54 protein-coding genes, 2 pseudogenes and 1 riboswitch (2 of these 57 running past the window's edge) are annotated in these 56834 nt (G+C 72.2%); of the genes and pseudogenes, 13 read left to right on the forward strand and 43 right to left on the reverse strand.

Going from position 1 to position 56834, the window contains the following annotated elements:
* From eccE to rarD, 4 genes and pseudogenes are all read left to right on the forward strand, one after another.
* Positions 1–836 carry the end of a type VII secretion protein EccE gene (gene eccE / locus O7618_RS23345; protein ID WP_278108256.1) on the forward strand. 958 nt of this gene lie to the left of the window's left edge, so the window shows 836 of its 1794 coding nt (coding positions 959–1794); its start codon lies off the left edge, out of view; it ends in the stop codon at positions 834–836.
* Positions 837–886: 50 nt separating this feature from the next.
* Positions 887–1273: a phage holin family protein gene (locus O7618_RS23350; protein ID WP_278108257.1), complete on the forward strand. Its 387-nt coding sequence runs from the start codon at positions 887–889 to the stop codon at positions 1271–1273.
* Positions 1274–1370: 97 nt separating this feature from the next.
* Positions 1371–1829, forward strand: coding sequence for a GNAT family N-acetyltransferase (locus O7618_RS23355; protein ID WP_278108258.1), 459 nt, complete (start codon positions 1371–1373; stop codon positions 1827–1829).
* 26 nt (positions 1830–1855) lie between these two features.
* Positions 1856–2728: pseudogene (rarD, locus tag O7618_RS23360) on the forward strand (EamA family transporter RarD); the annotation flags it as partial.
* Positions 2729–2938: 210 nt separating this feature from the next.
* On the opposite strand, the gene O7618_RS23365 reads toward rarD, so the two are convergent.
* Together O7618_RS23365 and O7618_RS23370 are read right to left on the reverse strand one after the other, a co-directional pair.
* Positions 2939–3628, reverse strand: coding sequence for a zf-HC2 domain-containing protein (locus O7618_RS23365; RefSeq protein ID WP_278110123.1), 690 nt, complete (start codon positions 3626–3628; stop codon positions 2939–2941).
* Entirely contained in the window at positions 3625–4119 is a 495-nt protein-coding gene (locus tag O7618_RS23370; protein ID WP_245667018.1) for a sigma-70 family RNA polymerase sigma factor, read from the reverse strand. Before O7618_RS23370 ends, O7618_RS23365 begins: the two co-directional genes overlap by 4 nt.
* Positions 4120–4385: 266 nt before the next feature.
* On the opposite strand from O7618_RS23370, the gene O7618_RS23375 reads away from it, so the two are divergent.
* Positions 4386–6524, forward strand: coding sequence for a PhoX family phosphatase (locus O7618_RS23375; protein ID WP_278108259.1), 2139 nt, complete (start codon positions 4386–4388; stop codon positions 6522–6524).
* A gap of 72 nt (positions 6525–6596) precedes the next feature.
* Here the strand turns inward: O7618_RS23375 and O7618_RS23380 are convergent, their stop codons facing one another.
* Positions 6597–7379 (reverse strand): helix-turn-helix domain-containing protein, encoded by a 783-nt coding sequence (locus tag O7618_RS23380; RefSeq protein WP_278108260.1) that lies wholly within the window; start codon positions 7377–7379, stop codon positions 6597–6599.
* A gap of 153 nt (positions 7380–7532) precedes the next feature.
* Between O7618_RS23380 and O7618_RS23385 the strand changes: the two genes are divergently transcribed.
* Positions 7533–8714: an MFS transporter gene (locus O7618_RS23385; RefSeq protein WP_278108261.1), complete on the forward strand. Its 1182-nt coding sequence runs from the start codon at positions 7533–7535 to the stop codon at positions 8712–8714.
* A gap of 294 nt (positions 8715–9008) precedes the next feature.
* Here the strand turns inward: O7618_RS23385 and O7618_RS23390 are convergent, their stop codons facing one another.
* The 28 genes from O7618_RS23390 to paaA form a co-directional block, all read right to left on the reverse strand.
* A complete protein-coding gene (locus O7618_RS23390) occupies positions 9009–10049 on the reverse strand; it encodes a polyprenyl synthetase family protein (RefSeq protein ID WP_278108263.1) in 1041 nt (346 codons plus the stop codon).
* 89 nt (positions 10050–10138) lie between these two features.
* Complete coding sequence (nuoN, locus tag O7618_RS23395; RefSeq protein WP_278108265.1) at positions 10139–11692, reverse strand: NADH-quinone oxidoreductase subunit NuoN; 1554 nt, start codon at positions 11690–11692, stop codon at positions 10139–10141.
* The gene (locus O7618_RS23400; RefSeq protein WP_278108266.1) at positions 11689–13221 is read right to left on the reverse strand and encodes an NADH-quinone oxidoreductase subunit M; all 1533 of its coding nucleotides are present in this window, start codon (positions 13219–13221) and stop codon (positions 11689–11691) included. Before O7618_RS23400 ends, nuoN begins: the two co-directional genes overlap by 4 nt.
* A 64-nt stretch (positions 13222–13285) precedes the next feature.
* Positions 13286–15214, reverse strand: coding sequence for an NADH-quinone oxidoreductase subunit L (gene nuoL, locus O7618_RS23405; protein WP_278108267.1), 1929 nt, complete (start codon positions 15212–15214; stop codon positions 13286–13288).
* A 10-nt stretch (positions 15215–15224) separates the two neighbouring features.
* Complete coding sequence (gene nuoK, locus O7618_RS23410; RefSeq protein WP_089154544.1) at positions 15225–15524, reverse strand: NADH-quinone oxidoreductase subunit NuoK; 300 nt, start codon at positions 15522–15524, stop codon at positions 15225–15227.
* Between the two features lie 55 nt (positions 15525–15579).
* A complete protein-coding gene (locus O7618_RS23415; protein WP_278108268.1) occupies positions 15580–16350 on the reverse strand; it encodes an NADH-quinone oxidoreductase subunit J in 771 nt (256 codons plus the stop codon).
* Positions 16347–16985, reverse strand: a complete 639-nt coding sequence (gene nuoI, locus O7618_RS23420; protein ID WP_269694190.1) for an NADH-quinone oxidoreductase subunit NuoI — start codon at positions 16983–16985, stop codon at positions 16347–16349. The genes O7618_RS23415 and nuoI overlap by 4 nt, the downstream gene beginning before the upstream one ends.
* A 1-nt stretch (position 16986) precedes the next feature.
* Complete coding sequence (gene nuoH / locus O7618_RS23425) at positions 16987–18342, reverse strand: NADH-quinone oxidoreductase subunit NuoH (protein ID WP_278108269.1); 1356 nt, start codon at positions 18340–18342, stop codon at positions 16987–16989.
* Entirely contained in the window at positions 18339–20822 is a 2484-nt protein-coding gene (locus tag O7618_RS23430; protein ID WP_278108270.1) for an NADH-quinone oxidoreductase subunit G, read from the reverse strand. Before O7618_RS23430 ends, nuoH begins: the two co-directional genes overlap by 4 nt.
* Positions 20822–22138 (reverse strand): NADH-quinone oxidoreductase subunit NuoF, encoded by a 1317-nt coding sequence (gene nuoF / locus O7618_RS23435; protein WP_278108271.1) that lies wholly within the window; start codon positions 22136–22138, stop codon positions 20822–20824. The genes O7618_RS23430 and nuoF overlap by 1 nt, the downstream gene beginning before the upstream one ends.
* Positions 22135–23310, reverse strand: coding sequence for an NADH-quinone oxidoreductase subunit NuoE (nuoE, locus tag O7618_RS23440; RefSeq protein WP_278108272.1), 1176 nt, complete (start codon positions 23308–23310; stop codon positions 22135–22137). The genes nuoF and nuoE overlap by 4 nt, the downstream gene beginning before the upstream one ends.
* Positions 23307–24632 (reverse strand): NADH-quinone oxidoreductase subunit D, encoded by a 1326-nt coding sequence (locus tag O7618_RS23445; protein WP_278108273.1) that lies wholly within the window; start codon positions 24630–24632, stop codon positions 23307–23309. Before O7618_RS23445 ends, nuoE begins: the two co-directional genes overlap by 4 nt.
* A complete protein-coding gene (locus O7618_RS23450; protein ID WP_278108274.1) occupies positions 24629–25366 on the reverse strand; it encodes an NADH-quinone oxidoreductase subunit C in 738 nt (245 codons plus the stop codon). The genes O7618_RS23445 and O7618_RS23450 overlap by 4 nt, the downstream gene beginning before the upstream one ends.
* Positions 25363–26040 (reverse strand): NADH-quinone oxidoreductase subunit B, encoded by a 678-nt coding sequence (locus O7618_RS23455; protein ID WP_091062855.1) that lies wholly within the window; start codon positions 26038–26040, stop codon positions 25363–25365. Before O7618_RS23455 ends, O7618_RS23450 begins: the two co-directional genes overlap by 4 nt.
* Positions 26041–26051: 11 nt before the next feature.
* A complete protein-coding gene (locus O7618_RS23460; RefSeq protein ID WP_089154551.1) occupies positions 26052–26417 on the reverse strand; it encodes an NADH-quinone oxidoreductase subunit A in 366 nt (121 codons plus the stop codon).
* Between the two features lie 119 nt (positions 26418–26536).
* The gene (locus O7618_RS23465) at positions 26537–27811 is read right to left on the reverse strand and encodes a geranylgeranyl reductase family protein (RefSeq protein WP_278108275.1); all 1275 of its coding nucleotides are present in this window, start codon (positions 27809–27811) and stop codon (positions 26537–26539) included.
* A 134-nt stretch (positions 27812–27945) separates the two neighbouring features.
* Positions 27946–28164 (reverse strand): hypothetical protein, encoded by a 219-nt coding sequence (locus O7618_RS23470; protein ID WP_278108276.1) that lies wholly within the window; start codon positions 28162–28164, stop codon positions 27946–27948.
* 72 nt (positions 28165–28236) lie between these two features.
* Entirely contained in the window at positions 28237–28950 is a 714-nt protein-coding gene (locus O7618_RS23475; protein WP_278108277.1) for a demethylmenaquinone methyltransferase, read from the reverse strand.
* Between the two features lie 90 nt (positions 28951–29040).
* Complete coding sequence (locus tag O7618_RS23480) at positions 29041–30300, reverse strand: cell wall anchor protein (RefSeq protein ID WP_278108279.1); 1260 nt, start codon at positions 30298–30300, stop codon at positions 29041–29043.
* 198 nt (positions 30301–30498) lie between these two features.
* On the reverse strand, positions 30499–31671 hold the full coding sequence (locus O7618_RS23485; RefSeq protein ID WP_278108280.1) for a hypothetical protein: 1173 nt from the start codon (positions 31669–31671) through the stop codon (positions 30499–30501).
* Positions 31672–31942: 271 nt separating this feature from the next.
* Positions 31943–33133 carry a cyclic dehypoxanthinyl futalosine synthase gene (mqnC, locus tag O7618_RS23490; RefSeq protein WP_278108281.1) on the reverse strand — a complete coding sequence of 397 codons (1191 nt, stop codon included), beginning with the start codon at positions 33131–33133 and terminating at the stop codon, positions 31943–31945.
* 77 nt (positions 33134–33210) lie between these two features.
* Positions 33211–33621: a PIN domain-containing protein gene (locus O7618_RS23495; RefSeq protein ID WP_278108282.1), complete on the reverse strand. Its 411-nt coding sequence runs from the start codon at positions 33619–33621 to the stop codon at positions 33211–33213.
* Entirely contained in the window at positions 33618–33896 is a 279-nt protein-coding gene (locus O7618_RS23500; RefSeq protein ID WP_278108283.1) for a type II toxin-antitoxin system prevent-host-death family antitoxin, read from the reverse strand. Before O7618_RS23500 ends, O7618_RS23495 begins: the two co-directional genes overlap by 4 nt.
* Before the next feature lie 32 nt (positions 33897–33928).
* Positions 33929–35056, reverse strand: coding sequence for a 1,2-phenylacetyl-CoA epoxidase subunit PaaE (gene paaE / locus O7618_RS23505; RefSeq protein WP_278108284.1), 1128 nt, complete (start codon positions 35054–35056; stop codon positions 33929–33931).
* The gene (gene paaD / locus O7618_RS23510) at positions 35053–35529 is read right to left on the reverse strand and encodes a 1,2-phenylacetyl-CoA epoxidase subunit PaaD (RefSeq protein WP_278108285.1); all 477 of its coding nucleotides are present in this window, start codon (positions 35527–35529) and stop codon (positions 35053–35055) included. Before paaD ends, paaE begins: the two co-directional genes overlap by 4 nt.
* Before the next feature lie 5 nt (positions 35530–35534).
* Entirely contained in the window at positions 35535–36260 is a 726-nt protein-coding gene (gene paaC / locus O7618_RS23515; protein WP_278108286.1) for a 1,2-phenylacetyl-CoA epoxidase subunit PaaC, read from the reverse strand.
* Positions 36257–36544, reverse strand: a complete 288-nt coding sequence (gene paaB, locus O7618_RS23520) for a 1,2-phenylacetyl-CoA epoxidase subunit PaaB (RefSeq protein WP_278110125.1) — start codon at positions 36542–36544, stop codon at positions 36257–36259. The genes paaC and paaB overlap by 4 nt, the downstream gene beginning before the upstream one ends.
* Positions 36545–36711: 167 nt before the next feature.
* Positions 36712–37779 (reverse strand): 1,2-phenylacetyl-CoA epoxidase subunit PaaA, encoded by a 1068-nt coding sequence (gene paaA, locus O7618_RS23525; RefSeq protein WP_278108287.1) that lies wholly within the window; start codon positions 37777–37779, stop codon positions 36712–36714.
* A gap of 371 nt (positions 37780–38150) precedes the next feature.
* On the opposite strand from paaA, the gene O7618_RS23530 reads away from it, so the two are divergent.
* Together O7618_RS23530 and O7618_RS23535 are read left to right on the forward strand one after the other, a co-directional pair.
* Positions 38151–39143, forward strand: a complete 993-nt coding sequence (locus tag O7618_RS23530) for a hypothetical protein (RefSeq protein ID WP_278108288.1) — start codon at positions 38151–38153, stop codon at positions 39141–39143.
* The gene (locus O7618_RS23535; protein ID WP_278108289.1) at positions 39143–40078 is read left to right on the forward strand and encodes a hypothetical protein; all 936 of its coding nucleotides are present in this window, start codon (positions 39143–39145) and stop codon (positions 40076–40078) included. Before O7618_RS23530 ends, O7618_RS23535 begins: the two co-directional genes overlap by 1 nt.
* Positions 40079–40092: 14 nt before the next feature.
* Here the strand turns inward: O7618_RS23535 and O7618_RS23540 are convergent, their stop codons facing one another.
* From O7618_RS23540 to O7618_RS23550, 3 genes are all read right to left on the reverse strand, one after another.
* Positions 40093–40944: a menaquinone biosynthesis protein gene (locus tag O7618_RS23540; RefSeq protein WP_278108290.1), complete on the reverse strand. Its 852-nt coding sequence runs from the start codon at positions 40942–40944 to the stop codon at positions 40093–40095.
* Positions 40945–41066: 122 nt separating this feature from the next.
* Positions 41067–42317: an MFS transporter gene (locus O7618_RS23545; protein ID WP_278108291.1), complete on the reverse strand. Its 1251-nt coding sequence runs from the start codon at positions 42315–42317 to the stop codon at positions 41067–41069.
* Positions 42318–42359: 42 nt separating this feature from the next.
* Positions 42360–42941, reverse strand: a complete 582-nt coding sequence (locus O7618_RS23550; RefSeq protein ID WP_278108292.1) for a helix-turn-helix domain-containing protein — start codon at positions 42939–42941, stop codon at positions 42360–42362.
* A gap of 248 nt (positions 42942–43189) precedes the next feature.
* Between O7618_RS23550 and O7618_RS23555 the strand changes: the two genes are divergently transcribed.
* Together O7618_RS23555 and O7618_RS23560 are read left to right on the forward strand one after the other, a co-directional pair.
* Positions 43190–44479 carry a hypothetical protein gene (locus O7618_RS23555; RefSeq protein WP_278108293.1) on the forward strand — a complete coding sequence of 430 codons (1290 nt, stop codon included), beginning with the start codon at positions 43190–43192 and terminating at the stop codon, positions 44477–44479.
* 282 nt (positions 44480–44761) lie between these two features.
* Entirely contained in the window at positions 44762–46690 is a 1929-nt protein-coding gene (locus O7618_RS23560; protein WP_278110126.1) for an AAA family ATPase, read from the forward strand.
* Between the two features lie 126 nt (positions 46691–46816).
* Here O7618_RS23560 and O7618_RS23565 read toward each other — a convergent pair whose 3' ends face one another.
* The 5 genes from O7618_RS23565 to O7618_RS23585 all read right to left on the reverse strand — a co-directional run bounded on the left by O7618_RS23565 (position 46817) and on the right by O7618_RS23585 (position 50402).
* The gene (locus O7618_RS23565; protein WP_278108294.1) at positions 46817–47416 is read right to left on the reverse strand and encodes a hypothetical protein; all 600 of its coding nucleotides are present in this window, start codon (positions 47414–47416) and stop codon (positions 46817–46819) included.
* A 4-nt stretch (positions 47417–47420) separates the two neighbouring features.
* Positions 47421–47774 carry a YbaB/EbfC family nucleoid-associated protein gene (locus O7618_RS23570; RefSeq protein WP_278108295.1) on the reverse strand — a complete coding sequence of 118 codons (354 nt, stop codon included), beginning with the start codon at positions 47772–47774 and terminating at the stop codon, positions 47421–47423.
* Positions 47775–47783: 9 nt separating this feature from the next.
* Positions 47784–48710, reverse strand: a complete 927-nt coding sequence (locus O7618_RS23575) for a WXG100 family type VII secretion target (RefSeq protein WP_278108296.1) — start codon at positions 48708–48710, stop codon at positions 47784–47786.
* Between the two features lie 9 nt (positions 48711–48719).
* Positions 48720–49040 (reverse strand): type VII secretion target, encoded by a 321-nt coding sequence (locus O7618_RS23580; RefSeq protein WP_278108297.1) that lies wholly within the window; start codon positions 49038–49040, stop codon positions 48720–48722.
* An 81-nt stretch (positions 49041–49121) separates the two neighbouring features.
* Entirely contained in the window at positions 49122–50402 is a 1281-nt protein-coding gene (locus O7618_RS23585) for an IS701 family transposase (protein ID WP_278103967.1), read from the reverse strand.
* Positions 50403–50642: 240 nt separating this feature from the next.
* Between O7618_RS23585 and O7618_RS23590 the strand changes: the two genes are divergently transcribed.
* From O7618_RS23590 to O7618_RS23600, 3 genes are all read left to right on the forward strand, one after another.
* The gene (locus O7618_RS23590) at positions 50643–51530 is read left to right on the forward strand and encodes an ABC transporter ATP-binding protein (RefSeq protein ID WP_278108298.1); all 888 of its coding nucleotides are present in this window, start codon (positions 50643–50645) and stop codon (positions 51528–51530) included.
* Positions 51531–51539: 9 nt separating this feature from the next.
* The gene (locus O7618_RS23595; RefSeq protein ID WP_278108300.1) at positions 51540–52277 is read left to right on the forward strand and encodes an ABC transporter permease; all 738 of its coding nucleotides are present in this window, start codon (positions 51540–51542) and stop codon (positions 52275–52277) included.
* A gap of 94 nt (positions 52278–52371) precedes the next feature.
* Complete coding sequence (locus O7618_RS23600) at positions 52372–53130, forward strand: VOC family protein (protein ID WP_278108301.1); 759 nt, start codon at positions 52372–52374, stop codon at positions 53128–53130.
* 85 nt (positions 53131–53215) lie between these two features.
* On the opposite strand, the gene O7618_RS23605 is transcribed toward O7618_RS23600, so the two are convergent.
* From O7618_RS23605 to O7618_RS23620, 4 genes and pseudogenes are all read right to left on the reverse strand, one after another.
* Positions 53216–53992, reverse strand: coding sequence for an ABC transporter ATP-binding protein (locus O7618_RS23605; RefSeq protein WP_278108303.1), 777 nt, complete (start codon positions 53990–53992; stop codon positions 53216–53218).
* Positions 53993–54107: 115 nt separating this feature from the next.
* Positions 54108–55196 carry an iron ABC transporter permease gene (locus O7618_RS23610; RefSeq protein WP_278110127.1) on the reverse strand — a complete coding sequence of 363 codons (1089 nt, stop codon included), beginning with the start codon at positions 55194–55196 and terminating at the stop codon, positions 54108–54110.
* 68 nt (positions 55197–55264) lie between these two features.
* Positions 55265–56197: an ABC transporter substrate-binding protein gene (locus O7618_RS23615; RefSeq protein ID WP_278108304.1), complete on the reverse strand. Its 933-nt coding sequence runs from the start codon at positions 56195–56197 to the stop codon at positions 55265–55267.
* A gap of 106 nt (positions 56198–56303) precedes the next feature.
* A riboswitch (cobalamin riboswitch) is annotated at positions 56304–56397 on the reverse strand.
* Between the two features lie 120 nt (positions 56398–56517).
* Positions 56518–56834: pseudogene (locus tag O7618_RS23620) on the reverse strand (M14 family metallopeptidase); its annotated part runs 994 nt beyond the window's last position; the annotation flags it as partial.

Genomic DNA, 56834 nt, shown 5'->3' on the forward strand with positions numbered 1-56834 from the left:
CCCGCGCCGACGCCGCCCCGACCCCGGCCGAGCTGACCGTCCGGGTGGCTGCCGGGAGCGCGGCCGAGCTGGCGGTGGCAGAACGGGCGCTGCGTCGGGTGGCCGCCGACGCGGGCGGCGAGCTGCGCCGCCTCGACGGCGAGCATCTGGTCGGGCTGGCCGCCACCCTGCCGCTGGCGGTGACCGGGGCGGGCGCGCCCCCGACCGGCGCACCGCCGGCCGCGCCGGACCTGCCGGTCGGCGGGTCCGGCCTGGTGGTGGGTGCCAACCGGCGGGGCGGCCCGCTCACCGTGCGACTGTTCCGCCCGGCGACGACCCGGGTGCTGCTGGTCGGCGGGGTGCCGACCGCGCAGGTCGTCGTGCTGCGGGCACTGGCGCTCGGCGCGCGGGTGGCGGTGCAGACCGCACGACCGCGGGTCTGGGAGGGTTTCGTCCGGGGCGTCGGCGCGCCGGTGCCGCTGCTGCCGCCCGGGCGGCCGGTCGGCGGCCCGCCCGGTTCGCCACTGCGGCCGTTGCTGCTGGTGGTCGACGCCGGCCCGGTGCCGCCTGAGGTGGGCCCGGCGGCGGCCTGGCAGTCCGTGCTGGTGGTGCGCGACGAGCTGACGCCCGCGGACGCGCCCGCGTTGGCCCGCGCCGACCTGGCGGTCCTGCAACCGCTCGATGCCTCCGAGGCCGCGCTGGCCGGCGCCGCGCTCGGCCTCGGCGCCTCCGCCGACTGGCTCACCCGGATCCGCGACGACATGGTGGCGGTGGTCAACCGACGGGCGTTGCGGTGGGCGCTGCTCTCGCCGACCCCGGTCGAGTCGCAACTGGTCGGTCGTCCGACCCGGCACTGAGCCGCCGGCACGGGTTCCGTAGGCGGAGACGGCGTGGCACGATCCCGGCCATGGATTTTCTGAAGGGTCTTCTGATCCGGGTGGCCACGACGGCGGTGGCCTTCTGGCTCGCCACGCTGCTCATCCCGGGCATCTCGCTGGACTCCGGCTCGGCCACCGAGACGGTGACCACGCTGGTGCTCGTCGCGGTGATCTTCGGCGTGGTGAACGCGGTGCTCCAGCCGATCATCAAGACCGTGGGTTGCGGCTTCTATCTGCTCACCCTCGGTCTGATCGCACTCGTGGTCAACGGCCTGCTCTTCCTGCTCACGAGCTGGATCGCCGGGGAGGCCGGGCTGCCCTTCCACGTGGACGGGTTCTGGCCGGCGGCGGTGCTGGGCGCGCTCTTCGTCGGCATCGTCACCTGGGTCCTCGGCGCTGTTCTCGACCGCGACTGACGGGTCCCGGCCGGTCGCCGCGCGCCCGGCGACCGGCCGGTCCAGCAGACGGGAAACCGTCGGAGGTACGCCCCGGCCCGGCACTACCCTCGGGCGGGTGTTCACCGTGACCCGCGCCGACGGCTACCAGCTCAGCACCGACCCCGATCGGCTCGACCTGGACCGCGTGCACACCTGGCTGGGCACCGACGCCTACTGGGCGCTCGGACGGGACCGGGAGACGGTCGAGCGGGCCTTCGCCGGCTCGATCGGCTTCGGCGTCTACCGGCCGGGCGACGACCGGCAGGTGGCGGTGGCCCGGGTGGTGACCGACCGGACCACGTTCGCCTGGCTCTGCGACGTCTACGTGGAGCGGTCCGAGCGGGGCCGCGGGCTGGGCACCTGGCTGGCCGGCGGCGTCCGCGACCACCTGGCCGAGCGGGGCGTACGCCGGATCCTGCTGGCGACGCTGGACGCCCACGGGGTGTACGAGAAGCTCGGCTTCCGGCCGGTGGCGGCGGATCGGTACATGGAGCTGGACCAGCGGGTGACACCGATCACCGGAAAGGACCAGTAGCCGACTTTGCCACTTACGGTGGAGCGGTGAACCAGCTCCGCCTCGGCTACCTCTACGGCATCGGCGCGTACCTGCTCTGGGGCTTCTTCCCGATCTATCTGAAGCTGCTCCGCCCGGCCGGGCCGGTGGAGATCCTCGCGCACCGGATCGTCTGGTCGGTGGCGTTCGTGGCGCTGGTGCTGGCCGCGATGCGGCATGTCGGCTTCCTGCGCTCGCTGGCCCGGCGACCATGGGCGCTGGCCGGCATCGCGCTCGCCGCCGCGCTGATCGCGGTCAACTGGGGCACCTACATCTACGGCGTGAACTCCGACCGCGTGGTGGAGACCGCGCTCGGCTACTTCATCAACCCGCTGGTCTCGGTGCTGCTCGGCGTCGTCGCGCTGCGGGAACGGCTGCGTCCGGCGCAGTGGGCGGCGCTCGGCGTCGGCGCGCTCGCGGTGGCGGTGCTCACCGTCGACTACGGGCGGCTGCCCTGGCTGGCGTTGACGCTGGCGTTCAGCTTCGCCGGCTACGGCCTGGTCAAGAAGCGGCTCGGCCTGCCGGCCGCCGAGGGCCTCTTCGTCGAGTCGGCGGTGCTGGCCCTGCCCGCTCTGGCCTACCTCGTTTGGTTGTCGGCGGACGGCGGGCTGACGTTCGGCCACGTCTCGGCCGGACACACCGCGCTGCTGGTGCTGGCCGGGGCCGCCACCGCGATCCCGCTGCTACTCTTCGCCGGCGCGGCGAACCGGCTGCCGCTGTCCACCGTCGGCATGCTGCAATATCTCGCGCCGATCCTCCAGCTCGGCTGCGGGGTGCTGCTGTTCCACGAGCCGATGCCGCCGGCCCGCCTGGCCGGCTTCGCCCTGGTCTGGCTGGCCCTCGTCGTCTTCACCGCCGACGCCCTACGCCAGTCCCGCCGCCGCCCCGCCCTCGCTCCCCCGTCCCCCGCCCCCAACCCTGACCCGCCCGGCCCCGGCCCCGGCCCCGGCCCCGGTCCCGGCCCCGGCCCCGGTCCCGGCCCCGGCAATGTTGCACTTACGGCCCCGGCGAAAAGGGCGTACCACCCGCACCGAGGGCCGCAAGTGCAAGATCGCGGGAGCAGGAGCAGGAGCAGGGGGAAGGAGAGGGGGTTAGCGGAGGTCATAGGCGAGGATCGGGGTTTCGTTGCCGCGGAGGAGTTCCAGGCGGACCAACTCGCCGCGGGTGAAGCGGGTGACGCCGGAGAAGCGCAGGTCGTCGCCGGGGGCGGCCAGCCAGGAGCCGATCTGCTCGGTCGCGCCGTCCGGGCCGTGGGCCACCAGCCGGAACGTGTACGCCTCGCGGTGCCCGGCCCGCCGGTCGTAGCCGCAGTGCATGGTGACCTCGGTCCCCCAGGGGGTTTCGGTCAGGCCCACCTCGGCGTGCACCGGGGCGGTGCCGGCGACCGGCCGCATCGAGGTGAGTGCCACCGGCCGGATGGCCGGCTCCGCGGGCGGCCGGACCACGGCCACCCCGACACCGGCCAGCACCGCGAGCGCGGCGGCGGCGAGCGCGGTCAGCGCGTACCGGCGACGGGAGCGGGACCGGTCGCGGCGCCGCCGCTCGCGCGCGGCGTCGAGCAGCGCGGGCACCCGCGACGCCTCCGGCCCGACCTCCAGGAACTGCTCCAGCCCGGCCGGGTCGAGCCGGCCGAGCAGCCCGGGCAGCACGGCGATCTCGGCCACCGCCTCCCGGCACTGCGCGCAGCCGGCCAGGTGCCGCTCGTAGGCGACCCGGTCGGCCGGGGCGAGGGCGCCCAGCACGTAGGCCCCGTCGTCGTGCGCGAACTCGCAGGTGGTCATCCGGTCACCCCCATCTCGGCCAGCACCAACCGCAGCGAGCGCAGCGCGTAGTGGGTGCGCGACTTCACCGTGCCCGGCGGCACGCCCAGCCGGGCGGCGGCCTCCGCCACCGACCGCCCCTGGTAGAAGCACTCGACCAGCACCTCGCGGTGGGTCGGGCTCAGCCGGTTCAGCGCCTCGGCCACCGTCCACGCCTCCACCGCGCGCTCCGTCTCGTCGACCGTCTCGGCGGTTTCGGGCAGTTCGTCGGTGTAGACCTCGCCGACCCGGGCCGAGCGGCGACGCCACGCGTCGATGGCGAGGTTCCGGGCGGTGGTGAAGAGCCAGGCGCGGACCGAGCCTCGGCGCGGGTCCAACGACTCCGGGTGCCGCCAGGCGCGCAGCAGCGTCTCCTGGACCAGGTCCTCGGCCCGCGGCCGGTCGCCGTTGACCAACCGCAGGGCGTGCGCGAAAAGCGCGTCGGCGTGCTCGTCGTGCAGCGCGCGCAGCAGTTGGGCGTCGTGGTCACTGATGGCGGTACCTCGCTTCCGGCGGCGGGGAGACCGGCGCTGCGTCCGCCCGTCCGGGCGATGCGTTCGCCCTTCCATACGTGCCGTGCCGCCGAACGGTTCAGCCGCAGGTCAAGCCGGAGCTGTTCACGCCCGGTTCAGATTCGGGCCGACCGACGCTCACCATGCCCTGGCACCGTCCGGCGGGTACGCGCCCTGGCCGACCGCCGGGCGCGCCTGCCCGACGTCCGATCAGGAGGCTCCACCTCATGAGCGACCGTCCTCGCCTGCTCCCGCTGCTGGGTGGCACCCGCCACGGCAGCCGCGATGCGATGACCTGTCTGTACCGGTGCGGCAACGCCTGCGACCACCCGGTGCCCAACCCCTCCGACAATCCGTACTTCGGCGACCTGGTCGACGCCGAGGTCTCCCGGCGCGGCGTGGTCCGGGCCGGCGCGGTCGGCGCACTCGTGCTCGGCTTCGGCGGTGCCGCCGCCGGTGCGCTCGCCGGGGCCGCGCCCGCCGCCGCCGCGCCCGCCGCCGCCGCGCCCGCCAACCCGGTCGCGCCCGGCATCGACCCGGCCGCCGCCGCTGCCGCCCGCCCGGGAAGCGGGGCGCTGACGTTCAGACCGATCCCGCCGAACAAGCTCGACACGCTCGTCGTGCCGAACGGCTACGACCACGCCGTGGTCATCAAGTGGGGCGACGAGGTGGTGCCGGGCGCGCCGGCCTTCGACGTACGCCACCAGAGCGCCGCCGCCCAGGCCAAGCAGTTCGGCTACAACAACGACTTCGTCGGTGTGCTGCCGATCGACCGCCGGCGTGCGCTGCTCGTGGTGAACCACGAGTACACCAACGAGGACCTGATGTTCCCCGGCTTCACCGGCCAGGACGCGTTGACCGTGGAGCAGGTGCGGGTGGCGATGGCCGCGCACGGCATGTCCGTGGTCGAGCTGGAACGGGTGGCGGACACCGGGCAGTGGCGGCCGGTGCGGCGCGGGCGGCGGGAGTACAACCGCCGGGTCACCGCGTTGGCCACGAAGTTCGAGTTGACCGGCCCGGCCGCCGGCTCGGCCTGGCTGCGGACCGCCGCCGACCCGAAGGGCCGGACGGTCGTCGGCACGCTGAACAACTGCGCCGGCGGGGTCACCCCGTGGGGCACCGTGCTCTCCGGCGAGGAGAACTTCAACCAGTACTTCGTCGGCGGCGACGGCGCGCCGGAGGAACTGAAGCCGAGGCTGGCCCGCTACGGCATCCCGACCGACGTGCGCTACCCGAGCGGCAGCCGCAAGTGGGACCGTGCCGACGAGCGGTTCGACCTGGCCAGGCACCCCCACGAGGCGCACCGGTTCGGCTGGGTCGTCGAGATCGACCCGTTCGACCCGGAGTCCCGGCCGCGCAAGCACACCGCGCTGGGCCGGGTGAAGCACGAGGGCGCCAACGTCATCGTGGCCCGCAGCGGGCACGTGGTCGCGTACATGGGCGACGACGAGCGCTTCGACTACCTCTACAAGTTCGTCTCGGACAAGAAGTTCATGCCGGGCAACTCCTGGGTGGCCCGCAAGCACAACCTGACGCTGCTGGAGTCGGGCACGCTCTACGTGGCCCGGATCGAGGGTGACAGCCCGGCCGCCGAGATCGACGGCACCGGCACACTCCCGGCCGACGGCGGCTTCGGCGGCCGGGGTCGGTGGATCAGGCTGGTCAGCGGCAACCGCTCGTACGTCGACGGGATGACCGCGGCCGACGTGCTCACCTTCACCCGGCTGGCCGGCGACAAGGTCGGCGCGACCAAGATGGACCGTCCCGAGGACGTCGAGCCGAGCCTGCTCACCGGCAAGGTCTACGTGGCGCTGACCAACAACACCGACCGGGGCAAGGTCGGCAAGGCGCCGGCCGACGAGGCGAACCCGCGCAACGCCAACAAGCACGGCCAGATCCTGGAGCTGGTCGAGGACCGGGGCGACAACACGGCCGAGAGCTTCGCCTGGTCGCTGCCGATCGTCTGCGGTGACCCGGCCGACGCCTCGACCTGGTTCGCCGGCTACGACAAGACCAAGGTCTCGCCGATCTCCTGCCCGGACAACGTCGCGTTCGACGCCACCGGCAACCTCTGGATCTCGACCGACGGCAACGCGCTGGGCAGCAACGACGGCCTCTTCGCCACCGCCGTCGAGGGCCCGGAGCGGGGGCACCTGAAGCAGTTCCTCACCGTGCCGCTCGGCGCCGAGACCTGCGGTCCGTTCATCACCAGGGACAACCGATCCGTCTTCGTGGCCGTGCAGCACCCGGGCGAGATCTCCGGCGCCTCGGTCGAGAACCCGGCCTCCACCTGGCCGGACGGCGACTTCGCCAAGCCCGGCGTGGTGGTCACCTGGCGCCTGGACGGTGGCGCGATCGGTAGCTGACCCTCCTCCGGGGTGGCCCGGCGCTGGGCCGCCCGCTGACGGGCCATCATCCCTCCTCGGGTGGTGGCCCGCTCAGCTCTCGGTGGCGATCCCGTCGGCGATGGTCCGCGCGGCGGCGAGCAGCTTCGCCCGGACCACCCGCGCGGAGGTCATCATCTCGCTGGCCGGCAGCGCGCAGGCCAGCACCACCCGCCGCTCGATGTCCTTGTCCGGCGCGACCAGAACCGCGGCACACGCCACGCCCTGCCGGAACTGGCCCAGCTCCAACTGCATGCCGCGCCGGTCCCCGGCGGCCAGGTCGGCCTCGAACGCCTCGACCGTGGTGAGGGTGGCGGTGGTGAACGGGCGCATGCCGTATTCGCGCAGGTAGCGGAAGCGCTGTTCGGCGGTGAGCGTGGCGAGCAGGCTCTTGCCGAGCGCGGTGGCGTGCGCTCCCTCGTCGAAGCCCGGCACCAGGTCCTCCAGGTAGGGCGAGCGAGGACCCTCGGCGCACGCGGTCACCGCCACCTGCCCGCCCACGAACCGGCCGAGGTAGTGGCTCCAGCCGGTGTCGGCCGCGGCCCGACGCAACGCCTCACCGACCGGTGCCGGCCCCCGGAACGCGGTGACCAGCTCGCGGTAGCGGTCGGCGATCTCCAACCCGACGATGTACGTCCCGTCCTCGCGCCGGATCACGTAGCCCTCGTACGCCAGCGTGCGCACCAGGTGGTAGGTGGTGGCGACGGTCAGCTCGCAGCGCCGGGCGATCTGTTTCACGGTGAGGCCCCTCGGCGCACGGCCGACCGACTCGAGCACTCGAAGCGCGCGGGAAACGCTCCGGATCAGGTCCGAAGGTTCCGCCAGGGGGTCGCGCACAGCCACCTCCGACGCCGGGGACTTACACCATATGAAAAAGAGGGCGAGTGCGAAATGCCTGTTCGGATCGAGGATGCCAGATCAGCGGACACAGAACGTGCATCGACAGACACGATCAGCAGCGAAAACGCGGCCGGCGTAGGTTGGCCGACGATGACCGAAACAATTTCGCGAACGGGCCCGCCGGCTACCCGACGCGCCGTCCGGGTCGGCGCCGGCGCCACCGTCACCACGATCGCCTGTGTCCTGCCGGTCTTCCTGGTCGGTGGTCTCGCCGTCCAACTCGGCGACGAACTGGGCTTCAGCCCGACCGGGCTGGGCTTGGCGGTCTCGGTCTACTTCGGGGTCAGCGCGCTCGCGTCGGTGCCCTCCGGCGCCCTGGTCGAGCGGTACGGCCCGGCCCCGATCGCCCGCCTGGCCATCGGGCTGTCCGCCGGCTCGCTGCTGGCCGTCGCGGGCCTGGCCCGGTCCTATCCGGTGCTGGTGGCCCTGCTGGCCCTCAGCGCCGCCGCCAACGCTCTCGGGCAGCTCGCCAGCAACGCCGCGCTTGCCGAGCACGTGCCCGCCCACCGCCAGGGGCTCTCCTTCGGCGTGAAGCAGGCCGCCATCCCGGTCTCCACACTGCTGGCCGGCGCGGCGGTACCCACCGTCGCGTTGACCGCCGGCTGGCGCTGGGCGTTCGTGGTCGCCGCCGGGGCCGCGGCGGCCGCGCTGGCTGCCGTACCCCGGGCCGGCCGCGACCGGCGGACCCGGACCCGCCCCGCCGGCCGTGGCGGCGGCACGGGCGCGCTGGTCGTGGTCGGACTGGCCGCCACGCTGGCGGCCGGCGCGGCGAACGCGCTGGCCACGTTCCTGGTCGACTCGTCGGCCGGTCGAGGGCTCCCGCCTGCCCTGGCCGGTCTCACCCTCACCCTCGGCAGCGCGGTCTGCGTGCTGGCCCGGGTGGGCGTCGGCTGGCTGGCCGACCGCCGGGCGGGCGGACACGTCGGCGTCGTCGCCGGGCTGCTGCTGGCGGGGTCCGTGGGGCTGCTCCTGCTCGCCGTGTCCGGCCCGGCGCCGCTGGTCGTGGGTGTCGTGTTCGGCTTCGGGCTCGGCTGGTCCTGGCCCGGGCTGCTGAACTTCGCGGTGGTCCGGCTCCACCCGCAGGCGCCGGCCGCCGCCACCTCGATCACCCAGACCGGCGTGTACGCGGGCGGCTGCTTCGGCCCACTAGGCCTCGGCGCGCTGGCCGGCGCCGCCGGTTATCCGGCGATGTGGCTGACCGCCGCCCTGGCGATGCTGCTGGCCGCCCTGCTCATGCTGCTGGGCGCCCACCGCCTGGCCCGCACCGCCTGATCCTCGCCCGCCCGATCCCGCCCGCGCCGTCCCTGGAGTGCCGGCGCGCCGTGCCGGACCGCGGTGCCGCTGGCGGGCACGGTCTGGTGGCGCAGCGCAGCGCGGCGCGGTGGCGGCACGCGGCGCGGTGGCGGCACGCGGCGCGGTGGCGGCACGCGGCGCGGTGGCGGCACGCGGCGCGGGAAGATGCGGTATACCTGAGAGTCATAATTATGACTCTCAGGTATACCGCTCGAATGGGAACTGTTCCCCGCCGGCGACCACGTTCGGTAGCAGTGGGCGGAGGCCGGGACGTCAGCTCGTGCGGTCGGCGATGTAATCGCAGAGGGATTCCAGCGCGCGGCGGGCCGGCCCCTCGGGGAGCGGGGCCAGGCGAGCGCGGGCGTCCTCGGCGTAGCTGCGCACCGTCTCCCGGGCCCGCTTGAGCGCCGGGGACTCGCGGAGCAGGGTGAGCGCCTCGGCGTGCAACGCGTCGTCGACCAGCGGGCCGGTGGCCAGGATCTCCCGCAGCCGCACGCTGGCGGCGTCCGCGTCGTCACCGGCCAGGGCGTAGAGCACCGGCAGGGTGGGCACGCCCTCCCGCAGGTCGGTGCCGGGCGTCTTGCCGGACTGCACCGACTCGCTGGCGATGTCCAGCAGGTCGTCGGAGAGCTGGAAGGCGACGCCGATGATCTCGCCGTACCCGGCGAGGGCCTCGATGTGCGCGGCGGACGCACCGCCGAACATGCCGCCGAAGCGGGCCGAGGTGGCGATCAGCGAACCGGTTTTCTCGGCGATGACGTGCAGGTAGTGCGCGACCGGGTCGGTGTCGCGCGGGCCGACCGTCTCGGCGATCTGGCCGTGCACCAGGCGGGCGAACGTGCGCGCCTGGAGCCGGACGGCCTCCGGGCCCAGGTCGGCCGCGATGTCCGCGGCCCGGGCGAAGAGGAAGTCGCCGACCAGGATGGCCACCGAGTTGGCCCAACGGGAGTTGGCGCTCGGCGCGCCCCGCCGGACGGCCGCCTCGTCCATCACGTCGTCGTGGTAGAGCGTCGCCAGGTGAGTGAGCTCCATCACCACGGCCGCGGGCACGACCTGCGCGGCATCCGGGTCGCCGAACTGGGCACCCAGCGCCACCAGCAGCGGGCGGAACCGCTTGCCACCGGCCTCCATCAGGTGCTTGGCCGCCTCGGTGACCAGCGGGTCGGCGCTGGTCACGCTGGCGCGCAGCTCCGCCTCGACCCGGTCGAGCACGCCCAGCACGGAGGCTTCGACGCGCGGGTCGGCGAGGTGCAGGCCGAGCGCGCCGAACTGACCTGAACGCTCGCCAGCCGGGTTCACCACGTCTTCAACCATGCCACACCCGTTCGACCTGCTCGGTGAGGGGGATACGGACCGGGGGCCGGCACGCCACGGCGTGCCGGCCCCCGGTGGAACCTCAGCTGTCATCGGACGAATTCGGCGGCACCGGTGGTCAGGTCGAGCAGGGGCCCGGGGACCACGCCGAGGACCAGCGTGGCGAGGACGCCGATGACCAGGGCCGCCGAGGTGAGCGCGCCCGGCACGGTCACCGTCGGGGTGGCCTCCCCCGGCTCGGAGAGCCACATCATCACCACGACCCGCAGGTAGGGGAACGCCAGCACCATGCTGGTGAGCACGCCGGCGATCACCAGCCAGGTCTGGTTCGCCTCCAGCGCCGGGCCGAAGACCGCGAACTTGCTGGTGAAGCCGCTGGTGAGCGGGATGCCGGCGAAGGCCAGCAGGATGAACGTGAAGATCGCCGCGAAGAACGGCGAGCGACGGCCCAGCCCGGCCCAGCGGGACAGGTGGGTGGCCTCTCCGTCGGCGTCCCGCACCAGCGTCACCACGGCGAACGCGGCGAGCACCGAGAAGCCGTAGGCGGCGAGGTAGAACATCGTGCCCGACAGCCCCTCCTTGCTCGGAGCCAGCACACCCACCAGCAGGTAGCCGGCGTTCGCGATCGACGAGTAGGCCAGCAGTCGCTTGATGTCCGTCTGGGTGACCGCCAGCACCGCGCCGACCAGCATGGTCAGCACCGCCACCACGCCGATCACCGGGGTGAAGTCCCAGGAGGCGCCGGCGAACGCGACGTGGAACACGCGCAGCAGCGCGCCGAACGCGGCGACCTTGGTGCAGGCGGCCATGAAGCCGGTCACCGGCGTCGGCGCGCCCTGGTAGACGTCGGGCGTCCACACGTGGAACGGCGCGGCGGCGGCCTTGAAGAGCAGGCCGATGGCGAGCAGCGCCATGCCGGCGAAGAGCAGCACCTGGCTGGACGACGACTCACCGACCGCGGCGTGCACGGTGGCGAAGTCGACGCCCGCACCCCGGCCCGGGATCCCGGCCGTGAAGCCGTAGATCAGGGCGACACCGAACAGGAAGAACGCCGAGGCGTACGCGCCGAGCAGGAAGTACTTCATCGCCGCCTCCTGGCTCAGCAGCCGCCGGCGGCGGGCCAGCGCGCAGAGCAGGTAGAGCGGCAGGGAGAAGACCTCGAGCGAGATGAACATGGTCAGCAGGTCGTTCGCCGCCACGAAGATCAGCATGCCGCCGATCGCGAACGTCATCAGCGGATAGACCTCGGTGGTCCCGCCGACGCCCTCGGCCTGCCTGCGGTCCTCGGGCGACTCCGCGGTGACCGCGGCGTGCGCCACGAACGCGCCCCCCCGCTCCACCGTGCGCTCGCCGACGAGCAGCAGCGCCATCACGGCCAGGACCAGGATCGAGCCCTGGAGGAAGAGCGTCGGCCCGTCCACCGCGAGCGCGCCGCCGGCGGTGATCACCCGGCTCTCCGACTTCAGGATCACCATGGTGATCGCGGCGAGCACCGCCACCAGGGCGAGCCCGAGCTGCACCGCGTTGCGCAGGCGGCGCGGCACGAACGCCTCGACCAGCACGCCCAGCAGGGCGGCGCCCAGCATGATCAGGATCGGAGCGAGCGCCGCGTAGTCGATCGACGGCAGCTTGAGCTCGGTCATTTTGCGGCCTCCTGGACGCTGCCGACCTCAGGGGCGGGATCGGACTTGCCGACGTCCTGCATGGTCGCCTGGACGGCGGGGTTGATGACATCGGTGACCGGCTTGGGATAGAAGCCGAGCAGCACGATCAGCGCGATCAGCGGCGCGACGACCACCTTCTCGCGCAGGCTGAGGTCCCGACGCATGCCCTCGGACTCGGTCAGCGCCGGGTTCAGCGTGCCCTGGGTGGTGCGCTGCACCATCCACAGCACGTACGCCGCCGCCAGGATGATGCCGAGCGTGGCGATCACCGCGACCGGCTTGTTGACCGTGAACGTGCCGATCAGCACCAGGAACTCGGAGACGAACGGCGCCGTGCCGGGCAGCGCCAGCGAGGCCAGACCGGCGAAGAACAGCACGCCGGCCAGCACCGGCACCAGCTTGCCCGCTCCGCCGAAGTCGCTGATCAGCGCCGAGCCGCGGCGGGCGATCAGCATGCCGACCACCAGGAAGAGCAGGCCGGTGGCGAGCCCGTGGTTGAGCATGTAGAGCACCGCGCCGGTGCCGGCCTGGGTGGTGAAGGCGAAGATGCCGACGCCGATGAAGCCGAAGTGCGCGATCGAGGTGTACGACACCAGCCGCTTCAGGTCGTTCTGCCCGACCGCCAGCAACGCGGCGTAGATGATGCCGATCACGCCGAGCGCCAGCGCCCACGGCGCGAACCAGCGGGACGCCTCGGGGAACAGCGGCAGGCAGTAGCGCAGGATCCCGAACGTGCCGACCTTGTCCAGCACGCCGACCAGCAGCGCGGCCGCGCCGGCCGGGGCGGCGCCACCGGCGTCCGGCAGCCAGGTGTGGAACGGGAAGAACGGCGCCTTGATCGCGAACGCGAGGAAGAAGCCGAGGAACAGCCAGCGGGCGGTGTTGGTGGCGAACTCCGCCTGGCTCAGCGTCTGCCAGTCGAAGGTCTTGCCGCCGACCACCCAGAGGCCGATCACCGCGGCCAGCATGAACAGGCCGCCGACCAGCGAGTAGAGGAAGAACTTCACCGCCGCGTACTGCCGCTGGTGGCCGCCGTAGCTGCCGATCAGGAAGTACATCGGCACGAGCATGACCTCGAAGAACACGTAGAACAGGAACACGTCGGCGGCGGCGAAGACGCCGATCATCGTGCACTCGAGGACGAGCAGCAGCGCGAAGTAGACCGGCACCGAGCGCTTCGACGACTCGGCGTCGTGCCAGGACGCCAGGATCACCAGCGGCACCAGGATCGCGATCAGCATCAGCATGACCAGCGCGATGCCGTCCACCTCGAAGGTGAACCGCACGCCCCAGTTCGGGATCCACGGGTACGACTCGCGGAACTGGAACCGGTCACCGTCGGCGGAGAAGGCGAACCACATCACCACCGAGAGCACCAGCACCAGCAGCGACCAGCCGAACGCCACCAGCTTGGCCAGGTCCGGCCGCTTACGTGGCAGCAACGCCACCACCAGGGCGCCGACCAGCGGCGCCACGGTCAGCACCGAGAGGAACGGGAAGTTGGACATTATTCGGCCTTACCTCCGTCGTGACTGCGTGGCCCGCCGGCGGGGGCGGCCGCGTTGCTGTCGATCACGCCAGCCACCCCGCCTGCACCGCCAGGAACGCGGCCACCACGAGCAGCGCGCCGGTCAGGATCGAGGTCGCGTACGACCGCACGAAGCCGGTCTGCAGCCGCCGGAGCCGGCCCGAGCCCCCGCCCACCGCGGCGGCGAGGCCGTTGACCAGCCCGTCGACGCCCCGGTTGTCGAGGAAGACCAGCGCCCGGGTGAGGAAGACGCCCGGCTTCTCGAAGACCGCCTCGTTGAAGGCGTCCGTGTAGAGGTTGCGCCGGGCGGCGGTGACCACGACACCCGCCGGCTGCGGCTCGGTCGCCGTGCCGGTGCGGAACAGGAACCAGGCCAGCCCGGCGCCGAGCACGGTGATCAGGATGGAGAGGATGGTGATCACGGTGTGCGAGAGCACGCCGTGCGCCTCGCCACCGGCCTCCTCGCCGAGCACCGGGGTCAGCCACGACACCACACCGTCGTTCAGCGTCATCAGACCGCCGGCCACCACCGAGCCGGCGGCGAGCAGGATCAGCGGGATCGTCATGAGCTTCGGCGACTCGTGCGGGTGCTCGATGTCCTCGGTCCACCGCTTCGGGCCGTGGAAGGTGAGCACGAAGAGCCGGGTCATGTAGAACGCGGTGAGCCCGGCGCCGAGCAGCGCCGCGCCGCCGAAGAGCCAGGCGGTCCAGCCCTCCCGCTCGAACGCCGAGGCGATGATCGGCTCCTTGGAGAAGTAGCCGGAGAGCGGCGGGATGCCGATGATGGCCAGCCAGCCCATCATGAAGGTGAGCCAAGTGATCTTCATGTACTTCGACAGCCCACCGAAGCGGCGGATGTCCACCTGGTCGTTCATGCCGTGCATGACCGAGCCGGCGCCGAGGAACATGTTGGCCTTGAAGAAGCCGTGCGCCAGCAGGTGGATGATGGCCAGCGCGTACGCGCCGCCACCCAGGCCGACGCCGAGGAACATGTAGCCGATCTGGCTGACCGTGGACCAGGCCAGCACCCGCTTGATGTCGTCCTTCGCGGCGCCGATGACGCAGCCCAGCAGCAGCGTGAGCGCGCCGACGCTGACCACCACGAGCTGGAGCGTCTCGTTCGCCGAGAAGATCGGGTTGGAGCGGGCGATCAGGTAGACGCCCGCGGTGACCATGGTGGCCGCGTGGATGAGCGCGGAGACCGGGGTCGGGCCCTCCATCGCGTCCGGCAGCCACGCCTGGAGCGGGAACTGGCCGGACTTGCCGGCGGCGCCCAGGAGCAGCAGCAGGCCGAGCACCAGCACCGTGGTCGAGGTCAGCGAGCCGACCCCGTTGAACACCTCGTCGTACTGCGTGGTGCCGAGCTGGGCGAAGAGGACGAAGATGCCGATGGCCAGGCCGGCGTCGCCGACCCGGTTCATCAGGAACGCCTTCTTGCCGGCGGTGGCCGCGCTCGGCCGGCCGTACCAGAAGGAGATCAGCAGGTACGACGCCAGACCGACGCCCTCCCAGCCGAAGTAGAGCATCACGTAGTTGTTGCCGAGCACCAGCAACAGCATCGCGGCGACGAAAAGGTTGAAGTACCCGAAGAACCGTCGCCGGCCCTCGTCGTGCGCCATGTACTCCACGGCGTAGAGGTGGATCAGGAAGCCCACCCCAGTGATCAGCAGGACGAACACCGCGGCCAGCGGGTCGAAGAGCAGACCGAAGTCCACCTTCAGGTCGCCGACCGTGATGAACTGCCAGAGGCTCGACTGGACCTGCTTGTTCTCCAGGCCACGAAGCTGGAAGAAGTAGGTCAGCCCGAGCACGAACGCGGCGCCGATGGCCGCCACGCCCAGCCAGTGGCCCCAGCGGTCCGCCCGCCTGCCGAGCAGCAGCAGGACCGCCGCGCTGACCAGCGGGATCGCCACCAGCAGCCAGACGCTGCCCAGCAGGCCATCCGCAGTAGCGAATTCCACAGTCTGTTCCACCGCAGACCCCTCAGTACTTCAGCAGGTTGGCGTCGTCGACGCTGGCCGAGCGCCGGGTCCGGAAGATCGCCATGATGATCGCGAGCCCGACCACGACCTCGGCCGCCGCCACCACCATCACGAAGAACGCCATGATCTGGCCGTTCAGGTCGCCGTTGATCCGGCTGAACGTGACCAGGGTCAGGTTGGCCGCGTTGAGCATCAGCTCGACGCACATGAACAGCACGATCGCGTTGCGCCGGACCAGCACGCCGACGGCGCCGATGGTGAACAGCACCGCCGCGAGGATCAGGTAGTAGTCCGGCGTCACTGTGCTGTCCTTTCGTTCGCGACTGCGGGGCTCCGCTTCGCTGCACTCCTCGCGCTCACCGATCCGTACCCTTCAGTGCGGTCTCCTCGGAGGTCAGCTCGCGCACCGGCATGATCTCCGAGATGCCGCGGTCGGTCAGCCGGCCGTCCGGCAGGCGGGCCGGCGTGGCCACGGAGGAGGAGGTGGCGAAGACGCCCGGGCCCGGCTTCGGGCCGGGGTAGTTGCCGGGACGGAACCGCGCCTTCATGGTGGCGACCTGGTTCATCCGGTCCTCCTTGCGCCGCTCCACGTGCGCCAGCACCATCGCGCCCACCGCGGCGGTGATCAGCAGCGCCGAGGTCAGCTCGAAGGCGAAGACGTACTTGGTGAAGAGCAGCCGGGCGATGCCCTGCACGTTGCCCTCGGCGTTCGCCTGCTCCAGCCCAGCCGCCCGCACGCCGTCGAGCGCCCGGTAGAGGCCGGTGCCGACCAGGCCGGCGAAGCCGAGCCCGAGCACCACGGCGGCGACCCGCTGGCCGCGCAGCGTCTCGATCAGCGAGTCGGACGCGTCCCGGCCGACGAGCATCAGCACGAACAGGAAGAGCATCATGATCGCGCCGGTGTAGACGATGATCTGCACCATGCCGATGAACGGCCCGGCCTGTAGCACGTAGAACACGCCCAGACAGAGCATGGTCAGCACCAGCCAGAGCGCGGAGTGCACCGCGTTGCGGGCCCACACCATGCCGAGCGCCCCGATCAGGGCCAGCGGGGCGAGGATCCAGAAGGTGACCTCCTCACCCCCGGACACGTCGCCCGCCGCGGCGAGCACAGTCTGCGTGGTCATACCCCTGCTCCCTTGCCCGCCTCGGACCGCTGCGCGGCCTGCTCGGCGCCGGGGAAGGTCACCCCGGGGTGCTCCTCCACCGGGTACCGGCCGCCCGCCGGCGATTGCTCGGCGCCGGCCGAGGTGCCCGGGTTGGTCAGCGCGCCGACGTAGTAGTCCTTCTCGCTGTCGCCCAGCCGCATCGGGTGCGGTGGCTGCTCCATGCCTTCGAGCAGCGGCGCGAGCAACTGCTCCTTCGTGAAGATCAGGTCCTGCCGGTTGTCCCGGGCCAGCTCGTACTCGTTGCTCATGGTGAGCGAACGGGTCGGGCAGGCCTCGATGCAGAGCCCGCAGAAGATGCACCGGGCGTAGTTGATCTGGTAGTTGCTGGCGTACCGCTCACCCGGGGAGAAGCGCTGCTCCTCGGTGTTGTCGCCACCCTCGACGAAGATCGCGTCGGCCGGGCAGGCCCAGGCACACAGCTCGCAGCCGATGCACTTCTCCAGCCCGTCCGGGTGCCGGTTGAGGATGTGCCGCCCGTGGTAGCGCGGCGCCGACACCGGCGGCTTGAACGGGTAGTCGGTGGTGACGACCTTCTTGAACATGTGCGAGAAGGTGACCCCGAAGCCCTTGAACGTTCCGGTGATCGCGCCCACGTCACACCTCCCTGGATTCGGAACCGGCGACGACGTTCGCCGGCTCCCGCTCGGCGACCACGCGCCTGGTACGCGGGCTCGGCGGAACCTGAAGATCCATCGGTGGCAGCGGGAAGCTGCCGTACGGCCGGCTGTCCGCCTGCTCCTGGGGCGACGACTTCGGCTGCTTCTTCCGGCTCGGCCAGAAGAGCGTGGCCAGCAGCAGCACGCCCGCGCCGATCGCGGTCACGAGCAGCCGGTCCTTGGTCTGCCAGTCCTCGATCGAGCGGAGCCCGGCGAGCACCAGGATCCAGACCAGGTTGATCGGCAGCAGCACCTTCCAGCCGAAGCGCATGAACTGGTCGTAGCGGAGCCGGGGCAGCGTGCCGCGGAGCCAGACGAACACGAAGACCAGCAGGATCACCTTGCCGAAGAACCACAGCATCGGCCACCAGCCGTCGTTGGCGCCCGACCAGAGCGTGATCGGCCAGGGTGCCCGCCAGCCACCGAGGAACAGCGTCGTGGTCACCGCGGACATGCTCACCATGGCCACGTACTCGGAGAGCATGAAGAGCGCGAACTTCAGCGAGCTGTACTCCGTCATGAAGCCGGCGACCAGCTCCGACTCCGCCTCCGGCAGGTCGAACGGCGCCCGGTTGGTCTCACCGACCATGGCGATGAAGAAGATGATGAAGCTGGGCAGCAGCAGGATCGCGTACCAGCCCGGGGTGGGCAGCTCGAACCCGCCGATGCTCAGCCGGGTGGCGTCGCCCTGCGCGGCGACGATCCCGCTCGTCGACATCGTGCCGGCGGTCATGAACACCGCCACGATGCTCAGCCCCATGGCGACCTCGTAGGAGATCATCTGGGCGCTGGAGCGCAGGCCGCCGAGCAGCGGGTAGGTCGAGCCGGAAGCCCAACCGCCGAGCACGATGCCGTAGACGCCCATCGAGGAGCAGGCCAGGATCACCAGCACCGCCACCGGCACGTCGGTCACCTGGAGCGGCGTCCAGTGGCCGAAGATGCTCACGCTCGGGCCGAACGGGATCACCGACAGCGCGGTGACCGCGGAGATCACCGAGATGGTCGGCGCGAAGAAGAAGACCACCTTGTCGGCGGCGCGCGGGAGGATGTCCTCCTTGAACGCCATCTTCAGGCCGTCGGCGAGCGTCTGGAGCAGACCGAACGGGCCTACCTGGTTCGGGCCGGGCCGGACCGCCATCCGGCCGACCACCCGCCGCTCGAACCAGACGCCGAGCAGCGTGGCCAGCAGGCCGAACGCGAAGGCGAAGACGATCTTCCCGAGGACCAGCCACCACGGGTCCTTGCCGAAGTCGGCGAGCGTCGGGTCCTGCGCCGCGAGGATGACGGCGTTCACTGGGATACACCCCCGGTGTTGAGGAGCGGACCCGGGCGCGCCGCGGCGTCCGCGGCGACGGGCGCCGCGGTCACCGTGACCACATGACCGGACGTCGCGCCGAGGCTGCGTCGCACGGTCGAGCCGGGTGAGTTGGTCGGCAGCCAGACGACGCCGTCCGGCATCTCGCTGATCGCCGCCGGCAGCGTGACCGCGCCGCGGTCGGTGCCGACCGTGACCGGGTCGCCGTCGGCCACGCCGAGCGCCTCGGCGGTGCCCTTGCCCAGCCGGACGACCGGCGGGCGGGCGGTGCCGGCGAGGTGCTCGTCGCCGTCGGTCAGGCTGCCCAGGTCGACGAGTTGGTGCCAGGTCGACAGCACCGCCTCGCCCGGGCCGGGCTGCGGCACGGCGGCCGGCTCGACCGAGGGCGCGGACGGCCGGGACGTCCGGGTCGGCGGCAGCGCGCCCAGCTCGCGACGCACGCTCGCCACGTCACCGGCGCCGAGCCGCACGTCGAGCTGCGCGGCGATCGCGTCGAGCACCCGGCCGTCGGTCATCGCGCCGGTGTCCAGCACCCGCTCGAAGGTGCGCAGCCGGCCCTCCCAGTCGAGGAAGCTGCCGGCCTTCTCGACCACCGGGGCGACCGGGAAGACCACGTCGGCCCGGCGGGCCACCGCACTCATCCGCAGCTCCAGGCTGACCAGGAACGGCACCGCGTCCAGGGCCGCCTCGGCCCGGCGCGGGTCGGCCAGGTCGGCCGGGTCGACGCCGGCCACCACCAGCGCGCCGAGCGCGCCGTCGGCAGCCGCGGCGAGGATGCCGTCGGTGTCGCGACCGGCCTGGCTCGGGATCACCCCGGCCGGCAGGTCCCACGCCTCGCCCAGCTCCGCGCGGGCGGCCGGCTCGGTGACCACCCGGCCGCCGGGGAGCAGGTTGGGCAGGCAGCCCGCGTCGACCGCGCCGCGGTCGCCCGCGCGTCGCGGCACCCAGGCCAGCCGGGAGCCGGTGCGCCGGGACACGTCCGCCGCGGCGGAGAGGCCACCGGGCACCGCGCCCAGCCGCTCGCCGACGATCAGGATCGCGCCGGGCTGCCCCAGCGCCTCGGCCACGGTGGCGTGCTCGGCCAGCACGCTCGCCTCCTCGCCCGGCACCACCCGGGCCAGCTTGGCCCCGAGCTTCTCCAGGCCACGGGTGGCGAACGGCGCGATCGCGTACACCGTGAGCTTCTTCTTCAGGTACGCCTTGCGCAGCCGCAGGAAGAGGATCGGGCACTCCTCCTCCGGCTCCAGGCCGACCAGCACCACGGCGGGCGCGTTCTCCACGTCCGCGTAGGTCACGTCGGTGACCCCGGCGACGTTGCTGGCCAGGAAGTCGGCCTCCTCGCGGGAGACCGGGCGGGCCCGGAAGTCGATGTCGTTGGTGTGCAGCGCGACCCGGGCGAACTTCGCGTACGCGTAGGCGTCCTCGACGGTGACCCGGCCACCGGTCAGCACGCCCACGCCGGTCCCGCCGTCGCGGGCCGCGCGCAGCCCCTCGGCGGCCCGGGTGAACGCCTCGCTCCAGGACGCCTCGCGCAGCTCACCGGTCTTCTCGTCGCGCACCAGCGGGGTGGTGAGCCGGTCGAACGCACGGGTGTACTGGAAGCCCCAGCGACCCTTGTCGCAGTTCCACTCCTCGTTCACCGCCGGGTCGTCGCCGGCCAGCCGGCGCAGCACCTTGCCCCGCCGCCAGTCGGTGCGCTGCGCGCAACCGGCCGAGCAGTGCTCGCAGACGCTGGGCGAGGAGACCAGGTCGAACGGGCGGGAGCGGAAGCGGTACTGGGAGCCGGTCAGCGCGCCGACCGGGCAGATCTGCACGGTGTTGCCGGAGAAGTAGGAGTTGAAGGGCACGTCGCCCTCGTCGCCCTCTTCGCCGTACGCGTCGTCCCGGTAGATGTTGATCTCCTCGTGCGAGGAGCGTCCCATCAGGTCGATGAACTTGTCGCCGGCGATCTCCTCGGAGAACCGGGTGCACCGCTGGCAGAGCACGCACCGCTCGCGGTCGAGCAGCACCTGGGTGCTGATCGGCAGCGGCTTCGGGTACTCCCGCTTGTGCTCGTGGAACCGGGAGTCGGTGCGGCCGGTGGACATCGCCTGGTTCTGCAGCGGGCACTCGCCGCCCTTGTCGCACATCGGGCAGTCCAGCGGGTGGTTGAGGAGCAACAGCTCCATCACCCCCTCCTGGGCCTTCTTGGCGACCGGCGAGGTGAGCTGGGTGCGCACCACCATGCCGTCGGCGACGGTCTGGGTGCAGGAGGCGACCGGCTTGCGCTGGCCCTCCACCTCCACCAGGCACTGCCGGCAGGCGCCGGCCGGAGCCAGCAGTGGGTGGTCGCAGAAGCGCGGGATCTCGGTGCCCATCTGCTCGGCCACCCGGATCAGCAGCGTCCCCTTGGGCGCGGTGACCTCGACGCCGTCGATGGTCAGCGTGACGGTCTCGGTCTGCTTGGCTACGTCGGTCATCAGTGAGCTCCAACCAGAGACTTGTCGGAGAGCTTCGGCGCGGTACGTCCCTCGATGTAGTCGAGGTAGTCCTGCTTGAAGTACTTCAGCGACGAGGTCACCGAGCTGGTCGCACCGTCACCCAGGCCGCAGAACGAGCGGCCGAGGATGTTGTCGCAGGTGTCGAGCAGGGTGTCGAGGTCCTCGTGGGTGCCCTGGCCGGCGAGGATGCGCCGGTAGACCCGGACCATCCAGTAGTTGCCCTCCCGGCACGGGGTGCACTTGCCGCACGACTCGTGGTGATAGAACTCCAGCCACCGGTAGGTGGCGTACACCGGGCAGTCCTGGTCGGAGAAGATCTGCGTGGCAGTGGTGCCCAGGATCGAGCCGGCCGCCGCCACTCCCTCGAAGTCCAGCGGCACGTCCAGGTGCTCGGCGGTGAGCAGCGGCGTCGAGGAGCCGCCCGGGGTCCAGAACTTCAGCTCGTGCCCGGGCTTCATCCCGCCGGCCAGCTCGATCAGCTCGCGCAGCGTGATGCCCATCGAGGCCTCGTACTGCCCCGGGTTCGCGATCCGGCCGGAGAGCGAGTAGATCATCGGCCCGGACGACTTCTCCGTGCCCATGGTCTTCCACCAGTCCGCGCCACCCAGCACGATCGGCGGCACGCTGGCGATGGTGCCGACGTTGTTGACCACGGTCGGGCTGGCGTACAGGCCGTGGGTCGCCGGGAACGGCGGGCGCAGCCGGGGCTGGCCCCGGAAGCCCTCCAGCGAGTCCAGCAGCGCGGTCTCCTCGCCGCAGATGTACGCTCCGGCGCCCGAGTGCACCACCAGGTCCAGGTCGAACTTCGAGCCGAGGATGTTCCGGCCCAGGTAGCCCTTGGCGTACGCCTCGGCGACCGCGCTGCGCAGCCGGCGGGCGGCGTGCACGGCCTCGCCGCGGATGTAGATGTAGGCCCGGCTGGCCCGGATCGCGTACGACGCGATGATCACGCCCTCGACCAGCGCGTGCGGGTCGTGCGTCATCAGCGGCAGGTCCTTGCAGGTGCCCGGCTCGCCCTCGTCGGCGTTCACCACCAGGTAGTGCGGCTTGCCGTCGCCCTGCGGGATGAAGCCCCACTTCAGGCCGGTCGGGAAGCCCGCGCCGCCCCGGCCACGCAGCCCCGAGTCCTTGATGAGCTGGATCAGGTCGTCCGGGTGCGCCTTGAGCGCCTTGCGCAGGGCGGCGTAGCCGTCCAGCTTCTCGTAGGTGCCGAGCCGCCAGGCGTCCGGCGACAGCCAGCGCTTGGTGAGCACCGGCGTGAGCTTGGCCAGCGTCTCCGGCCGAGGCGTGGTCACTTGCGGACCCCCGTTCCGTTCGCGTCCGCCGGGTCGGCGCCGTCGGCGTCCGTACCGGCCTCGGCGTCCTTGAGGTTGCGCTCCTGCGCGCCGGCCGCGTCGCCGGCGGGCTTGCCGTCGCCGGCCGGCGGGTTGGCCGCCGCGCCGGCCGCCTCGGCCGCCCGCGCGTCGCGGGGCGCCGGGGCCGGGCCGTCGGTCGGGACCTTCGTGCCCGGCGCGTCCGCCACCGCGGTCCGCGCGTCCGGCTGCCGGGTCTCGGCGGTACGCACCTGCGGCGACTTGTCGTCCGGCGCCGTCACGTCCGGCGCGGTGCTGCCGCTCGCCGCCGCGGGCGTCGCCGGCTCGGCCGCGCCCGCGTTCCCGGCGGTGTCGGCCTTGGCCGGAGTGCCCGTGGCGTCGGCCTTCGCCGGCTCGGGCGCCTTCTCCGGTGTCGGGGCGGGCTTCTCGGCCTCGGCCTTCGCCTCGGCGGCGGCCCGGTCGGCCTCGGCCTTGCTGCGGATCGGCGTCTTCGGGTCGTAGCCCGGCACCGAGATGCCGTGCTGCTCGGCCAGGCGCAGGCCGCGCAGGCTCGGCTCGCCCGGCCCGCCGTCGGCCACCGCACCGTCCCGCTCGTCGGCGAAACCGGCGAGCTGGACCGCCATCTCCTTCAGGGTGCAGAGCCGGGCGCCCCGGGTCGGCATCGGCCGGCCGCCGGCCTGCAACTCCTGCACCACGCCGAGCGCGCCCTGCGGCTCGACGTTGTCGAAGAAGTCGTAGTTGACGGTCATCACCGGGCCGTAGTCGCACGCCGCCAGGCACTCGGCGTGCTCCAGGGTGATCTTCCCGTCGGCGGTGGTCTCCTCGTGCCCGACGCCCAGGTGCTCGGCGAGCGTGTCGTAGACCACCTGCCCGCCCAGCACGTCGCACATGGTGTTGGTGCAGACGCTGACCAGGTAGTCACCGGTCGGCTTGCGCTTGTACATGGTGTAGAAGGTGGCGACGGCGCCGACCTGGGCCTTGTTCAGCCCGAGCACCTCGGCGCAGAACTCGACGCCGGCCGGGGAGACGTAACCCTCCTCGGACTGGACCAGGTGCAGCAGCGGCAGCAGGGCCGAGCGGGACCGGTCCGCCGGGTAGCGGGCGATGATCTCCCGCGCCCGCAGCCGGGTCTCTTCGGTGAAAATCGTCGTCATCGGTCACAACCACCCATCACGGGGTCCAGCGAAGCGCCGCCGGCGATCACGTCGGCGATCAGGCCGCCCTCGGCCATCGCCGGGAGGGCCTGGAGGTTGACGAAGCTCGGCTCCCGGTAGTGCACCCGGTAGGGCCGGGTGCCACCGTCGGACACCGCGTGCACGCCCAGCTCGCCGCGGGGCGACTCGATGCCGACGTACACCTGGCCCGGCGGGACCCGGAAGCCCTCGGTGACGAGCTTGAAGTGGTGGATCAGCGACTCCATCGACTGACCCATGATCTTGGCGACGTGCTCCAGCGAGTTGCCCATGCCGTCCACGCCGATGGCGAGCTGCGCCGGCCAGGCGATCTTCTTGTCGGAGACCATCACCGGGCCCGGCTTCAACCGGTCGAGCGCCTGCTCGACCAGCTTCAGCGACTCGCGGATCTCCGCCAGCCGGACCAGGTAGCGGCCCCACACGTCGCCGTCGGTGTGCGTCGGCACGTCGAACTCGTACGTCTCGTAGCCGCAGTAGGGCATGGTCTTGCGCAGGTCCCAGGCGAGCCCCGCCGACCGGAGCACCGGGCCGGTGATGCCGAGCGCCACGCAGGCGGTGGTGTCGAGCACCGCCACGTTCTGGGTGCGCTCGATCCAGATCGGCTGCCCGGAGAGCAGATTCTCGTACTCCTTGAGCTTCTTCGGCATCAGCACCAGGAAGTCGCGGATCTTGCGGATCGCGTCCTCCGGCACGTCCTGCGCCACCCCGCCCGGCCGCACGTACGCGTGGTTCATCCGCAGGCCGGTGATGGTCTCGAAGATGTCGAGGATGTACTCCCGCTCGCGGAAGCCGTACAACATCATGTTGATCGCGCCCAGCTCCATGCCGGTGGTGGCCAGCCAGACCAGGTGCGAGGAGATCCGGTTCAGCTCCATCATGAGCACCCGGATGGTGGTGGCCCGCTCGGTGACGTCGTCGGTGACGCCGAGCAGCTTCTCCACCGCGAGCGCGTACGCCGTCTCGTTGAAGATCGGCGAGAGGTAGTCCATCCGGGTCACGAACGTCGAGCCCTGGACCCAGTTGCGGTATTCCAGGTTCTTCTCGATGCCGGTGTGCAGGTAGCCGACGACCGAACGGGCCTCGCGGACCGTCTCGCCCTCCAGCTCCAGGATCAGCCGGAGCACGCCGTGCGTGGACGGGTGCTGCGGGCCCATGTTGACGACGATCCGCTCGTCGTTGATCGGGTCGGTGCCGGAGACGACCTGGTCCCAGTCCCCACCGGTGACGGTGAAGACCTTGCCCTCGGTGGTCTCGCGCTCGGTCGCGTAGTTCGACGTCGTCACTGGTAGGACCTCCTCCGGTCCGGCGGGGGAATTTCCGCACCCTTGTACTCGACGGGGATACCGCCCAGCGGGTAGTCCTTGCGCTGCGGGTGCCCCTCCCAGTCGTCCGGCATGAGGATCCGGGTCAGGTTGGGGTGGCCGTCGAAGACGATGCCGAACATGTCGTACGTCTCCCGCTCCTGCCAGTCGGCGGTCGGGTAGACGGCGGTGACGCTCGGCAGGTGCGGGTCCTCGGCGGTGACCGCGGCCTCCAGCCGGACCAGCCGCCGGTAGGTCATCGAGGTGAGCTGGTAGACCACGTGCAGCCGACGCCCGTCGGCGCCCAGGTAGTCCACCCCGGACACCGAGGAGCACAGCTCGAAGCGCAGCGACATGTCGTCGCGCATCACCTGGCAGACCTCGGCGATGCGCTCGGGCCGCACGTGCAGGGTCAGCTCGCCCCGGTCGACCACGACCTTCTCGATCGCGTCGCCGAACTGCGGGTACGCCTCCTCCAGCGCGTCGCGCACCTCGTCGAAGTAGCTTCCGTAGGGCCGGGCGGCCTCCTCGATCGGTCGACGCGGGCGGACCAGGCCGCCGTAGCCGGAGACGTCGCCGCTGCCCTGGTTGCCGAACATGCCCCGGCCGGCCGGGCTGGCCGGCGGGTACTCGGCCGGCGCGGTGCCGCTGGCGCCGACCGGAGTGGTCGGCACCGGCACCCCGCCGTCGTCGTTCCTGTCGTTCGGCGAGGTCATTTCGGGCCTCCCTGCGTCTGGAGGTGGTTCTGCGCCTTCATCCAGTTCTCGATCCGCAACTGCTCCTCGCGCCCCTCGCGGACGGCCTTCGTCCACTCGGCGCGCCGGGCCTTGTCGTTGCGGTACGACGACGGCATCGAGCCGTACGGCACGACGGGCACGTCACCGCGCTCCTTGCGGGCCTCGAGCATCTTGCGGCCGTTCGGGCCCAGCGGCTCGTACATGATCTTCTCGCGCAGTTTGAGCACCGCGTCGATGAGCATCTCCGGCCGGGGCGGGCAACCGGGGAGGTACATGTCGACCGGGACGACGTGGTCGACGCCCTGCACGATGGCGTAGTTGTTGAACATGCCGCCGCTGCTGGCGCAGACGCCCATCGAGATGACCCAGCGGGGCTCGGCCATCTGGTCGTAGATCTGCCGCAGGACCGGGGCCATCTTCTGGCTGACCCGGCCGGCCACGATCATCAGGTCCGCCTGCCGGGGCGAGGCGCGGAAGACCTCCATGCCCCACCGGCCCATGTCGTAGTGCGGGCCACCCGCGGCCATCATCTCGATGGCGCAGCAGGCCAGGCCGAACGTGGCGCCCCAGACGGACGACTTCCGCGACCAGTTGACCAGCTTCTCGACGCTGGTGAGCAGGACGCCGGAGGGAAGCTTCTCCTCGATGCCCATCTGCTACCTCCTCAGTCCCAGTCCAGGCCGCCGCGCCGCCAGACGTAGGCGTAGGCGACGAAGACCGCGACGATGAACATGACCATCTCCACGAAGCCGAAGATCGGCAGGGCGTCGAAGGAGACCGCCCAGGGGTAGAGGAAGATGATCTCGATGTCGAAGACGATGAAGAGCATCGCCGTCAGGTAGAACTTGATCGGGAACCGGCCGCCGCCGACCGGCTGCGGGCTCGGCTCGATGCCACACTCGTACGCCTCGAGCTTGGCCTTGTTCAGACGCCGGGGGCCGGCGAATCGGGCGGCGGCCACGGAGAACAGCGCGAACCCCGCGGCGAGGGCGAACAGCCCGATGATGGGTGCATAAGGAGAGAGCGTCATCGTTGTCCCCTGCTCGTCCTTCCCTGACCTCGGTGGTTGGCCAAAATCACACTATTCACGTCCCTCACGACCTCGGTCGGCGGGGGTCGATCTCCGTCCGACCCGTGGGCGGTGGTCTGCTACACGGCCGGCGCCACCCTCGTCATGGCGTTGATGACCCGGTCCATCGCGTCCCCGCCGCGCGGGTCGGTCAGGTTCGCCAGCAGCTTCAGCACGAACCGCATGAGCATCGGGTGCGGCATGCCGTGCTTCGTGGCCATCCGCATCACCTCGGGTCGGCCGATCAGCTTCACGAAGATCCCGCCGAGCCGGTAGTAGCCGCCGAAACGGGCCTTCAGCTCCTGCGGATAGGCCATCAGCGCGCGCTCCCGCTCGGCGCCGGCCGGGCGGGCCAGCGCCTGCACCGCGACCTCCGCGGCCAGCTCGCCGGACTCCATCGCGTACGCGATGCCCTCGCCGTTGAACGGGTTGACCATGCCGCCGGAGTCGCCGACGAGCAGCACGCCGCGGCTGTAGTGCGGGACGCGGTTGAAGCCCATCGGCAGCGCGGCGCCGAGGATCGGCCCCTCCGCGTTGGCCTCGTCGGTCATCCCCCAGTCCTCCGGGGTGTTGGCCAACCAGTCGGTGAGCAGCCTGCGGTAGTTCGTCTTGCCGAAGGCCGAGGAGGAGTTGAGCACGCCGAGGCCGACGTTCACCCGGCCGTCGCCGAGCCCGAAGATCCAGCCGTAGCCGGGCAGCAACGCGTCGTTGCCCTTGGACCGCAGCTCCAGCCAGGACTCCAGGTAGTCGTCGTCGTGCTTGGCCGGCGAGCGGTAGTAGCGACGGACCGCGACCCCGATCGGCCGGTCCTCCCGCTTGGCCATGCCGAGGGCGAGCGGGAACCGGCCGGAGACGCCGTCGGCGGCGACCACCAGCGGCGCGTGGAAGGTGGCCGGCTCCTTGCCGGGACCGACCTCGGCCTGCACCCCGACCACCCGGTCCTCGGCGTCGAGCACCGGACCGAGGACGTTGACGCCGGTGCGCAGCTCGGCGCCGGCGGTCACGGCACGCCGGGCGAGCAGGTCGTCGAAGTCGAGCCGGGTGCGGACCAGGCCGTAGTTGGGGAAGCTGGCCAGGTCGGGCCAGTCCAGCTCCAGGCGGACCCCGCCACCGATCACTCGCAGGCCCCGGTTGTGCAGCCAGCCGGCCTCGGGTGAGGTGTCCACGCCCATCCGAATGAGCTGCCGCACGGCGCGGGGCGTGAGCCCGTCGCCGCAGACCTTCTCCCGGGGGAACTCCGTCTTCTCCAGCAACAGCACGCGTACGCCGTGCCGCGCCAGGTGGTATGCCGTGGCCGATCCTCCGGGACCGGCGCCCACGACGATGACGTCGGCGTCGTTCTCCACCGCGGTCATCCGCGCCTCCTCCCGCATGCTCGTGAAATGCTTCACAAGCCGATCGGGTTGGAGTCTATGACCGGCGTTACACTTGTATGCGACCAGGGGGGCCTAACTTCTCGGAAACCGGCCGGTAAGAGTGTGGAGATCGGTCACGGGCGAGCCGGCGCGGCCGGTCCGAGGCAGGCGTCGAGCCGGATCGTCTCGGGCAGGTGGTCGCGCAGCGCGCCACCGGCCGCGCGGTCCAGCGCCGCCAGCACCTCGGCGACCACCTGACGAACCTCGGTCGGATCCGCACCGGCCAGCTCCTTGAGCTGCGCGATCAGCTCGGCGGCGTCGTCGTCGGTGGCGGTGTGGTCGGATCCGGTCATGGCCGCGAGCCTACGGCGCGAACCACCCAGAAGTCCGACATTCACGAAATGGCCGGTGAGCCGGCCAGGCGATCAGTTCCGGACCGCACGGTGCAGCGCGACCACCCCGCCGGTCAGGTTGCGCCACGCCACCCGACCCCAGCCGGCGGCGCCGACCCGGGCGGCCAGCGCCGCCTGGTCCGGCCAGGCCCGGATCGACTCGGCGAGGTAGACGTAGGCGTCGGGGTTGCTCGACACCGCCCGGGCCACCACCGGCAACGACCGCATCAGGTACGACAGGTAGACCGTCCGGAACGCCGGGTTGACCGGGGTGCTGAACTCGCACACCACCAGCCGCCCGCCGGGCCGGGTGACCCGGGCCAGCTCGCGCAGGGCCGCGTCGGTGTCGTTCACGTTGCGCAGCGCGAAGGAGATGGTCACCGCGTCGAAGGTGGCGTCGGCGAACGGCAGCCGCAACGCGTCCCCGGCCAGCAGCGGCACCGCCGGGCGGGTGCGCTTGCCGGCGTGCAGCATGCCCAGTGACAGGTCGGCGCCGACCGCGTACGCGCCGGAGTGCGCCAACTCCTCGGTGGAGACGCCGGTGCCGGCGCCGACGTCCAGCACCCGCTCACCGGGATGCAGCCCGAGCGCCGCCCGGGTGGCCCGCCGCCAGGACCGGTCCTGCCCGAAGGCGAGCACGGTGTTGGTCAGGTCGTAGCGGGCCGCCACGCCGTCGAACATGGCGGCGACCTCGTGCGGCTGCTTCTCCAGGCTGGCGCGCCCGCCCTGCGGGGAACGACTGGTCACCCCTCCACTCTGCCAGCCCCGCCATCCCGGGCACGGCGCGGGGGCGAGGTGGTCGCCCACCTCGCCCCCGCCACGTCCGGTGCGACCGGATCAGTCCTCGGTGCGCTCCTCGGTCGGGGCGACCAGGACCACCTTGCGACGTCGGGACAGCATCAGCAGCGCCGCGCCGGCGGCGAGCACGACCGCGCCGATCCCGCCGATCAGGCCGACCTGCATGCCGGTCACCGGCAGGCCACCGTCGCCGGAGCCACCACCGCTGCCACCGCCCGCGGTCGGGGTCGGCGTCGGCACCGCCGTCGCGCTGCCGCTCGGGGTCGGCTCGGCCGTCGGCGTGGCCGTCGGGGTCGGGGTCGGGGTCGGCTCCGCGCTCGGGTCGACGAAGACGTCGAACTGCGCGGTGTTGTCGACCTCGTCGACCTCGGTGAACGTCCGCCGCTGCGCCGAGCTGGCGGCCCGCGGCGTCTCCTCGGGCGCGCCCGAGGCGGAGTCCAGGCCGGCGGCGAAGACGAAGCCGGGGCGGAGCAGCTTCTCGGTCACGTCCGCGCCGACCGTCACCCGCACACCTGCGGTGTAGTACTGGCCGGGCTTGAGCACCACGCCTCGGTCCTCGCAGTACGCCTGCGCGAAGCCGCCGAGGTCCTGCTCGACGCAGCCCTCGGGCAGCTCGGCGAAGGTCACGCCGGCCGGCAACGTGATCCCGTACGCGACGCCGGTGGCCTTCCTGCTGCCGTCGTTGAAGACGGCCCAGTCCAGCGGCGCGGTCTCGCCCGGCCGGACCGGACGGAGGTTCGCCTCACCGACCTCGTCGCCGTCGACCTGCACGTCGGCGTAGACGTCCTGCACCCAGGTGGTGAGGTCGTAGCCGGGCGCGGTGACGGTGACGTCGTGGTCGACGGTGTTGTTCTCCAGGTCGGGGTCGGCGGTGGCCGAGCTGATGGAGACCGTGAGCGTGCCGGCCGCGCCCTTGCCGCCGGTGGAGAAGAGCGGGATGCCGAAGTCCTCGGTGGTGCCGGCGGCCAGGTCGCCGAGCAGGCAGGAGAAGGCGGTGCCCGCCACCTCGCACCCGTCCGGCACGAGCACGCCGACCTTGCGGGGCTTGAGGCCCTTGGTCTCCACCGTGACCCGGACGTCCTTGGCGTCGACGGTGCCGGTGGTGTTGTCCACCTGGAACTTGAACGGCTTGGCCTTGGCCTCGTCGACGCCCTTGGCCAGCTGGTAGCTGAGCGGGATGAGCTGAAGGTCGGCCTCGCCGGCGGCGTGCGCCGGGCCGGTGACCGCGCCGAGTCCGGCGGTCGAGAGCAGGGCCACCACACCGGCGCGCGCCAGCGTGGATCGGTAACGGTTGGTCATGGTTCCCCCGGGGGTAGGGACGTGCCGATCAGGCACGGAACGAACGGACGGTACCGGAGCGGCGCGGCGTAGCGCCAGCGCTGCGCGGCTGGGATTCCCACCTTCCTCGACTAACAGCAGGGGCGGGATGGTCACCCATCCCGCCCCTGCCGCGGTGCGTTATGTGAACGGCCCTCATGGGCCGATGGAGGACAACCGTCAGACGGTCGACTTCTCGTCGCCCGGGGTCACCAGGACCACGCGGCGCCGACGGGCGGCCATGAACAGCGCGCCACCGGCGGCCAGCACGGCCACGCCGACGCCGCCGAGCAGGCCGGCCTGCGGACCGGTGACCGGCAGGCCACCGTCGTCGTCACCGTTGCCGCCGCCGGAACCACCCTGGGTGGCGGCGACCACGACAGCGTACGCGTCGGTGTTGTCGGTGGTGTCGACCTCGACGGGCGCGGCGGGCTCGGCGTTCGCCGGCAGGGCGCTGCGGCCGGCGACCCGGGCGGTCAGCGACTGGCTGCCCAGGGCCTCGACCGTGACCTTGCCGCCCGACAGGCTGCCGGCCTTGACGTCCTTGCCGACGGTGAGCAGGTGGAAGAAGCGGCCACCGGCGATCTGGTCGTCACCCGGCTTGTCCTGCGACTCCGGGATCAGGTCCAGGTTCTGGTAGGTGCAGACCCGGGAGGACTTGGCGGCGTCGTCCACGCAGCCCTCCTCGGCCTCGGCGAACGTCACGCCCTTGGGCAGCTTGACGGCGATCTTCAGGCCGGCAGCGGTGGCGTCGCCCTGGTTCCAGGTGCTGTAGATGAGCTGCGCGGTCTCGCCGGCGTGCAGGTCGCCGACCACCGCGATCTTGTCGCCCTCGACCTTGACGGCCTTGTCCACGTCGGACGCGACCACGGTCAGGTCCGGGCCGGTGCCCTCGACCTTGACCTTGACGGTCACCTCGTTGTTGGACTCGTCCGGGTCCGGGCCGTCGTGCAGGATGATCGCGCTGATCTCGCCGGCGTCGCCGACCCCGGCGCCCTTGCGCTTCAGCGGGAAGCCCCAGTCGACGTCCGCGCCGGCCTTCAGCACGTCGCCCTGGATGCCACAGAGGATGATGCCGTCCTCGCGCTTGTTGCAACCGGACTCGTCGATGTCCACCTTGGTGGTGTCCAGCTTGCTGATGTCCAGCCCGACGAGGATGCCCTTGGCGTCCACCTTGCTCTTGTTCAGCAGGGAGACGCTCGCGGTCTTGCCGGGCGCGCCCACGGCGATCGTGGTGCCGGTGGCCTCGATGGCGAGGTCGGCCGAGTTGGGCTCGGCCATCGCCGGCGCGGCGAAGAGGCCGGCGGCGAGGACCCCGGTGGCACCGGCGAGCACGCGACTACGGATAAGCATGGAAGTGGTTCCCCCCGTGGGGTGCAGGAAAGGGTACGGGCGGGGACATTAGCGGTCCGCGATCTCCCCCGCCATCCCACTCGACGGGCGTTCACCACCTGCACACCTAAGGACCGCTTAAAGGTGGTCCGAATTGATCGCTCTTGCTCCGCTGCGCCCCTCCCGGCGGCCGGACGACCGGCCCGCCGGAAGGACCCGTTAGCCCAGCGACCATCAGCCGTTCGACCGAATGCCGGTCGTCACGCGCCGTGCGGATCCACTCGCCGAGCGCTCAGTTCACCTCGACCAGCGGCAGCGACCGGCCCGCGCCGCCGCCCGGCAGGGCGATCGACGAGAAGTGCGAGACCACCCGGTCGTCGCTCGGGTCGTCGGCGGGGGTGTGGTGCACCGCGAGCCGGTGGTAGAGCGTGTCGCGCTGGGCCGGGATGCGGTCCGCCGAGCGGATCATGCCGATCAGCTCGTGCAGGTTGGACCGGTGCCGGGCGCCGGCGGAGGAGATGACGTTCTCCTCCAGCATGATCGAGCCGAGGTCGTCCACGCCCATGTGCAGGGCGAGCTGCCCGACGTCCTTCCCGGTGGTCAGCCAGGACGCCTGGAGGTGCGGCACCGTCTCGAAGAAGAGCCGGGCCACCGCGACCAGGCGCAGGTATTCCAGCGCGGTGGCCTGGGTGCGGCCCTTCAGGTGGTTGTTCTCCGGCTGGTAGGTCCACGGGATGAAGGCCCGGAAGCCGCCGGTGCGGTCCTGCACGTCCCGGATCATCCGCAGGTGCTCGATCCGCTCGGCGTTGGTCTCGCCGGTGCCCATCATCATGGTCGCGGTCGACTCCAGGCCCTGCCGGTGCGCCAACTCCATCACCTCGAGCCAGCGCGCGCCGGACTCCTTCAACGGCGCGATCGCCCGGCGCGGCCGGTCCGGCAGCATCTCGGCGCCGGCCCCGGCGATCGAGTCCAGGCCGGCGGCCTTGATCCGGGCGATGGCCTCGTCGAGGCTCACGCCCGACACCTTCGCCATGTGCAGGATCTCGCTCGGACCGATCGAGTGGATGGCGAGCTGCGGGTAGGCCCGCTTGACCGAGGAGAACAACTCCTCGTAGTAGTCCACGCCGTAGTCCGGGTGGTGCCCGCCCTGGAGCATCACCTGGGTGGCGCCCAGCTCGACCGCCTCGCCGCAGCGGCGCAGGATCTCTTCGGTCGGGTGGGTCCAGCCCTCGGCGTGCTTGGGGGCCCGGTAGAACGCGCAGAACTTGCACGCCGTCACGCAGACGTTCGTGTAGTTGATGTTGCGGTCGATCAGGTAGGTGACGACGTTGTCCGGGTAGCGGCGCCGCCGTACCGCGTCGGCCGCCTCGCCCAGCGCGTGGAAGGGCGCCTCGGTGTAGAGCAGCAGCGCCTCCTCGGGCGTGATCCGCCCGCCGTCCGCGCCACGCTGCAGGATGTCGTCGATCTCCCGGCTCACCGTCACGCCACCGAGCCTACGTCGCGGCCCCGACGGCCGACACGCCACTCCTCGGCCAGGTGACGAGGACCCCAGTCGCCGGGTCAGGCCATGCCCGGGCTCGCCACCGGCAACCCCACCGCCTTGGCCGCCTCCAGCGGTCGCCGGTCGTAGGTCAGGAAGGCCACGAACTCCGTGGTTGCTTGGCGGGCCAGGATCTCCGCGGTGGCGAGGTGGATCGCGTCGAGACTGCGCAGCATCGGCTCCGGGTAGGCACCCGCCGTCGCTCGGACCGCGGCGTCGATCTCGACCCGGTAGAGGCGGCCCAGTACCGACGGGACACCGACCAGCGCCTGCGGCGCGGCGCGGCGCAGCGCCCGCGGCACCTCCACCTCGACCAGGACCGACGAGACCAGGGCCGCGCCGGCACGGTCGTTCAGCCAGCCGAGCAGTTCCGGCGTCTCCTCCTCCCGCCGGAGCATCTTGATGACCGCCGCGGAGTCGAGATAGATCACCAGCGCTCCTCGTCGCGCGCCTCGACCAGGGCTGCCGCGACGTCCACGGTCGGATCGCCGAGCACCGGCGGCATGGGCACCGGTCCGGCCGTGGTCGGTGCCGTCGCCCGCCCTTCGGCCACCAGCCGGCCGAGCAGGGCGTCACCGGCCAGCACCGGCACCAGACGGGCGATCGGCTCGCCCCGGTCGGTCACCTCGACCGTCTCGCCCGCGCGCACCCTGGCCAACACCCGGCTGGTGTGCTGGTTCAGCTCCCGAACGGCGATCTGCTCCATGCGGCCAAGTGTAGAACGCCGCGTTCTACATGTCACGCGTCGTAGTCGACTGTCAGCTTGTCGGTGACCGGGCTGGACTGGCAGGTCAGGACGTAACCGGCGGCCAACTCGTCCGGCTCCAGGGCGTAGTTGCGCGCCATGGTCACCTCACCGTCGGTGACCCGGGCCCGGCAGGTGGAGCAGACCCCGCCCTTGCAGGCGTACGGCAGCTCGCCCCGCACCCGCAGCGCCGCGTCCAGCACCCGCTCGTCCCGGTCCATGGTGAAGCTCGACGACCGCCCGTCCAGCACCAGCGTCACCTCGGTGCCGGTTTCCACGCCGCTCCGTTCGACCGGGCGCCGGGCCGGCTCCGCCGCGGAGTCCACGTGGAACAGCTCGGTGTGCACCGCCTTGTCGGGCACCCCGCGCCCGGCCAGCACCGCCCTGGCGTCCTCCACCATCGGATACGGGCCGCAGAGGAACCATTCCTCGATCTCGTCGCCCGGCACCACGGTCTCCAGCAGCCGGGTCAGCCGGTCGGCGTCGATCCGGCCGGAGAGCAGCGGCGACTCGCCCATCTCACGGGAGAGCACGTGCACCAGGTGCAGCCGGCTCGGATAGCGGTCCTTCAGGTCGGCCAGCTCCTCGGCGAACATCACCGTGTTCGCCGTCCGGTTGCCGTACACCACGGTGAACGTGCTCTCCGGCTCGACGGCCAGCGCGGTCGCGGCCAGCCCGAGCACCGGCGTGATGCCGGAGCCGGCGACCACCGCGCCGTACCGGCGGGCCCGGTCCGGGGCGAACGCGGAGGTGAAGTGCCCGAGCGGCGGCAGCACCTCGACGGTGTCGCCCCCGCGCAGCGCCCCGCAGGCGTACGCGGAGAAGGCCCCGCCGGGAACCTCGCGCACCCCGATCCGCAACCGGCCGTGCCGGGCCAGCTCGTCCGGGGTGGAGCTGATCGAGTACGACCGCCGGGCCTCCTCGGCCTCCGGGTCGTCCGCGACCGCCGGCCGGCGGACCGTGAGATGCTGCCCGGCCCGGAACGCGAACGTCTCCCGCAACTCCTCGGGCACCGCGAAGGTGATCGACACGGAGTCGTCGGTGAGCCGGTCCACCGCGGCGACGGGCAGCGGGTGGAAGACCGGCCGGCGGCGCACTTGCCGGGTGATCGTGACAGTCACAGCGCCTTCAGGTGGTCGAAGGGTTCGGCGCAGGAGCGGCAGCGCCACAACGCCTTGCAGGCGGTGGAGCCGAACCGGCTGACCTGCGTGGTTTCCGGGGATCCGCAGCGCGGGCAGCGGACCGCCAGGGTCAGCGGCACCACCGTGTCGTCCCCGCGCGGGGCGGGCGGGGCGATGCCGGCGGCGGCCAGCTTGGCCCGCCCGGTGTCGGAGATCCAGTCGGTGCTCCAGGCCGGGTGGTAGACCGTGCGGACCTCGGACTCCGGATGCCCGGCAGCGGCGAGCGCCCGGCGGATGTCCGCGCGGATCACGTCCATGGCCGGGCAGCCGGTGTAGGTGGGGGTGATGGTCACGACGACCCGCCCGGTGCCCGGCTCCCGCTCGACCGCGCGCAGGATGCCCAGCTCGTCGATGGTGATGACCCGGATCTCCGGGTCCACCACCGCCGCCACCGCCGCCCTGGCGTCGGTCACCGTGGTCACCATGTCGCCCCGGGGTGGGCGCGGTGCAGCACCTGCATCTCGGCCAGCAGATAGGACAGGTGCTCGGTGTGCACGCCGTCCCGGCCGCCGCCGGGCGCCCAGCCCGTCTCCGGGCGGGTCAGCGTCGCCTCGTCCAGCACCGCGCTCACGGTGGCGTCGAAGTCGGCCCGCAGGGTGGCCGGGTCGACCGGCGCCGCCGGATCCGCGACGAACAGCTCGTGGACGTACGGCCACACCTGGTCGACCGCGTCCTGGGCCCGGCGGTGCGACTCGTCGGTGCCGTCGCCGAGGCGCCTCACCCAGAGCGAGGCGTGGTCCAGGTGGTACGCCGACTCCTTGCGCGCCTTCGCGCCAATGGCGGCCAGCCGCTCGTCGGCGCAGCCCGCCAGGGCGGTGTAGAGCGGCAGTTGCCAGGCGGCCAGGAAGAAGAGCTTCGCCATGGTCACCGCGAAGTCGCCGTTGGGCAGCTCGACCAGCAGGCAGTTGCGGAACTCGCGGTCGTCGCGCAGGTAGGCCAGCGCGTCCTCGTCCCGGCCCGCGCCCTCCAGCTCACCGGCGTACGTGAGCAGGAGCCGGGCCGCGCCGAGCTGGTCGAGGGCGATGTTGGCGAGCGCGATGTCCTCCTCCATCTCCGGCGCGCGGGTGGTCCACTCGCCGAGCCGCTGCGCCACGACCAGCGCGTCGTCGCCGAGGCCGAGCGTGAAGTCGAAGACCGTGGTCACAGGTGGGCCACCCCGTCCGGCACCTCGTAGAACGTCGGGTGGCGGTAGACCTTGTCGGCCGCCGGGTCGAAGAAGGCGTCCTTCTCGTCGGGGCTGGACGCGGTGATCGCGCTCGCCGGCACCACCCAGATGGAGACGCCCTCCTGGCGGCGGGTGTAGAGGTCGCGGGCGTTCCGCAGCGCCAGCTCGGCGTCGGGGGCGTGCAGGCTGCCCACGTGGGTGTGCGACAGGCCGCGCCGGGCCCGGACGAAGACCTCCCACAGGGGCGAGGACTGACCAGTCATGCCGGGCCGACCGGGCATGCCCTCACGGCCCTCGCTCCGCTCGGTGCGTTCGCTCATGCCGGGCCGACCGGGCATGCCCTCACGGCCCTCGCTCCGCTCGGTGCGTTCGCTCATGCCGGGCCGACCGGGCATGCCCTCACGGCCCTCGCTCCGCTCGGTGCGTTCGCTCATGCGGCCACCGCTTCCTTCCGCTCCGACCGCTTGGCGGCATAGGCCGCGGCGGCCTCCCGTACCCACGCGCCGTCGGTGTGGGCCCGCTGCCGGTGCGCCATCCGCTCCCGGTTGCACGGCCCGTTGCCCTTGATCACTCGCATCAGCTCGGCGTAGTCGGGCTGGGTGTAGTCGTACCCCTGGCGTTCGTCGTTCCAGCGCAGGTCCGGGTCGGGGATGGTCAGGCGGAGCACCTCCGCCTGGCCGACGCACATGTCGACGAAACGCTGGCGCAGCTCGTCGTTGGAGAACCGCTTGATCTTCCAGGCCATGGACTGGGCGCTGTGCGTGGAGTCGCCGTCCGGCGGGCCGAACATGGCCAGCGACGGATACCACCAGCGGTCGACCGCGTCCTGGGCCATCGCCTTCTGGGCCTCGGTGCCGTGGGCCAGCGTGTGCAGGATCTCGTAGCCCTGGCGCTGGTGGAACGACTCCTCCTTGCAGACCCGGATCATGGCCCGGGCGTACGGGCCGTAGGAGCAGCGGCACAGCGGCACCTGGTTGACGATCGCCGCGCCGTCCACCAGCCAGCCGATCGCGCCGACGTCGGCCCAGGTCAGCGTCGGGTAATTGAAGATCGAACTGTACTTCTGCCGGCCGTCGAGCAGCAGGTCCACCAGCTCGTCCCGGCTGATGCCGAGCGTCTCGGCCGCCGCGTAGAGATAGAGCCCGTGGCCGGCCTCGTCCTGCACCTTGGCCAGCAGGATGGCCTTGCGCTTGAGCGACGGCGCCCGGCTGATCCAATTCCCCTCCGGCTGCATGCCGATGATCTCGGAGTGCGCGTGCTGGGCGATCTGCCGGATCAGCGTCCTGCGGTACGCCTCGGGCATCCAGTCCCGGGGTTCGATCTTCTGGTCGGCGTCGATCACGTCGGTGAAGTAGGCCTCGACGTCCTCGTCCGGCGCGGGGGCGCCGCGACGGGCCCGCGCCGCCGCCTCGCGCAGCGCCGCCTCCGCGGCTTCCACCTCGCCGAGCAGGCCGCCGTCCGAGGCGTCCTCGGGTGGGGCGAAGTCATTGCCATACATGAAGCCAGTGTTACAGCTCGCGCCGAATGACACCAGAGGGTGTCACAGGATTCCGGCAGCACCTTCGGTGACCGGATCAGCGCTCGCCGTGGTCACCGCTGACCTGGGCAAATGGCTGTGACATCGACCACTTGGCAAAGATGAAACCCCCCAAGGGCGGCATAGCGTCTCAATGTCCCGCCCACCTGGCGAGTCGCCGGGTGTCGGGATCTGGCGGTTGGCCGGTCCGGAAGTAGACTTCCCCCGGCACACCGATCGGCTGCCGTTGATCGCCACCGCTCAGGCCACCGTCCCCCGGCCTTGTGACGATCGGGCCGAAGACATGCGCAAGCGCCGGTCCCCCCGGCCAGACATCTGGAGTTCACCCACTCATGCGACCTCGCGTGACCATGGTGCTCGCCGTCGTGGCGGTCCTCGTCGGCGGCGGCATGCTGGTGCCCGCCGCGTACGCGAAGCTCTCCGGCGGAGACGGCCTGAGCAGCCTCGGCGGCGTCGGTGCCGGCGCCGAGCAGGTGCCGGCGCCCACCCCCACCGCGCCGCCACCCCCGACGCTGGCCGACGCCCCGGTCTCGGTGAACTTCAAGGGCCAGTTCTTCTCCTGGGCGCTGATGGACCGGAAGACCGGCGCCGTCACCGGCGCGAAGAACATGAGCCAGACCAGCTCGACCGAGTCGATGCTCAAGACCTGGATCGTCTCCGACTACCTGCGCCAGCTCGGCGACAAGGAGCCGACCGCCGACCTGAAGAAGGCGGCGAGCGTCGCCATCCGGGACAGCGACGACGACGGGGCGAACCGGGTCTACCGGGCGGCCGGCGGGTCCTACAAGCCGCAGCCCGGCAACAAGCTGAACCCCGTGCTCCAGCGGGCCGTCAAGATCTGCGGCCTGACCGACACGAAGGCGGGCACGGTGCCCGCGTACCTGGGTTGGTGGAGCTTCACCCAGATGTCCCCCCGGGACGCGGTCCGGCTCGGCGACTGCATCGCCGACGGCAGGGCCGCCGGGCCGAAGTGGACGAAGTGGGTCCTCGACGAGATGGCCCACGTCCGGGGCAGCGTCAAGAGTCAGCAGGCGAAGTCCGGCGGCGGCAAGTGGGGCATCGTCGACGGCCTGCCCGCCTCGATCAAGTCCCAGGGCCCGGTGAGCATCAAGAACGGCTGGACCCAGCTCGTGTACGACGGCAACTGGCACGTCAACTGCCTCGCCGTCACCGACAAGTGGAGCCTCGCGGTGATGATGCGCTACCCCGGCGGCGCCGGCCTGTCCTACGGGTCGAAGGTGTGCGCGAGCGTCGCCACGCAGCTCGTCACCCCGCAGCCCGGGGCCGCCCTCAAGGTGCCGCAGCAGCCGGTCGGGAAGCTCTGATGGCCGGCGCCCGGCGCCGGCCCGGGAGTCATCACCGCCCGTTGGCGTTCACCGCGGTCGCCGTGGCCCTGGTCGGCCTGCTGGTCCTCACGCTGCGGCTGGTCCCCGGGTCGCCGCTGGAGCAGACCGCCGGGTCGCACCCCGACCCGGCCGGTGAACGCTCCACGGCCAAGCCAACCGACCGCGACAGCCGGCCCGCGCCGGCGCCGGCGCGGTCACTGGAGCCGCTGCCGTTCCAGGCCCAGGATCTCGACGACCTCGACATCGAGGGCTGGTACGCCTGGTCCGTGCTGGACAAGCGCACCGGGAAGATCATCGGCTCGAAGAACATGGGCGAGACCAGCACCACCGCATCCCTGATCAAGTCCTGGGTGGTCGCCGACTACCTGCGGCGCAGCGCCGAGGACGGCAGGACCCCGAGCGACGCGAAACTCGCCGACGCCACCCGGATCATCCGCGACAGCGACAACACCCGCGCCCAGGAGTTCTACGAGAGCGTGGGCAGCGCGGCCTCGATCAAGCGGCTGATCTCGATCTGCAAGCTGACCGACAGCAAGGTCGCCGCCGACGGCGGCTGGAGCCGTACGCTGCTGTCCCCCCGCGACACCGCGCGGCTCGGCCTCTGCATCGACGACGGGCGGGCGGCCGGGCCGAAGTGGACGAAGTGGCTGCTCAACGAGATGCGGCTGGTGCGCGGCGACGGCGACTTCGGCATCCGCAAGGCCTTCCCGGCCGCCGAGCAGAAGAAGATCGCCATCAAGAACGGCTGGATCGACCGGCAGAAGGAGAAGGAATACCACGTCAACTGCCTGGCGATCGGCGACACCTGGACGATGGGCGTGATGGTCAAGAGCCCGTTCAGCGTCGGCGGCTGGGACTACGGGATGAAGGCCTGCGAGCAGATCACCGAGGCGCTGCTGCGCCCGGCGAACTGAGCCGCGGCCCGCGCTCAGCCCCGGAAGAACTCCGGTCCGCCCGGCGGCAACGCCGGCACCTCCCCGTACGCGGCCGCCCGGCGGGCGAACTCGCGCAGCCCGGCCACCTGCCGCTCGCCGAGCGAGAAGTCGAGCGTGCGGAAGTAGGTGGCGAGCGTCTCGGCGTCGAACGGCTCCCAGCGGGCCGCCGCCTCGGCCACCTGGTCCAGCTCGGCCAGGCACAGGTCACGCGAGCGTAGGAACGCCTCGTGCACCTCCTTGACCAGGCCCGGGTGGGCGGTGGCGAAGTCGCGGCGGACCGCCCAGACGGCGAACACCATCGGCAGCCCGGTCCACTCGTGCCAGGCCTGCCCGAGGTCGGTCACCGCGAGGCCCTTGCCGGGCGCCTCGTAGAGCGCGCGCAGCGCCACGTCACCGATCAGCACCCCGGCCTCGGCCTCGAGCAGCATCTGGGTCAGGTCCGGCGGGCAGCGGAAGTATTCCGGACGCACCCCGTAGCGCTCGGCGAGCAGCACCTGGGCCAGCAGCACCCCGGTGCGTGAGGTGGAGCCCAACGCCACCCGGGCGCCGTCCAGCCCGGCCAGCGGCCGGGTGGAGACCATGTTGACCGAGAGCACCGGCCCGTCGCTGCCGACCGCCAGGTCGGGCAGGAGGAGCAGCTCGTCGGCGTGCTTCAGGAACTCCACGAGCGTGATCGGGCCGATGTCGAGGTCACCGCGGACCAGGTCGGCACTCAGCTTGTCCGGCGAGTCCTTGTGCAGGTCGACGTCGAGCAGCGCGCCGGACCGCATCAGCCCCCAGTAGATGGGCAGGCAGTTGAGGAACTGGATGTGCCCCACCCGGGGGCGGGCGATGCGGTCGGCCATGAACCGACCGTATCCCCGCAGGTGGCTCCCCGCTCCGCGGGGAGCCACCGGAGTGGCCCATCCCGCACCGGGTGGAAGGAGGGGCCCCTGGTTAACGCCTGCGGTAGAGGAAGGGGCCCCGCTTAACCGGCCACGCCCACCGGGGGCGGCGCGGTGGCGGGGACGGCGGCGCGCTCGGCGCGTACCGCGCGGCGGACCGGCCAGGCCAGTGCCGCCACGACCAGCAGCCCGACCACCCCGCAGCCGGCGACCAGCGGCCGAGGTTCGGCCACCTCCAGCAGCAGGCCGCCGACCAGGTAGCCGGCCATCCCGCCGCCCTGCACGGCCGCGCCGAACACCGCGAACGCCCGGCCCCGGGCCGCGTCGGGAACCCGGCGGGCCAGCAGCAGGTTGTCGAAGACGTTGTTGCCGCCGTTGGCCACGCCTCCGAGCAGCCAGATCGGCACGAGGATCCACGCCGCCGGCACCGCCGCCGAGACGAGCACCGCCAGGCAGCAGCCGCCGAGCAGCACCAGCCCGGCGCCGAGCAGCGCGCCGTCGTCCGCGAGTCGGCGGGCGACCCGGGCGAACAGCCACGCGCCGAGCACGATGCCGAGCGTCCAGGAGCCGGTGACCAGTCCGTACACGGTGGTGGAGCTGTCCAGCGTCGCGCGGATGAAGAAGACCTCGATCACGTTGATCGCCCCGACCGCGCCGACCACCGCGGCCACGCTGCCGACCATGACCAGCAGCAGCGGGTCGCGCCGCAGTCGCCAGAGTGGGGCGGCGGCCGCGGCGACGCCGGCCGCCGCCGGCACGCGGCCACCCCGTCGGGTACGGATGAGCAGCGCGGCCACGACCAGCGCGAGGTAGCTGACCGCGGCGACGAGCAGCGGCACCCGGGTGCCGTACTGCCCGACGAGCAGCCCGGCCAGCGCGGGCCCGGCCAGCGCGCCAAGCGTGCCGGCGGTCTGGTTGAGCGCGCCGGCCCGGGGCAGGTCCTCGGCCCGGACCATCACCGGCACCAGCGCGGCGAGCACCGGCTGGGTGATCGCCAGCCCGATCGCCAACAGCGCCACCAGCGCCATGACCAGGACCGGGTCCGTCGCGTACGCCAGCGCCACGCAGATCGCGGCCTGCCCCAGGCCGGTGGCGACCAGCAGCACCCTGCTGTCCACCCGGTCGGCCAGCCGGCCGGTCAGCGGGGCGAGCGCGACCAGCGGCAGTGTCGCGGCGAGCAGCAGCCCGGAGACGGCGAGGCCGCCCGCGCCGGCGGACTGGAGCGCCAGCGTCAGTGCGGTGGCGGCCAGGAAGTCACCGCAGCTCGACAGACCCCGGGCGGTGGTGGCGAGCCAGACGTCCGGCCAGCGCGACGCACCAGATGTGAAGGACATATTTCGAAAATAATCCTTCACACCTGGTGCGCGCAACCCACGTCAGTCAATGGGCATCGCCCGGTACTGCACCGCCACCTTGCGCGCCCCCGCCGGCGGATCGGTCCGCACCCGCTGCCGGTACGGCGACGTCAACGCCCGGACCGCCTCGTTCAGCTCGGCCAACTCCTCGGCCGTCAACAGCAGCACGCTGTCGCTGAACCAGGTCGACTCGTACCACTCCCGGGGCTCGTCCGGGGCCCGACGCATCCAGTCCCGGACCCGCTGCGCGTCCCGCACCAGATGCGCCTCCACCAGGGCCGCCTCCGCGGCGTGCGTCTCCGGATCGGCGTCCGGCCCCGCCTCGACGGAGTACGACGCGTTCACCGCCTGCCACACCCGCTCCCGCGCGTCACCCCGCCCGGCCGCCTCCCGCACCAGACCGAACTTCGCCAACTCCCGCAGGTGGTAGCTGGTGGCGCTCGGCGAGAGGCCGGCGATCTCGGCGCACTCGGTGGCGGTCGCGCCCCCCTCCCCGGCGCCAAGATGTTCCATGATCGCCATGCGGGCGGGATGGGCGAGCGCCCGCATCACCTGCGGGTCGCTGATCGTCACCCGGTGCCTCTCGGAACGCTCCTCGGTCATGCCTCCATGATTGCCGCCCGGACCTCCCCGGCGGGACGGGCCCCACCGGCGGGCGAGGTCGCGGCGACGGCCGAACGGGTTGTCGACGGGGGCGAAGCTCCGTGCCGACCGCCACGTTCGGCGGGACCGACCACCCGTTCGGCCGCGCCAACGGCACGCGCCGGTTCACGGGGCATCGTGATGCGCGGGCCGAGCCCAGAATCTGCGCGACTGCATCCATGGGGGAGGAACCTGTGGGGCGTTTCCGGATGGCACTTGTCGCGGCGATCGCGGCGATGGTCGGCGCGACCGGGCTCTCGGCGCCGGCCTCGGCCGCCGATCCACCCGTCGTCAACTGGGCCAACAGCATCGACAACGACCTGGGCCGCCTGCGGGTCTCGGTGACGTCCGACAGTGGCGTCGCCTCGATCCGCGCCCGCATCGTGTCCTACGCGACGCAGCAGGAGGTCGCGAACACCGACGGCTTCGAGATCGAGTCGAACGACGGGGCCACCAGCACCTGGTTCACCACCGACCGGTTCCAGCTGGCCCAACTGGGCGGCTACCGGGTCGACATCGAGGTCACCGACAACGACGGCCAGCGCGCGTCGCGGCCCGATGCCGGCAGTCTGGCCTACTTCGTGGCCACGTCGTTCGACCGCGTCGTCGCCAAGCCGGCGACCCTGACCTACGCCCGGCGCGAGGTCACGCTCAGCGGGCGCCTGCTCGGCCGCTGGCCCGGCGACGGCCACATCGAGCCGCTGGCCGGCTTCCCGGTCAACCTCTCGTCGTATCCCGGCGACTTCGGCGCGGCCACCACGCTTGCCGACGGCACGTTCTCGGGGCCGCTGCACCTCGACGCCGCCGGGTCCGTCTACGCCTACTACTCCTACGACAACGACCACCTCGGCTACCTGAGCGGCAACTCCGCCGAGCTGCCGGTCGGCATCTCCCCGGCCTCCGCCCGGGCCACCGTCACGGCGAGCCGGGCCAAGATCAAGGCCGGCGAGACGGTCACCCTGACCGGCCAGCTCACCTGGCGTGCGCCGGACGGCTGGCGGCCCTTCGCCAACAAGCAGTTCGGCGTGCTGTTCTGCTACGACGAGTCGACGTGCCCCTGGTCGGACTACCCGACGACCGACGCCGAAGGCCGCTACCAGATCGAGGTCGCGCCCTACCAGACCGGCTTCTACCGGGTCAGTGTGAGTTCGGAGGATCCGTTCATCGCCTCGCCGAGCGCGCAGACCGGAACCATCACGGTGCTCCAGCCGGTCTCGTTCTCGTCGTTCTCCGCCGCCCGCACCGCCGACGGCACCGGCGTCTCGGTCAGCGGGCGTATGGAGTTCAGCCCGTTCTCGCCCCAGACGGCGATGGTCGACATCCAGTACTCGCCCGACGGCAAGGCACCCTGGACGACGGTCCGCGTGGTCGAGACGGACTGGAGCTACGAGTTCGACGCCACCATCCCGTCGACGCAGTCCGGATTCTGGCGGGCGCGCTTCGCCAGCCAGCCCGACTTCTACCAGACCGCGGTGAGCACCAAGGTCAAGGTGATCTGACCAGCTTGTCAGCCGGGTACCGGGAGCGTCGTCACAGGCTCCCGGTACCCGCCTGCCGTAAATGAGGTGGACCGGCCCGCACCGGCGGGTAAAGTGGTGGGCCGCTTGACGGCCGAGGTGAGACAGGCACCGCAGCGGACGTCCCGACGCGCCGGGTTGCCCCCGGATACGCGAGCGAGCAGCAGCTGAGATTCCCTGAAGGAAATCCACGTGCCCGCACTGAAAGACGAACTCGCCGCCGAGCGAGTGCATCTGGAAGCCTCCCGCGAAGCGCTCCGGCGAATGCGGGAGCACGCCGAGCAACTGTTCTCGACCGGGGATCAGGTCGCCGGCGACGCGTACGCGGCGGAGACGCTCGGGCGGCACCTGGCCCGGCGGATCGCCGAACTGGCGGACAGCCCCGACACCCCGCTCTTCTTCGGCAGGCTCGACATCGACGAGGACAGGTTCCACGTAGGTCGGCGGCACGTCACCGACGTGGCCGGCGAGCCGATGGTGCTCGACTGGCGGGCACCCCTCTCGCGAAAGTTCTACCAGGCCAGCGTCAAGGACCCGCAGAGCGTGCGGATCCGACGGCGGTTCGGGTTCAGCGCCGGCGCGCTGACCAGTTTCGAGGACGAGCACCTCGACCGGGGCGAGGAACTCGGCACCGCCAGCCGGATCCTCACCGCCGAGATCGAACGCCCCCGCGTCGGCCCGATGCGGGACATCGTCGCCACCATCCAGCCCGAGCAGGACGAGTTGGTCCGGGCCGACCTGGCCGATTCGATCTGCGTGCAGGGCGCGCCGGGCACCGGCAAGACGGCGGTCGGCCTGCACCGCGCCGCCTACCTGCTCTACCTGCACCGGGAGCGGCTGCGCCGCTCGGGCGTGCTGATCGTCGGGCCGAACCGCGCGTTCCTGTCGTACATCGCGGCGGTGCTGCCCGCGCTCGGCGAGGTCGAGGTCGAGCAGGCGACGGTGGAGGACCTGGTCGCCCGGGTGCCGGTTCGCGCGGTCGACGAGCCGGCCGCCGCCGCGCTCAAGCACGACGTCCGGATGGCCGAGGTGCTGCGCCGGGCCGTCGACGCCCACATCGGTACGCCGACCGAGCCGATCATGGTTTCGGACGGCTCGTTCCGCTGGCGGATCGGCCTCGACCCGCTGCACCGGGTGGTCGCCGAGACCCGCGCCGAGGGCGTGCCCTACGCCACCGGCCGGGACCGGGTCCGGGCCCGGGTGGTGGGGCTGCTGCAACGCCAGGCCGAGGCCCGCCGCGCCGAGTCGCCGTCCGACGCCTGGCTGCGTCGGATGAGCCGGATCAAGCCGGTCACCGACCTGCTCGACTCGGTCTGGCCGGCGCTCACCCCGGACGGCCTGGTGCACCTCCTGCGCACCGACGCCGAGGCGCTCGCCGCGGCCGCCGACGGGTTGCTCACCGCCGAGGAGCAGGAGTTGTTCCGGGCCGGCAAGGTCGGGCGTACCCCGAAGGCGACCCGCTGGAGCGCCGCGGACGCGGTGCTCATCGACGAGGTCGCCGGGCTGCTGGAACGGCCCGGCGGCTTCGGCCACGTGGTGGTCGACGAGGCGCAGGACCTCTCTCCGATGCAGTGCCGGGCCATCGCCCGCCGCAGCGAGCACGGCTCGATCACGCTCCTCGGCGACCTGGCCCAGGGCACCGCGCCGTGGGCGGCCACGGACTGGCGCGCGTCCCTGACCCACCTCGGCAAGCCGGACGCGGCGGTGGTGCCGTTGAGCGTCGGCTTCCGGGTCCCGGCCGCCGTGGTGGCGTTCGCGAACCGGCTGCTGCCCGCGCTCGCCGTCGACGTGCCCGCGGCCCGGTCGCTGCGCCACGACGGGGCGCTCGACGTGCGTACCGCCGAGGACCTGACGGCCGCCACGGTGGCCGAGGTGCGGGCGGCGCTGGCGTACGACGGCTCGGTAGGTGTGATCGCGGCCGACGACGCGGTGGAGCGGCTCCGCGCGGCGCTCGCCGAGGCGGGCGTGGCGACCGCGACCGCCGACGACGTCGAGGCCGCGACGCGGGTCACCGTGGTGCCGGCGACGCTGGTCAAGGGCCTGGAGTACGACCACGTGGTGGTCGTCGAGCCGGCCGCGATCGTGGCCGCCGAGCCGCGCGGTCTGCACCGCCTCTACGTGGTGCTGACCCGGGCGGTCTCCCGGCTGGCGGTGCTCCACCGCGAGCCGCTGCCCGCTCCGCTCGCCGGCTGACCGGCCCCGGCCGGGCGGACGCCGGGCCGGGTGGAGCCCTGCGGCGCCGGACGGACCGGGCGGGGCGCCGAGCGGGCGTCGGTGCGAGCCGACCCGACGTCGGCCCGGGCGCGAGCGCGGTGACGGTCAGGCCAGGAGCGCGGTGGCGACGGCGCGCAGCGGCGCGCCCGACTCGGCGATCGGCACGGTGAAGGCGAGCCAGGACCCGTCGGTGAAGTCGATCCGGAGCCGCTTCGGGTTGAGCCGGTGCCAGCCGACCCGGGCGGACGCGACGTCCGCCCGGGACGCCGACCAGACCAGCCCGGTCTCGGCCAGCGCCCGCTCCTCGGCCTCCCGCCCGGCCAGCAGGGTGACCCCGCCGGTGCGGCAGACCAGCAACCGCCGGTCGGTCACCGCGAGCAGGGTTTCCCGGACCTTGAGGTCGGCCCCCGGCGGGGTCAGCGCCCGGTGCAGCCGGGACGCGGCCGAGCCGGGCGCGCCGCGACCGGCGATCCCCCACCCGACCAGGTCGACGAGGCGGTCACCGCGCTCCCAGGTGGCCAGTGGCAGGAGCACGTTCAGCAGCACCGAGCCGACGGTGCGCCGGCCCGGTTCGGCGGTCGACGCCGGCTCGGGCGGCGGTGGCGGGGTGAGGCCGCCGCCGACGTCGGCCTCGGCCTGGGCCAGCACGCGCTCGCCCGGCTCGACGAGCCGGCCGATCGCCTCGCGGTATCTGGACTCGTCCATCGGCTCAGTATCGGTCGTGGCCGTAGCCGTCGTCGGCGCGGCGCTCCGCGGCCGGTGCGTTGCCCATCACCTCGCCGACGATCTCGCGCACCCGGGCGGCCGCGGCCTCCTGTGCCCGGTTGGCCGCGGCGGTGAACTCCTCGGCCAGTGTGTAGGAGTCGAACCGCATGGCCCGCGCGTTGATGTCGGTGGAGAGGATCGTGCCGTCGGCGGCGGCCACGACGGTGACCAGGCCGGAGTCGCTCGCGCCCTCGGCGCTGCTCTGCTCCAGCTCGGCCATCCGCGCGCCGAGCTCACGCTGCCACCCGTCCAGGTTGCGGGCCAGCGCCTCGATCCGGTCCAGGGCCGGGAACGTCATGGCTGCCTCTCAGTTCACGATCGAGTCGAACACGTTCTGCACGCCCCTGGTGTAGGGGCCGAGATCCTCGCGGTAGGTGCCGTCCACCAGGTAGTTGCGATCCTTGTTGCCGTCGGAGACGTCGTGCAGGCCGACCCCGGTGTCGAGCAGCGCGCCGCCGATGCCCGGGATGTTGACCGGGGACGCCTGGTTGATGGCGAACTTCCCGGGGAACAGGATGGCGGTGCGTTTCATCTTGAACGCGAACGCCTCCTTCGTGTAGCCGGACTTGTTCCACGCCTTGTACGCCTTCTTGGCCTTGCGCAGCTCCATCACCAGCTTGCGGTAGCGGGTCAGCAGCTCGGCGACCTTCTCCAGCTTGGTGACCAGCTTGGTGAGGATCTCCGCGAAGCGCGCCACGATCTTGACCATGCGGCCGACCGTGGTGGCCAGCCGGGCCAGCACCCGCACCACGGTGGCCGCCAGGGTCACCCCGGCGCTGAGCGCGGCCGCCACCGCGGCGATGATCACCTCGGTCAGGAACCAGAGCAGGAACTCCAGGATCAGCTCGACCAGCAGGTTGAACGCCTCGACCGCGGCGTTCGCGGCGTCGACGAGCACCTCCTTGGTGCCGTCCAGCCCCGTGGCCAGCTCCTCGATCGCCTCCTCGACGGACTCCATCGAGGCGTGGAACTTCTCCGCCGCGTCGCCGTCCCAGGCGCCCCGCAGCCGGGCCCGGTCGGCGACCTGGTCACCGGCGATCTGCCGGACCGCCTCGCCGGTGGTCAACGCCAACTGGGCGGCCCGCATCAGGTCGTCCGGCTCACCGGCGACCAACTCCAGCAACTGCTCGAACGGCCACAGCACCGCGTTGGAGAGCGGCTTGAACGGATCGGGCGTGCCCGACACGATCTGCTCGAAGTAGGTCTTGTTGCGCTGGAGCGCCTCGGTGCTCATTCCGCCCCCTCAGGCGCCCGGCGTGAACATGTCGGTGGTCGCCACGTCGGTGCCGGTGTAGGCGTCGGCGGTGTCGGTCATCCCCCCGGCGATGTCGGCCATCACCTCGGCGCCCTCCTCCAGCCCCTGCAGGCAGGCCTCGAACTGCTCGGCGTAGGCGGCGGCCAGGCTGAACGACGCGGGCATCACGCCGAAGGAGTGCCGGGCCACGTGCCCGTCGCGGAACACCCGGTGCAGCTCACGGAACCGGGCGGCCCGGTCCCGGGAGGCGGCGGCGAACGCCGTCAACGCCTCCGGCTGGACGTCGAGATTCCTGCTCGGACTGGTCACGGACCCTCCCCAGTGTCCGGTCGGAAACTACCGCCGTCGTCGACGGCGTCCACAGACTAGTACGGCAGCCGCCATTCGTGATCATGGTGGGAATTCGAGGTTGAGGCGGCGGGCGTAGTGGGCTCGTTTGGCTCGTGCTTGGTGTCGGCGTCGCCATGTTGACCAGCGCAAACGGTAGGCGATGCTGCGGGTCGGCCGGATGAGCAGGATGTTGATCAGGCGGCGGATCTCGTTGACGGTCAGCTCGATCATGTCGGGTTGACCGTGACGGTCTGCTGTTCGGGCGTCGGCGGCGCAGATCGCGAGGACCGCGAGGGCTGCCAGGGCCAGGGTGGTGAACCGGTGCCAGGACGTCCAGCGGCGGACTTGGTGCTGGTCAAGACCGACCTGACCCTTTCCGGCCTGGAACGATTCCTCCACGACCCAACGAACTCCCGCTACCCGCACGAGCTGGGCGAGGGTGGCCGGGCCGGGTGTCCAGCAACGGTAGAAGGCCAGCTCACCGGTGGTGTTGTTGCGGCGGATCAGCAGACTGTGCCGGCCGTCGTCGTCCGAGTCGCCGTCGGCGCCGACGTCGGTCAGCCATGCCCAGTCGTAGAACCGTGGCCCTTTCGACCCGTCGCCGGCACTGCGCCGGGTCCACGCGGTGGCAGGCAGGTCGGCGGCCAGCCGGTCGGCGCGACAACGGGTCTTCCCGCCGTCGATCGGCACGAGATGATCGCAGGAGACCGCCAGGACGTAGCCGAGGCGCAGTTTGCGCAGTTCACCCCGCAGCCGAGTGTTGTTGCCGTAGGCCTCGTCCGCGGCGACCCATCGGGCCGGGACCAGGGCTTGAACAGCGGCGGTGATCATGTCGTCGGCCAGCTCGGATCGGGTGGCGAACGCGACGTCGTCCGGGACGCCGGCCTGCTCACACCGCTGTCGATCGTCGGTCCAGGACTTCGGTAGGTAGACCCGGCGGTCGATCAGGGTGTGGCCGTGTCTGCTCGCGTAGGCCAGGAACACGCCAACCTGCGCGTTCTCGATCCGCCCGGCGGTGCCGGTGTATTGGCGCTGGACACCGACGGTGTGCACACCTTTTTTCAGATCGCCGGTCTCGTCAACGACGAGGACCCCGTCGGGGTCGCCAAGCCGGTCGACGACGACCTGTCGCACGTCGTCACGCACCGCGTCGGCGTCCCACTTCGCCCGATACAGCAACCTCTGCATCGCGTCCGGCCGGCCATGCCCGGCCTGCTCCGCCAACTGCCAACACGTCTTGATTTCGATATTCGTGAGCAGCCCTGTCACGAACGCCGCCGCCGCCCGCCGCGGCTCCACCCGCCCGAACCGTCCCGCGAACGCATCGCACACCCCGGCCAGGACCTGCCGCCACCGGGCAGGGTCTACGCTGTGGCACGCGGCCACCGCCAGATCTGAAGTTATGTCCACAGCAGACAGACGATCACGCGGTGGCCGCACCTCGTCTACCGACCCCCACCAGCAACATCTCAAACGGCGGCTGCCGTACTAGGTGATGCGCGCACCCCGGCAGGGGGCGGTGCGAGTGGCGTCGGCACGGTAGACAGAGGAGGCACACGCCGCCGTCCGAGGAGTCCCGCCATGATCCTGGCCCGCGCCGAACAGGTCAGCCGCCGCTACGGCGAGGTGCTGGCGCTGGACGGTGTCGACCTGACCGTCCGGGCCGGGGAACTGGTCGGCCTGCTCGGCCCGAACGGCGCCGGCAAGAGCACGCTGATCAACCTGCTGGTGGGGCTGCGTCGCCCGACCGCCGGCCGGGTCGAGCTGCTCGGCGGCGACCCGCGCGACCCGGCCAGCCGGCGGCGGCTCGGGGTGACCCCGCAGGAAACCGGGCTGCCCGGCACGCTGCGCGTCGGCGAGGTGGTCGACTTCGTCGCCGCGCACCATCCCGACCCGGTGCCCCGGGGCGAACTGCTCGACCGGTTCGGCCTCGCCGACCAGGTCCGGCGACAGACCGGCGGCCTCTCCGGCGGGCAACGCCGCCGGCTGGCGGTGGCGCTGGCCTTCGTCGGCCGGCCCCGGCTGGTGGTGCTCGACGAACCGACCACCGGGCTGGACGTGGAGGCACGACACGCGCTCTGGGAGTCGATCCGCGGCTTCCACGCCGAGGGCGGCACCGTGCTGCTGAGCAGCCACTACCTGGAAGAGGTGGAGGCGTTGGCCCAACGGATCGTGGTGATCGGCCACGGCCGGGTGCTCGCCGACGACTCGGTGGCGGCGATCCGCGGCATCGTCGGCGTACGCCGGGTCAGCCTGGTCTCCGACGACCTGCCGGCGCTGCCCGGGGTGGTCGCCACCGAACGCGCGGACGGGCGGGTCCACCTGCTCACCACCGACGCCGACCAGCTCGTGCGGGACCTGGTCGCCAGCGGGGCGACGTTCCGCGACCTGGAGGTGCGCCCCACCTCGCTGGAGGAGGCGTTCCTCGCCATGACGGCCGGCGACCGGCCCGCGCCCACCCCCGCCTAGGAGACCGTCGTGCCGCTCGCCCTCGTCCACGCCCGCTACCAGCTCCTGGAGATCATCCGGATCCCGGTGGCGGTGGTCGGCAGCGCGTTCTTCCCCGCCGCCGCGATGCTCTTCTTCGTGGTGCCGTTCGCCGGCGACGACGTCACCGCGGCCACCTACGCCACCGCCGCGATGGTCACGTTCGCGACCATGAGCGCAAACATCTTCCAGTACGGCGTGGGCGTCGCCGAGGATCGCGACCAGCCCTGGAACCCGTACACCAGGACGCTGCCGGCCGGGCCCACGCCACGGCTGGCCGGGCGGATCCTGGCCGGCCTGGTCCTGACGTACCTGTCGATGGTGCCGGTGGTGGTGATCGCCGCGGTGGCCACCGCGGCGCGGGTGACCCCGGCGCAGTTCCTGCTCGGGCTCGTCGCGGTCGCCGTGATCTCCGTGCCGTTCACCCTGCTCGGCCTCGCGATCGGCTACTCCCTGCCGAGCAAGGCGGCGATCGTGGTGGCGCAGGTGCTCTTCTTCCCGCTGGCGTTCGGCGGCGGGCTGCTCTCCGCGCCGGACGACGCGCCCGGCTTCGTCAAGGCGATCGCCCCCTACCTGCCGACCCGGGGTGCCGTGGAGCTGATGTGGGCGGCGGTCGCCGGCTGGGAGCCCGACCCGAAGGCGCTGGTCATGCTGGTGGTCTGGGTGCTGGTGCTCGCCGGGGTCGCCGGCTGGGCCTACCGGCGGGACGAGGGACGCCGCTTCAGCTGACCTTTTGTCCGGTTCCGGCCCGGTGGCCGACCCGGCGGTGCCACGATGCCGGCAGGACGGGCCAGCGGGGCCGTCCCCGGCGAGAGGGGTCACCGTGAACGGCGTCGAGCCCGGCACACCCTGCTGGACCGACCTGGCCACCCCCGGCCTGGAGGACGCGAAGCGGTTCTATCCGGAGCTGTTCGGGTGGACCGGGCGGGTCTCCACCGTGCCGGACGCCGGGGGCTACACCGTCTTCTGCAAGGACGGCCGGGCCGTTGCCGGAGCGGGGCCGCCGGCCACGCCGGACCAGGTGCCGATCTGGTCCACGTACGTGGCGACCGACGACGCCGACCTGGTCGCCACCCGGGTGGAGGCGGCCGGCGGGCAGGTGCTGGTGTCCCCGTTCGACGTCAGCGGGCAGGGGCGGATGGCGGTGCTCGCCGACCCGGCCGGCGCGGTCTTCAGCGTCTGGCAGCCGATGGCGATGCGGGGTGCGGAACTGTTCAACGCGCCCGGCGCGATGTGCTGGAACGAGCTGGTCACCCCCGACCCGGAGGGGGCGCGGGAGTTCTACGCGCTGGTCTTCGGTTGGCACGCCGAGGACCGGCCGGCCGGGTCGGTGCCCTACGTCGGGTGGCGCTGCGGGGCGCGCATCATCGCCGGCATGCTGGCGCGGGCCGAGCCGCAGTCGGAGGACCTGCCCGCGTACTGGACGGTCTACTTCGCGGTGGAGGACGCCGACGCCACCGCGGCGCGGGCCGCCGAGCTGGGCGGCACCGTCCTCGTGCCGCCCCGCGACAACCCGGCCGGCCGCTCCGCCGCCCTCCGCGACCCCGATGGCGCCCTCTTCTCCATCTCCACCCTCCGCTGAGGTGTGTAAGGAGGGGCCCCCTTTTAACGCATTTGGTAGAGGCGGGGGCCCCGCTTAACACCACCTGCTAGAAGGGGCCTCCGCCTTACACGCGGCGGAGGGGAACGACGTGCGGGCCGTGCGGGCCGGGAATCACCCGGACGTGGGCGCGGTAGTGGCGGGCCAGCAACTCCTCGGTGAGCACCTCGTCGGGCGGGCCGGTGGCGGCCACCCGGCCGTCGGCGAGCAGCACCAGGCGGTCGGCGTACTCGCCGGTGATGGAGAGGTCGTGCATGGTCGCCAGCACGGTCAGGTCGTGCTCGCGGCGGAGCTGGTCGACCAGCTCCAACACCTCCTGCTGGTGCCCGATGTCGAGCGCGCTCGTCGGCTCGTCGAGCAGCAGCAGGGTGGCGCCCTGGGCCAGCGCCCGGGCCAGGAACACCCGCTGCCGCTCCCCGCCGGAGAGGGTGGCCAGCTCGCGGCGGCCGAACCCGCCCAGGTCCAGCCGATCCAGCACCTCGCGCACGGCGGCCACGTCGGTGGCGGATTCCCGGCCCAGCGGCGGCATGTAGGGGGTGCGCCCCAGCAGGACGTAGTCGAAGACCGCCATGCCGGCCGGCACCACCGGCGACTGCGCCACCGTGGCCACCACCCGGGCCCGGTCGCGCCGGCGTAGTGCGCGAATCGGCGTACCGAAGAGGGAGACGGCGTCCGGCGCGGGCAGCAGGCCGCCGACGGCGCGCAGCAGGGTCGACTTGCCGGCGCCGTTGGGGCCGATGACGGTGACCCACTCGCCCACCGCGACGGTCAGGTCGACGCCGGCCAGGACCGGGCTGCCGCCCAGTTCCACCCGCAGGTCCCGCACCTCGACGGCGGCGCTCACGCTGCTCCTCCGGCGTGCGACTGCGGGGCTCGCAACCCCGGCTCACTCCTCGCGCTCACGCTGCTCCTCCGGGCGTGCGACTGCGGGGCTCGCAAACCCGGCTCACTCCTCGCGCTCACGCGCGCATCCCGCGGGCGGTACGCAGGATCAGCACGAAGAACGGGCCGCCGAGCACCGCGGTGACCACGCCGATCGGGATCTCGGCCGGAGCGGCGGCGGTGCGGGCCACCACGTCGGTCAGCGCGAGGAACGCACCGCCGAAGAGCATGGACAGCGGCAGGATCACCCGGTGGCTGGCGCCGGCGAGCAGCCGGACGGTGTGCGGCACGATGATGCCGACGAAGCCGATCAGGCCGGAGGCGGAGACGGCGGCGGCGGTGCCCAGCGAGGCGGCGACGATCAGCAGGTAGCGGGAGCGCTGCGGGTGCAGCCCGAGGCTGGTGGCCTCGTCGTCGCCGACGGCGAGCACGTCCAGCTCGCGCCGGTGCGCCAGCACCACCACGGCGGTGAGCGCGAAGTAGGGCAGAACCAGCAGCACGTCGTGCCACCCGGCGGTGGCCAGCCGGCCGAGCAGCCAGGAGTAGACCTGCTGGATGCTGTCCGAGTGCTGTTGCAGCAAATAGGTCTGCCCGGCGGAGAAGAACGCCGAGACCGCCACCCCGGCCAGGATCAGCGCGGCCGGGGAGCGGTCCCGCCCGCCGGCGACGCCGAGCAGGTAGGTCAGCACGACCGCGCCGAGCGAGCCGACGAACGCGGCGAGCGGGATGGTGACCGGCAGGCCGGTGAGCGCCCCGCCGGCCCCGGCGCCGAGCACGATCGCCACGGTGACCGCGAACCCGGCCCCGGCGGCCACCCCGAGCAGGTACGGGTCGGCCAGCGGGTTGCGGAAGACGCCCTGGTAGCAGCCGCCGGCCAGGGCGAGCAGCGCGCCGACGAGCAGGCCGAGGACCACCCGGGGCAGGCGCAGTTCGGTGACGATGGCGACCTCCCGCTCGGTGAGCCCGCTCTCCAGGTGCACCCCGGGCAGCAGGTTGAGCAGTTCGGCCGCGACGCTGCCGGGCGGCAGGCTGACCGGGCCGAAGGAGACGCCGGCCACCAGCGCGACGAGCACCGCCACCAGGCCGGCGAACAGCCAGCGCTTGCGCAGCCCGGCGGGCCGGGCCGGGGCGTCGGCGTGGGCCGCGCCCCGACGGGGTCCGGGCAGCCGGCTGGCCGGCCGGGACGCGTCGGGCGTCCCGGCCGGCACGGGGTCCACCGGTCGTACGGTCACGGTCAGGCCGGGACCTTGGCGGTGGCGTCGACGATCACCTTGAGCAGGTCGACCACGCGCGGGCCCCAGCGCGAGGCGACGTCGTCGTCGAGCGCCACGACCTGGTTGTTCTTGACGGCGGTGACACCGGCCCAGCCGCTGCGCGCCTTGACCGTGTCGGCGCTCTGCTGGCAGCACTTGGTGTCGGCCAGGAAGACGAAGTCGGGGTTGGCCTTGACGATGACCTCCTGGGAGAGCTGCGGGTAGCCGCCGCTCTTGCCACCGGCGTCGGCCGGGTCGGCGATGTTCTCCAGCCCCGCGAGGGCGTAAATGGTGCCGATGAAGGTCTTGCTGGTGGCGCTGTACAGCTCCGGGCCCAGCTCGTGGTAGTAGGTCAGCTTCTCGGCGCGCTTGGGCAGGTCCTTGGTGATCGCCGTGATGTCGTCCTTCATCTTCCGCACCACGGCGTCCGCCTCGGCCGGGTGGCCGGTGAGCTTGCCCAGGTCGGTGAGCTGCCGGTAGGTGTCGTCGAGGGTGGCCGCGGCCGGGGCGAGCAGGACCGGGATCTTCAACGCGACGAGCTGGCTGGCGATCTTGTTGGTGTCGTTGGCGATCACCACGAGGTCGGGGCTCTTCGCGGCGATCGCCTCGGCGTTCGGCTGGTAGCCGGAGAGGTCGCTCTTCGGCGCGTCCGCCGGGTAGTTCGACTGGTCATCCACGGCGGTGACCTGCTTGCCGGCGCCGACGGCGAACAGCATCTCGGTCGAGGTGGGCGAGAGCGAGACGATCTTCTCGGGACGCTTCTCCAGGGTCAGGTTGCCGACGCTGACCGGGAAGGCGCCGCCGGAGGCGCCGGTGGCGGGGGTGTCGTTCGAGGTCTTCTCGGCGCAGCCGCCGAGAAGCAGCGCGCCGGCCGCGAGCGCGGCGGCGAAAAGCCGGGGGGTACGTCGGGTCACAGGTCCTCCTGTCGGTCGAGGAGCGTGGTGCTTCGCCGACAGGTGGAAGGCCCGTCCGCGAGGCGCCCTTCCTCGAGAGCGCATGTCGCGACCGGGCCGCAGGCGACCTGGCTCGTCCCACGTCCGTCGGTGCCGGCGGGAGGCCGACACCGCGCGTACGGGGCATCACAGTTGCGGGACAGCGCCGGTTTCGCACCGGCTTCGCTGTGGCACGGTCGGTGCCACGGTAGCGCACGACCAGCGGAGATCGCTCGGACGGGAGGGTGGGTGGGGACCCCGGCGGGGGTGGAACCGGGGTCCCCACTCCGGTGGTGAGGTCAGCAGTACTGGCTCTGCTTGTTGATCGCCCGGTAGGGGCAGTCGGCGTACTCGGACAGCAGGAGCACGGCGTCCCGGTTGCGCGAGGTCTGCGCCGGGATCACCTCGTCGGGCGGGTAGAACCCGCCGCCGGAGGCCGAGCCGGGGTACATCTCGAAGGTGTACGCCCAGATCTTGTGGGTGCCCCACATCCAGTCGATGCTGGTGCCGTCGGCGATGTAGAGGTCGCTGGACTGCTCCGGGGTGTAGCCGTTGGTCGCCGCCATCTGTCGGCCGATGGTGGCGAAGGTGTTGTACTGGTCGGTGCTCATCCCGGTCG

It is taken from the genome of Micromonospora sp. WMMD980, from assembly GCF_029626035.1.
Taxonomy (GTDB): Bacteria; Actinomycetota; Actinomycetes; order Mycobacteriales; family Micromonosporaceae; genus Micromonospora.

Excerpts from the sequence above, each read along its gene's own strand:
- O7618_RS23350 (WP_278108257.1), top strand. The coding sequence starts at position 887 with ATGGATTTTCTGAAGGGTCTTCTGATCCGGGTGGCCACGACGGCGGTG.
- O7618_RS23365 (WP_278110123.1), bottom strand. The coding sequence starts at position 3,628 with ATGACCACCTGCGAGTTCGCGCACGACGACGGGGCCTACGTGCTGGGC.
- O7618_RS23375 (WP_278108259.1), top strand. The coding sequence starts at position 4,386 with ATGAGCGACCGTCCTCGCCTGCTCCCGCTGCTGGGTGGCACCCGCCAC.
- O7618_RS23385 (WP_278108261.1), top strand. The coding sequence starts at position 7,533 with ATGACCGAAACAATTTCGCGAACGGGCCCGCCGGCTACCCGACGCGCC.
- O7618_RS23390 (WP_278108263.1), bottom strand. The coding sequence starts at position 10,049 with ATGGTTGAAGACGTGGTGAACCCGGCTGGCGAGCGTTCAGGTCAGTTC.
- nuoN (WP_278108265.1), bottom strand. The coding sequence starts at position 11,692 with ATGACCGAGCTCAAGCTGCCGTCGATCGACTACGCGGCGCTCGCTCCG.
- O7618_RS23400 (WP_278108266.1), bottom strand. The coding sequence starts at position 13,221 with ATGTCCAACTTCCCGTTCCTCTCGGTGCTGACCGTGGCGCCGCTGGTC.
- O7618_RS23415 (WP_278108268.1), bottom strand. The coding sequence starts at position 16,350 with ATGACCACGCAGACTGTGCTCGCCGCGGCGGGCGACGTGTCCGGGGGT.
- O7618_RS23430 (WP_278108270.1), bottom strand. The coding sequence starts at position 20,822 with ATGACCGACGTAGCCAAGCAGACCGAGACCGTCACGCTGACCATCGAC.
- nuoE (WP_278108272.1), bottom strand. The coding sequence starts at position 23,310 with ATGACGACGATTTTCACCGAAGAGACCCGGCTGCGGGCGCGGGAGATC.
- O7618_RS23450 (WP_278108274.1), bottom strand. The coding sequence starts at position 25,366 with ATGACCTCGCCGAACGACAGGAACGACGACGGCGGGGTGCCGGTGCCG.
- O7618_RS23455 (WP_091062855.1), bottom strand. The coding sequence starts at position 26,040 with ATGGGCATCGAGGAGAAGCTTCCCTCCGGCGTCCTGCTCACCAGCGTC.
- O7618_RS23460 (WP_089154551.1), bottom strand. The coding sequence starts at position 26,417 with ATGACGCTCTCTCCTTATGCACCCATCATCGGGCTGTTCGCCCTCGCC.
- O7618_RS23465 (WP_278108275.1), bottom strand. The coding sequence starts at position 27,811 with ATGACCGCGGTGGAGAACGACGCCGACGTCATCGTCGTGGGCGCCGGT.
- O7618_RS23470 (WP_278108276.1), bottom strand. The coding sequence starts at position 28,164 with ATGACCGGATCCGACCACACCGCCACCGACGACGACGCCGCCGAGCTG.
- O7618_RS23480 (WP_278108279.1), bottom strand. The coding sequence starts at position 30,300 with ATGACCAACCGTTACCGATCCACGCTGGCGCGCGCCGGTGTGGTGGCC.
- O7618_RS23485 (WP_278108280.1), bottom strand. The coding sequence starts at position 31,671 with ATGCTTATCCGTAGTCGCGTGCTCGCCGGTGCCACCGGGGTCCTCGCC.
- O7618_RS23500 (WP_278108283.1), bottom strand. The coding sequence starts at position 33,896 with ATGGAGCAGATCGCCGTTCGGGAGCTGAACCAGCACACCAGCCGGGTG.
- paaB (WP_278110125.1), bottom strand. The coding sequence starts at position 36,544 with ATGACTGGTCAGTCCTCGCCCCTGTGGGAGGTCTTCGTCCGGGCCCGG.
- paaA (WP_278108287.1), bottom strand. The coding sequence starts at position 37,779 with ATGTATGGCAATGACTTCGCCCCACCCGAGGACGCCTCGGACGGCGGC.
- O7618_RS23530 (WP_278108288.1), top strand. The coding sequence starts at position 38,151 with ATGCGACCTCGCGTGACCATGGTGCTCGCCGTCGTGGCGGTCCTCGTC.
- O7618_RS23535 (WP_278108289.1), top strand. The coding sequence starts at position 39,143 with ATGGCCGGCGCCCGGCGCCGGCCCGGGAGTCATCACCGCCCGTTGGCG.
- O7618_RS23540 (WP_278108290.1), bottom strand. The coding sequence starts at position 40,944 with ATGGCCGACCGCATCGCCCGCCCCCGGGTGGGGCACATCCAGTTCCTC.
- O7618_RS23545 (WP_278108291.1), bottom strand. The coding sequence starts at position 42,317 with ATGTCCTTCACATCTGGTGCGTCGCGCTGGCCGGACGTCTGGCTCGCC.
- O7618_RS23550 (WP_278108292.1), bottom strand. The coding sequence starts at position 42,941 with ATGACCGAGGAGCGTTCCGAGAGGCACCGGGTGACGATCAGCGACCCG.
- O7618_RS23555 (WP_278108293.1), top strand. The coding sequence starts at position 43,190 with ATGGCACTTGTCGCGGCGATCGCGGCGATGGTCGGCGCGACCGGGCTC.
- O7618_RS23560 (WP_278110126.1), top strand. The coding sequence starts at position 44,762 with ATGCGGGAGCACGCCGAGCAACTGTTCTCGACCGGGGATCAGGTCGCC.
- O7618_RS23565 (WP_278108294.1), bottom strand. The coding sequence starts at position 47,416 with ATGGACGAGTCCAGATACCGCGAGGCGATCGGCCGGCTCGTCGAGCCG.
- O7618_RS23570 (WP_278108295.1), bottom strand. The coding sequence starts at position 47,774 with ATGACGTTCCCGGCCCTGGACCGGATCGAGGCGCTGGCCCGCAACCTG.
- O7618_RS23575 (WP_278108296.1), bottom strand. The coding sequence starts at position 48,710 with ATGAGCACCGAGGCGCTCCAGCGCAACAAGACCTACTTCGAGCAGATC.
- O7618_RS23590 (WP_278108298.1), top strand. The coding sequence starts at position 50,643 with ATGATCCTGGCCCGCGCCGAACAGGTCAGCCGCCGCTACGGCGAGGTG.